The 57,671-nt window shown below is 39.9% G+C and carries 59 protein-coding genes and 1 CRISPR repeat array (1 of these 60 running past the window's edge); of the genes, 41 read left to right on the top strand and 18 right to left on the bottom strand.

The window, feature by feature from the left end; genetic code table 11:
* The 8 genes from OFO01_RS05260 to OFO01_RS05225 all read left to right on the top strand — a co-directional run.
* Positions 1-1,199, top strand: the 3' portion of a protein-coding gene (locus OFO01_RS05260; RefSeq protein WP_270859143.1) for a TM1812 family CRISPR-associated protein. 151 nt of this gene lie to the left of the window's left edge; only the last 1,199 of its 1,350 coding nucleotides appear in the window; the start codon falls outside the window, past its left edge; it ends in the stop codon at positions 1,197-1,199.
* A 134-nt stretch (positions 1,200-1,333) separates the two neighbouring features.
* Positions 1,334-1,984, top strand: a complete 651-nt coding sequence (locus OFO01_RS05255; protein ID WP_270859142.1) for a DarT ssDNA thymidine ADP-ribosyltransferase family protein — start codon at positions 1,334-1,336, stop codon at positions 1,982-1,984.
* A 100-nt stretch (positions 1,985-2,084) separates the two neighbouring features.
* Positions 2,085-2,774, top strand: coding sequence for a DarT1-associated NADAR antitoxin family protein (locus OFO01_RS05250; protein WP_270859141.1), 690 nt, complete (start codon positions 2,085-2,087; stop codon positions 2,772-2,774).
* A 365-nt stretch (positions 2,775-3,139) separates the two neighbouring features.
* Positions 3,140-3,521: direct repeats of the CRISPR family, unit length 36 nt; unit sequence TATTACATACTGACCCGAATTTAAGGGGATTGAAAC.
* A gap of 541 nt (positions 3,522-4,062) precedes the next feature.
* Complete coding sequence (locus tag OFO01_RS05245) at positions 4,063-4,476, top strand: hypothetical protein (RefSeq protein ID WP_270859140.1); 414 nt, start codon at positions 4,063-4,065, stop codon at positions 4,474-4,476.
* Between the two features lie 349 nt (positions 4,477-4,825).
* Entirely contained in the window at positions 4,826-5,794 is a 969-nt protein-coding gene (locus OFO01_RS05240; protein WP_270859139.1) for a WYL domain-containing protein, read from the top strand.
* A 241-nt stretch (positions 5,795-6,035) separates the two neighbouring features.
* Complete coding sequence (gene cas2, locus OFO01_RS05235; RefSeq protein WP_270859138.1) at positions 6,036-6,299, top strand: CRISPR-associated endonuclease Cas2; 264 nt, start codon at positions 6,036-6,038, stop codon at positions 6,297-6,299.
* 355 nt (positions 6,300-6,654) lie between these two features.
* Positions 6,655-6,861, top strand: a complete 207-nt coding sequence (locus tag OFO01_RS05230; RefSeq protein ID WP_270859137.1) for a hypothetical protein — start codon at positions 6,655-6,657, stop codon at positions 6,859-6,861.
* Positions 6,862-6,871: 10 nt separating this feature from the next.
* Positions 6,872-7,042 carry a hypothetical protein gene (locus OFO01_RS05225; protein ID WP_270859136.1) on the top strand — a complete coding sequence of 57 codons (171 nt, stop codon included), beginning with the start codon at positions 6,872-6,874 and terminating at the stop codon, positions 7,040-7,042.
* 228 nt (positions 7,043-7,270) lie between these two features.
* Here the strand turns inward: OFO01_RS05225 and OFO01_RS05220 are convergent, their stop codons facing one another.
* The 4 genes from OFO01_RS05220 to OFO01_RS05205 all read right to left on the bottom strand — a co-directional run bounded on the left by OFO01_RS05220 (position 7,271) and on the right by OFO01_RS05205 (position 11,808).
* Positions 7,271-8,230 (bottom strand): helix-turn-helix transcriptional regulator, encoded by a 960-nt coding sequence (locus tag OFO01_RS05220; protein WP_270859135.1) that lies wholly within the window; start codon positions 8,228-8,230, stop codon positions 7,271-7,273.
* A 52-nt stretch (positions 8,231-8,282) separates the two neighbouring features.
* Positions 8,283-9,686 (bottom strand): anion permease, encoded by a 1,404-nt coding sequence (locus OFO01_RS05215; RefSeq protein WP_270859134.1) that lies wholly within the window; start codon positions 9,684-9,686, stop codon positions 8,283-8,285.
* 18 nt (positions 9,687-9,704) lie between these two features.
* Positions 9,705-11,060 carry an adenylosuccinate lyase gene (gene purB, locus OFO01_RS05210; RefSeq protein ID WP_270859133.1) on the bottom strand — a complete coding sequence of 452 codons (1,356 nt, stop codon included), beginning with the start codon at positions 11,058-11,060 and terminating at the stop codon, positions 9,705-9,707.
* 262 nt (positions 11,061-11,322) lie between these two features.
* The gene (locus tag OFO01_RS05205; protein WP_270859132.1) at positions 11,323-11,808 is read right to left on the bottom strand and encodes a YbaK/EbsC family protein; all 486 of its coding nucleotides are present in this window, start codon (positions 11,806-11,808) and stop codon (positions 11,323-11,325) included.
* Between the two features lie 91 nt (positions 11,809-11,899).
* Between OFO01_RS05205 and mnmG the strand changes: the two genes are divergently transcribed.
* From mnmG to OFO01_RS05125, 16 genes are all read left to right on the top strand, one after another.
* Positions 11,900-13,771 (top strand): tRNA uridine-5-carboxymethylaminomethyl(34) synthesis enzyme MnmG, encoded by a 1,872-nt coding sequence (mnmG, locus tag OFO01_RS05200; protein WP_270859131.1) that lies wholly within the window; start codon positions 11,900-11,902, stop codon positions 13,769-13,771.
* A gap of 507 nt (positions 13,772-14,278) precedes the next feature.
* Positions 14,279-15,841, top strand: coding sequence for a cyclic peptide export ABC transporter (locus OFO01_RS05195; RefSeq protein WP_270859130.1), 1,563 nt, complete (start codon positions 14,279-14,281; stop codon positions 15,839-15,841).
* A 108-nt stretch (positions 15,842-15,949) separates the two neighbouring features.
* Positions 15,950-16,273, top strand: a complete 324-nt coding sequence (locus tag OFO01_RS05190; RefSeq protein WP_270859129.1) for a c-type cytochrome — start codon at positions 15,950-15,952, stop codon at positions 16,271-16,273.
* Between the two features lie 103 nt (positions 16,274-16,376).
* Positions 16,377-17,351, top strand: a complete 975-nt coding sequence (gene bioB / locus OFO01_RS05185; RefSeq protein ID WP_270859128.1) for a biotin synthase BioB — start codon at positions 16,377-16,379, stop codon at positions 17,349-17,351.
* 54 nt (positions 17,352-17,405) lie between these two features.
* Positions 17,406-18,029, top strand: a complete 624-nt coding sequence (locus OFO01_RS05180; protein WP_270859127.1) for a riboflavin synthase — start codon at positions 17,406-17,408, stop codon at positions 18,027-18,029.
* Positions 17,993-18,832 carry a polyphenol oxidase family protein gene (locus OFO01_RS05175; RefSeq protein WP_270859126.1) on the top strand — a complete coding sequence of 280 codons (840 nt, stop codon included), beginning with the start codon at positions 17,993-17,995 and terminating at the stop codon, positions 18,830-18,832. The genes OFO01_RS05180 and OFO01_RS05175 overlap by 37 nt, the downstream gene beginning before the upstream one ends.
* Before the next feature lie 14 nt (positions 18,833-18,846).
* Complete coding sequence (locus OFO01_RS05170) at positions 18,847-20,124, top strand: DUF262 domain-containing protein (protein ID WP_270859125.1); 1,278 nt, start codon at positions 18,847-18,849, stop codon at positions 20,122-20,124.
* A complete protein-coding gene (locus OFO01_RS05165) occupies positions 20,117-21,901 on the top strand; it encodes a DUF262 domain-containing protein (RefSeq protein WP_270859124.1) in 1,785 nt (594 codons plus the stop codon). Before OFO01_RS05170 ends, OFO01_RS05165 begins: the two co-directional genes overlap by 8 nt.
* A gap of 400 nt (positions 21,902-22,301) precedes the next feature.
* Positions 22,302-23,096 carry a 30S ribosomal protein S2 gene (gene rpsB / locus OFO01_RS05160; RefSeq protein ID WP_270859123.1) on the top strand — a complete coding sequence of 265 codons (795 nt, stop codon included), beginning with the start codon at positions 22,302-22,304 and terminating at the stop codon, positions 23,094-23,096.
* Positions 23,096-24,154: a translation elongation factor Ts gene (tsf, locus tag OFO01_RS05155; protein WP_270859122.1), complete on the top strand. Its 1,059-nt coding sequence runs from the start codon at positions 23,096-23,098 to the stop codon at positions 24,152-24,154. Before rpsB ends, tsf begins: the two co-directional genes overlap by 1 nt.
* A gap of 2 nt (positions 24,155-24,156) precedes the next feature.
* Complete coding sequence (locus tag OFO01_RS05150; protein WP_270859121.1) at positions 24,157-24,798, top strand: ABC transporter ATP-binding protein; 642 nt, start codon at positions 24,157-24,159, stop codon at positions 24,796-24,798.
* A gap of 58 nt (positions 24,799-24,856) precedes the next feature.
* Positions 24,857-26,728, top strand: a complete 1,872-nt coding sequence (locus OFO01_RS05145; protein WP_270859120.1) for a hypothetical protein — start codon at positions 24,857-24,859, stop codon at positions 26,726-26,728.
* Positions 26,729-27,343, top strand: a complete 615-nt coding sequence (gmk, locus tag OFO01_RS05140) for a guanylate kinase (protein ID WP_270859119.1) — start codon at positions 26,729-26,731, stop codon at positions 27,341-27,343. It begins immediately after the preceding gene.
* 9 nt (positions 27,344-27,352) lie between these two features.
* Positions 27,353-27,556, top strand: coding sequence for a twin-arginine translocase TatA/TatE family subunit (locus OFO01_RS05135; protein ID WP_270859118.1), 204 nt, complete (start codon positions 27,353-27,355; stop codon positions 27,554-27,556).
* Positions 27,557-27,559: 3 nt separating this feature from the next.
* A complete protein-coding gene (gene argS / locus OFO01_RS05130) occupies positions 27,560-29,155 on the top strand; it encodes an arginine--tRNA ligase (protein ID WP_270859117.1) in 1,596 nt (531 codons plus the stop codon).
* A 35-nt stretch (positions 29,156-29,190) separates the two neighbouring features.
* Positions 29,191-29,754 (top strand): hypothetical protein, encoded by a 564-nt coding sequence (locus OFO01_RS05125; RefSeq protein WP_270859116.1) that lies wholly within the window; start codon positions 29,191-29,193, stop codon positions 29,752-29,754.
* 10 nt (positions 29,755-29,764) lie between these two features.
* Here the strand turns inward: OFO01_RS05125 and OFO01_RS05120 are convergent, their stop codons facing one another.
* The 8 genes from OFO01_RS05120 to ilvC form a co-directional block, all read right to left on the bottom strand.
* On the bottom strand, positions 29,765-30,655 hold the full coding sequence (locus OFO01_RS05120) for a DMT family transporter (protein WP_270859115.1): 891 nt from the start codon (positions 30,653-30,655) through the stop codon (positions 29,765-29,767).
* A 227-nt stretch (positions 30,656-30,882) separates the two neighbouring features.
* Positions 30,883-31,656 (bottom strand): pyrroline-5-carboxylate reductase, encoded by a 774-nt coding sequence (gene proC / locus OFO01_RS05115; RefSeq protein WP_270859114.1) that lies wholly within the window; start codon positions 31,654-31,656, stop codon positions 30,883-30,885.
* Positions 31,657-31,666: 10 nt separating this feature from the next.
* Positions 31,667-32,914, bottom strand: a complete 1,248-nt coding sequence (locus tag OFO01_RS05110; RefSeq protein WP_270859220.1) for a glutamate-5-semialdehyde dehydrogenase — start codon at positions 32,912-32,914, stop codon at positions 31,667-31,669.
* Positions 32,915-34,033: a glutamate 5-kinase gene (proB, locus tag OFO01_RS05105; protein ID WP_270859113.1), complete on the bottom strand. Its 1,119-nt coding sequence runs from the start codon at positions 34,031-34,033 to the stop codon at positions 32,915-32,917.
* A gap of 36 nt (positions 34,034-34,069) precedes the next feature.
* A complete protein-coding gene (gene ruvX, locus OFO01_RS05100) occupies positions 34,070-34,462 on the bottom strand; it encodes a Holliday junction resolvase RuvX (protein WP_270859112.1) in 393 nt (130 codons plus the stop codon).
* A gap of 19 nt (positions 34,463-34,481) precedes the next feature.
* Positions 34,482-35,273: a DNA-processing protein DprA gene (locus OFO01_RS05095; protein ID WP_270859111.1), complete on the bottom strand. Its 792-nt coding sequence runs from the start codon at positions 35,271-35,273 to the stop codon at positions 34,482-34,484.
* Entirely contained in the window at positions 35,257-36,348 is a 1,092-nt protein-coding gene (locus tag OFO01_RS05090; RefSeq protein ID WP_270859110.1) for a divergent polysaccharide deacetylase family protein, read from the bottom strand. The genes OFO01_RS05095 and OFO01_RS05090 overlap by 17 nt, the downstream gene beginning before the upstream one ends.
* A 2-nt stretch (positions 36,349-36,350) precedes the next feature.
* On the bottom strand, positions 36,351-37,373 hold the full coding sequence (ilvC, locus tag OFO01_RS05085; protein WP_270859109.1) for a ketol-acid reductoisomerase: 1,023 nt from the start codon (positions 37,371-37,373) through the stop codon (positions 36,351-36,353).
* A 108-nt stretch (positions 37,374-37,481) separates the two neighbouring features.
* Between ilvC and OFO01_RS05080 the strand changes: the two genes are divergently transcribed.
* The 6 genes from OFO01_RS05080 (at position 37,482) to rpsR (ending at position 42,553) form a co-directional block, all read left to right on the top strand.
* Positions 37,482-38,282 (top strand): hypothetical protein, encoded by an 801-nt coding sequence (locus OFO01_RS05080; protein WP_270859108.1) that lies wholly within the window; start codon positions 37,482-37,484, stop codon positions 38,280-38,282.
* Positions 38,279-40,201, top strand: a complete 1,923-nt coding sequence (locus OFO01_RS05075; RefSeq protein WP_270859107.1) for an RNB domain-containing ribonuclease — start codon at positions 38,279-38,281, stop codon at positions 40,199-40,201. The genes OFO01_RS05080 and OFO01_RS05075 overlap by 4 nt, the downstream gene beginning before the upstream one ends.
* Positions 40,201-41,184, top strand: coding sequence for a hypothetical protein (locus OFO01_RS05070; RefSeq protein WP_270859106.1), 984 nt, complete (start codon positions 40,201-40,203; stop codon positions 41,182-41,184). Before OFO01_RS05075 ends, OFO01_RS05070 begins: the two co-directional genes overlap by 1 nt.
* A gap of 109 nt (positions 41,185-41,293) precedes the next feature.
* Positions 41,294-41,701, top strand: coding sequence for a 30S ribosomal protein S6 (gene rpsF, locus OFO01_RS05065; RefSeq protein WP_270859105.1), 408 nt, complete (start codon positions 41,294-41,296; stop codon positions 41,699-41,701).
* 11 nt (positions 41,702-41,712) lie between these two features.
* Complete coding sequence (locus OFO01_RS05060; RefSeq protein WP_270859104.1) at positions 41,713-42,279, top strand: single-stranded DNA-binding protein; 567 nt, start codon at positions 41,713-41,715, stop codon at positions 42,277-42,279.
* A 13-nt stretch (positions 42,280-42,292) separates the two neighbouring features.
* Complete coding sequence (gene rpsR, locus OFO01_RS05055) at positions 42,293-42,553, top strand: 30S ribosomal protein S18 (RefSeq protein ID WP_270859103.1); 261 nt, start codon at positions 42,293-42,295, stop codon at positions 42,551-42,553.
* 45 nt (positions 42,554-42,598) lie between these two features.
* Here rpsR and OFO01_RS05050 read toward each other — a convergent pair whose 3' ends face one another.
* From OFO01_RS05050 to hemW, 5 genes are read right to left on the bottom strand one after another with little or no spacing between them, the layout of a single operon-like run.
* Positions 42,599-43,648, bottom strand: a complete 1,050-nt coding sequence (locus OFO01_RS05050; protein WP_270859102.1) for a hypothetical protein — start codon at positions 43,646-43,648, stop codon at positions 42,599-42,601.
* The gene (gene queA, locus OFO01_RS05045; protein WP_270859219.1) at positions 43,645-44,664 is read right to left on the bottom strand and encodes a tRNA preQ1(34) S-adenosylmethionine ribosyltransferase-isomerase QueA; all 1,020 of its coding nucleotides are present in this window, start codon (positions 44,662-44,664) and stop codon (positions 43,645-43,647) included. Before queA ends, OFO01_RS05050 begins: the two co-directional genes overlap by 4 nt.
* Positions 44,661-45,446 carry a twin-arginine translocase subunit TatC gene (gene tatC, locus OFO01_RS05040; RefSeq protein WP_270859101.1) on the bottom strand — a complete coding sequence of 262 codons (786 nt, stop codon included), beginning with the start codon at positions 45,444-45,446 and terminating at the stop codon, positions 44,661-44,663. The genes queA and tatC overlap by 4 nt, the downstream gene beginning before the upstream one ends.
* Before the next feature lie 3 nt (positions 45,447-45,449).
* Positions 45,450-45,950: a Sec-independent protein translocase protein TatB gene (gene tatB / locus OFO01_RS05035; RefSeq protein ID WP_270859100.1), complete on the bottom strand. Its 501-nt coding sequence runs from the start codon at positions 45,948-45,950 to the stop codon at positions 45,450-45,452.
* A gap of 57 nt (positions 45,951-46,007) precedes the next feature.
* Complete coding sequence (gene hemW / locus OFO01_RS05030; protein ID WP_270859099.1) at positions 46,008-47,066, bottom strand: radical SAM family heme chaperone HemW; 1,059 nt, start codon at positions 47,064-47,066, stop codon at positions 46,008-46,010.
* 113 nt (positions 47,067-47,179) lie between these two features.
* On the opposite strand from hemW, the gene OFO01_RS05025 reads away from it, so the two are divergent.
* The 8 genes from OFO01_RS05025 to OFO01_RS04990 all read left to right on the top strand — a co-directional run bounded on the left by OFO01_RS05025 (position 47,180) and on the right by OFO01_RS04990 (position 54,436).
* The gene (locus OFO01_RS05025; protein ID WP_270859098.1) at positions 47,180-47,644 is read left to right on the top strand and encodes an RNA pyrophosphohydrolase; all 465 of its coding nucleotides are present in this window, start codon (positions 47,180-47,182) and stop codon (positions 47,642-47,644) included.
* Positions 47,644-48,849, top strand: coding sequence for an aspartate kinase (locus OFO01_RS05020; protein WP_270859097.1), 1,206 nt, complete (start codon positions 47,644-47,646; stop codon positions 48,847-48,849). The genes OFO01_RS05025 and OFO01_RS05020 overlap by 1 nt, the downstream gene beginning before the upstream one ends.
* Complete coding sequence (locus tag OFO01_RS05015; protein WP_270859096.1) at positions 48,849-49,382, top strand: HobA family DNA replication regulator; 534 nt, start codon at positions 48,849-48,851, stop codon at positions 49,380-49,382. The genes OFO01_RS05020 and OFO01_RS05015 overlap by 1 nt, the downstream gene beginning before the upstream one ends.
* On the top strand, positions 49,379-49,996 hold the full coding sequence (locus OFO01_RS05010; protein WP_270859095.1) for a DNA polymerase III subunit delta': 618 nt from the start codon (positions 49,379-49,381) through the stop codon (positions 49,994-49,996). Before OFO01_RS05015 ends, OFO01_RS05010 begins: the two co-directional genes overlap by 4 nt.
* Positions 49,996-51,132 carry a dihydropteroate synthase gene (gene folP, locus OFO01_RS05005; protein ID WP_270859094.1) on the top strand — a complete coding sequence of 379 codons (1,137 nt, stop codon included), beginning with the start codon at positions 49,996-49,998 and terminating at the stop codon, positions 51,130-51,132. The genes OFO01_RS05010 and folP overlap by 1 nt, the downstream gene beginning before the upstream one ends.
* A 74-nt stretch (positions 51,133-51,206) precedes the next feature.
* Positions 51,207-52,148 carry a TAXI family TRAP transporter solute-binding subunit gene (locus OFO01_RS05000; RefSeq protein ID WP_270859093.1) on the top strand — a complete coding sequence of 314 codons (942 nt, stop codon included), beginning with the start codon at positions 51,207-51,209 and terminating at the stop codon, positions 52,146-52,148.
* An 8-nt stretch (positions 52,149-52,156) separates the two neighbouring features.
* Positions 52,157-54,196, top strand: coding sequence for a TRAP transporter permease (locus OFO01_RS04995; protein WP_270859092.1), 2,040 nt, complete (start codon positions 52,157-52,159; stop codon positions 54,194-54,196).
* Positions 54,197-54,436: a hypothetical protein gene (locus OFO01_RS04990; protein ID WP_270859091.1), complete on the top strand. Its 240-nt coding sequence runs from the start codon at positions 54,197-54,199 to the stop codon at positions 54,434-54,436.
* 74 nt (positions 54,437-54,510) lie between these two features.
* Here OFO01_RS04990 and OFO01_RS04985 read toward each other — a convergent pair whose 3' ends face one another.
* Positions 54,511-55,698 carry an ammonia-forming cytochrome c nitrite reductase subunit c552 gene (locus OFO01_RS04985; RefSeq protein WP_270859090.1) on the bottom strand — a complete coding sequence of 396 codons (1,188 nt, stop codon included), beginning with the start codon at positions 55,696-55,698 and terminating at the stop codon, positions 54,511-54,513.
* A gap of 145 nt (positions 55,699-55,843) precedes the next feature.
* Between OFO01_RS04985 and OFO01_RS04980 the strand changes: the two genes are divergently transcribed.
* From OFO01_RS04980 to OFO01_RS04970, 3 genes are read left to right on the top strand one after another with little or no spacing between them, the layout of a single operon-like run.
* Positions 55,844-56,227 (top strand): CidA/LrgA family protein, encoded by a 384-nt coding sequence (locus OFO01_RS04980; protein WP_270859089.1) that lies wholly within the window; start codon positions 55,844-55,846, stop codon positions 56,225-56,227.
* Positions 56,224-56,916, top strand: a complete 693-nt coding sequence (locus OFO01_RS04975) for an LrgB family protein (RefSeq protein WP_270859088.1) — start codon at positions 56,224-56,226, stop codon at positions 56,914-56,916. Before OFO01_RS04980 ends, OFO01_RS04975 begins: the two co-directional genes overlap by 4 nt.
* Before the next feature lie 9 nt (positions 56,917-56,925).
* Positions 56,926-57,501 (top strand): cytidylate kinase-like family protein, encoded by a 576-nt coding sequence (locus tag OFO01_RS04970; RefSeq protein ID WP_270859087.1) that lies wholly within the window; start codon positions 56,926-56,928, stop codon positions 57,499-57,501.
* The last annotated feature ends 170 nt before the right edge of the window (positions 57,502-57,671 follow it).

Here is a 57,671-nt window from a genome sequence, read left to right as displayed (position 1 = left end):
ATACTTTTGGTCATAATTATAATTATGATATTGTGGCGGTTTTTACACAAAGCGCAAAGCAAAATAACCATAAAGTGATTGAAAAAACCGATTTTAAAAAAGAAAATTCAAGGCAAATTGCCTTAAATTCACTACAAAACGGTTGCGAGATAGACGACACAGACTATGATAAAATTTTTCAAAAAATAAATGAAATTTTAAATGATGAAAAATATGGTGAATTTATTATAGATATTACACATGGATTTCGTCACTTGCCGATTTTGACGATGGTTGCGATGATGATAGCAAATTTTAAAGATACAAAAAAAATAAAGCACATATTTTTTGCAAAAGAGATAAAAGCAAAAGAAAAGTATGAGATTATCGATTTAAAAATTTATTTAGATATTGCAAATATTTCATTTATTTTGACAGCTTTTAGTGATAACTATACTATATCAAACCACATAAAATCGGCTAAATTTGAAAAACTGCTTAAAGCACTAAATAGTTTTTCAAACGATATTATGGCTTTAAATATCTCAAATTTACAAAATTCGCAAGAAAAATTAGTCAGCGAATTAGATAAGATAGATAATGAAGCAGTAAAAGACCAAGCACAAAATTTAAAAACTAAAATTCAAAATTTAGCCGATTTTGTTAATGATAAACGAAGCGAGATTTTATATAAACTTGCCCTTGATTTGTTTGATAAAAATTATCTGTTTTTATCGCTTGCTTCGCTGTTTGAGAGCACTAGAAGTTTTATGGTAGAGTTGATTAACGATAATAATCCTGGCGCCATTGAAAAGGTAAGAAATTTCCATAAAAATCAGATTAAAAAAAAGCGCGAAAAAAATCCTTATTTTACCGGAGATTTGGGATATAGGGTCGATGATTTTTGTGTGAGAGTATTTAAATTCAAACTTGACAAAATAGCGACTGAGGATAAATATGAAGCGTTTTTAAAATTTATAAATACGAAAAATAATAATGAAAAAATCGAACTAAATAATGATGAAATCGACGCTCTTATCCAAACTCCGCTTAAAGTCGAAAAAATAGACAAGATAGCTGAATTTTACGCTGACTTAGATGTCAAACGCAATGACCTAGCTCACGCAAATTCAAGTGGCAAGGCTTTTGATGATATTAAAAATGAAGTTAAAGACTTTTTGGAAAAGTATGAAAATCTAGTATCTTGCCAAAACAAATAACTACCCCATAGCGCAAAATTCCCAAAATTTTGCGCTAAATTCTCAAATTTTATTTATTTTATGACATATTGTGTCATCAGCTTCCTGTATAATCTGCTCATAAGAATTAAAAATCTCAAAACAAGGAGGCCATCATGGCAACAAAAACTATCTTCACAAACCACGCTTACAACTGCTCTTTAGATACTTATGCTAACGCTAATATGCGTAAGTGGCGCTTCCCTAGTCAAACAGCTCTCGACGATAACGATTATGCTGATGCGGATGATATGGTTACTGCTCTAAAAGCAGTTAAGAGCGATTTTTGCTTCGTTCATTTGACCGCTTACTCTAACCTTGATTCTATCGAGAGCGAAGGGGCAATATATAGCTTAGAAAAGCTTCGAAATAAGGGCATAGAGCCAAAATTTCTTTCAAATGATGATTCTCGATCTTTGGACGCAAGCAAAGACTTGCAAGACTTCGTCAGATTATCCCTTACGCCAAATATGGCTACATACAGGCGCTTTTACGAAAGGGCAAACGAATTTGCCATGCTTTTCATAAGACCAGAGATATTATATTATCGACGCTTCTGGGTTACCCCTGTAAATGCGACACAAAATGGCGTAACGATAAAAGCCTTCTACAAATTAAAAGATAGCTTAGATTTAGCCAAAATCATAAACCTATCTTATATTCCACGCTATGGCGATGAAAATTACAAGCGAAGCCAAGCTGAGGTCTTGATTGACGGTGATATTCCGCTGGAATTCGTCGAGAAAATCATCAGAATCACAAAATAACTGTGTGGAGCGTGGTTTATAATCACGCCTACGGTAGATTAAAATCTGCGTCACGAATTCATCAAAAAATAGATATAATTACAAAATAAAGGAGCAAAAAATGGCAAGAGCAATCAGACCATGCTTTTATGCAACCAGTGAAATTCCATACATCAAATCCAAAAATGTGGAATTTGAGTATTTTTCAGGCTTTGCAAGATCTCAAAAAGAAAAATCTATAAAAAGCTTTTTAAATTCTGCAAAAATTAGTCTTAAAAGCGATAAAGTTTTAGAGATTTCCAAGGCATCGCCTATGAATTTGGGGCGAAATTTAAGTGCTTTTAATCTAAACTTAACTCTTATAAATGACCGTGGCGAGGCGATTAGTGCGAGTGTAGAGCGGTTTTTTCAAGGTTCTAAGGTTTTCGAACACGGCGGACCATACCATGAGATTATCTACGACCGCTCAATCCACCCTAAGAAATACCATAAGCTTAAATCCAGTGGAAATTTCGTTGGTTTCGAGCTTTTTGGCAAAGCTTATGCTACCGAGCCTAAGACATATTTCTACGATTGGCTTTATTTAAATGCACTCTTACAAAACCAATTTTTGGGCGAGCAAGTGGTTGAATTTGAATATTTTAGCGATATTGAATTTAACCCAAAAAAGTCCTTCTCATCGCAATCCAAGAGTGTTGCGTTATATTCTGCGATGAAAAAATATGGCTTATTTGAGGAAAATTTCAAAAGCCCCGAGGCGTTTTTGAAATTTATGCGTAAAATTCATGGTGTAAATTCGCTTTTTGGTTGAAAATTTAGTTAAAATTCGACTAACTTTGACTTGGCTAAATTTTAATCCCGCCTACGCGAAGTCCGAAATACTGTGTCGAAATCAATTAAATTTTGGCAATCTAAGAGCTTAAAATTCAAGTCGCTAAATTTTGCCCAAAAGCCCAAAATATAGTGAATTTAACCAAGTTTTTAGCTAAATTTTACTACAATGCTACCTTGTTTTTTAACTTAACATTTGTTGAATTTAAAGATGAAAGTTTCGTTTAAGTTTTAGATTTTCCATTTTGCGAGGTTTGAGCGATGTTTTTGCTTAAAAATAGCTTGTTTTCGAGTTATAAGTTTTGTTTAAGAATTCAAAACATCGATTTTACCGCATTTGGGAGCTATTACATACTGACCCGAATTTAAGGGGATTGAAACTCTGTTTGACAAGCAGCAATTTTTAATCTAATTTGTATTACATACTGACCCGAATTTAAGGGGATTGAAACTTTTATTTTTGTTGTTGTTCATCAATAAATTCTATTACATACTGACCCGAATTTAAGGGGATTGAAACATAAAGTTGATGCTTCTTGCACCATAGCTATTCGTATTACATACTGACCCGAATTTAAGGGGATTGAAACATCTAATGCTTTTAGAAATTCAATAGTTGCAATTATTACATACTGACCCGAATTTAAGGGGATTGAAACGGATTACCAGCACCTATTCTAGCTATCTTATGGATTACATACTGACCCGAATTTAAGGGGATTGACATAGAAAAACAAACGCTATTTATACAAATGCGAATTTTGCGATGAAAATTGCGGCGAGTCCGTTGCTATCCCGCGACACAATCCTATAAAATTCCCATATAAGAGTAAATGTGCTAATCAAAGATAATTTATTAAAATCAGTGGAAAAAATAACAAAAAACCGCTCGGCTTTTTTCAATAGTGCTGTTGATTATGTTATCAAAAACAAAATAGCTCTTGGGGCGTAAAAAGCCAAAGTAGTTGATATAGCGTAGATGAGTATTGATTTAAATTTTATATTCGCGCTAAATTTTCAAATTTTATTTATTTTCTGACACATTGTGTCATATTTGCTTGGTATAATCCACTCACAAAAAATTAAAAATCTCAATATGCGGAAGCTGTGGGATTGAAACAGAGTAAAATAACTCTTGTAAGTAATTATTAGAAAGGTGGAACAATGGGAAAGTAAAGATTTAACTAGCTTAGATGAAGTTAGTAGCGGTAAGTGATTGTTGTCTCTTGATGAGATTAGTTTAAAGTTTAATTTTTTAGGAGTTTAAAATGGCAGTGATTTATGGAGAAGGTCAATTATTTTTTGATATTCGTAAAAAGAGTTTTTGTGAGCAATTAAATGCTTTGGATAAAAAAGGCAGACAAAAAGTATTGGAAGAATATGCTGATTGGAAAGATTTAAGCGATGAAGAAAAACAGTATTTTCTTAATTCAGAGATTAAGGTTAAAACTGAATCCTTATTGAATGAAGATGATATTTTAGATGAACCTACAACAATGTTGGAAATTAGTATAAGACCAAAAACCGCTGAAGATGAGTATTATGAATCTGATAGATATTTTGAAGATAATAAGTTAACTGATGAAGAATTAGAAGAACTTAGAATAGAGTATGAAAAAGCAATCGAAGAGTATGAACGAAAAGAAGCTGAAACTCGTCAAATGCTAATGACAAATAAATAAATGAGTTTGTTGATTTTCAAAATCTATGGATAAAACACATAGAGGAAAATTAAAAATTTGTATGAAAATGCCAAATCTTTATGAAATGATTTGGCTCATACAAATTTTGGCTGTGAAAATTTAGAGGATACTAAAAATAAATTATTACTTATGATAAATGAATATGATGAGTTATGTAATAAAAACACTTTTATAAAAAATATTTCATAAATCGTAAAAGTTCGGTTTTATCGTAAATTTTTCATATAAATTTTAAAAGTTTTTGCCATATAAAAGGCTTAAATTTATTACCAAAAATTTAGAAATTCTGCTAAAATTCGTAAAAATTTTAAAAGCAAAAGGTGTGAAAATGCAAAATAACGATGATTATTTTATAGCGAATAGTGGCAATAGTTATTACGATGTTCTTTATGTCTTAAAACAACTCAACGATAATGGACAAATCCATATAGAGAATGTCAAAGAATACTTAGGCAAAGACGAGCGCACCATAGCGCGCTATATCAAGGCTATCAACGATGTCGTTGGTGAAGGTAGAAAAATATGTCGCAAAGAGGGCGAGTGTTATGTCGCTAAGACTAAGAAATTATTAGAATTTGACCCTGCGATTTTTACCGCTTTGGCGTTGATTTGCAATATGCTAGATGATAAGCAGCGCAAATTTATCTTCAAAAACATCGACGAAAAAATCCTTACCGCCATAAAATCCGAGATGAACGAACTGCAAAAAAACTATAAATTTCTCTCTAAGCCCTTCGAGAAAGTGAGCCTAAAAACCCTAGAAGAGCTTAAATTTCCGCTTGAAGAATCGCGCAGAATTTCGCTTGATTATCTTGGTGAAAAATTTACATTCAAGCCTTATAAAATCGTATTTATTGATGAAAATTTTTATCTTGCCGGACTTGATGAGAGCGATAAATTCAAAATGCTTAGAATTTCAAATATCAAAAATATACAACTTAAAAATAAATTTAACAAAGACGACAAAAGCAGTGTTATAAGCTTCATTGATAGGCACATGCAGACCTCTTGGACGGATTTTACTAAATTTGAAATGGGCGAATTTATAGATATAAAATTGTGTGTAAATTCTAGCGTGGCTAGATATTTTACCGACAAAAAACCATTTTTAAAATCGCAAAAAATCGAGTGCGAGTGCGAAAACGGCGATAAAATCGTCAGTTATCGTGTAACGCAGTTTATGGAGATCAAACCATTTATCAAAAAATGGCTTCCAAGTATTGAAGTCATCGAACCAGTGCAGTTGCGAGATGAGATTTTGGGCGAATTGCGAGAGTATTTAGCGAAAAAAGATTAAAAGTAATCCGCAGATTGCTTTGATGCTCGCGCTAATACATAATCTAAAATTTCAAAATTTCAGACACATTATGTCATAGGCAAACAATATAATTTGCTCAAATAAAATCAAATTTCAAAGGAGCAAAAATGCCTATATTCTTATCGCCATTTGCAAAAGAGCTTATTGTTGCCGTTGCTTGTGCTGTTGCGACTGTCATAGCCAAAGAGCCATCGCAAGAGCTCAAAAAAATGCCAAAGCGATGAAAAACTATCTCATCTGCTACGATATTAACGATAAAAAACGCCTTGTCAAGGTGGCAAGATATTTGGAAAAAATCGCTCTTAGGGTGCAGTGTAGCGTATTTTTGTGGATAAATCCGAGTGAGTTTGAATTTGAAGTTGTAGTGGGTGCTTTGCGAAATTTAATCGACAAAGATAGCGATGATTTGCGCATTTATAGGGTAAAAGACGCTGGCGTGCGCATGGGTGCGGGGTTAGATTTGCGCGAGCCATTGGTTTTGTAAATTTTTAAAATTTTATGACAAATCGTGTCAGTAATGGTGGGTAACATACACTCAAATCAAATGTCATTGCGAGGAGCCATTGGGCGACGAAGCAATCCAGAGAAATTTAAACAACTTTATAATTTTCCTGGATTGCTTCGAAATACTTCGTATTTCTCGCAATGACAAATTTGGCAAATTTTAATTTGCAAGTTTTTTAAAATTTATGACAAATGGCGTCAGCGGGATTTGTTAAATTCTTTTCATAAAACTTGGAATTTGAAAAGAAAATTTTCTAAATTTTCTGACAAATGGTGTCAGCGGCTGTGGGTATAATATACCTAAATTAAAAAAATCTCAAACAAAGGAGGTCACCATGGCTTATCGTTCATCTTACTCATCTAGTCGCGGTTCTTACCGCTCATCTTCTAGTTCTCGCGGTTCTAGCCATAGTTATTCTAGTGGTGGCAGATTATACAGCTCGGCATACGCTCATCAACATGTGGGGGAGAGCTTTGGTGGCTACACCAAAGTGCGCACCAGCAGAGGTGATTTCCGCATGCGCACTACTAGCAAAAGCTAGGGGGCTAGCCATGAAAAAGCAAAGCGTGAAAAATCACGCCGTAAAAAAGCGTGATAAAAACATAGTTTTGGCTGCTACGGGGCAGATTAGTCTTGGCGTGCGTGTAGTAAAATCAAAAAAGCTTTATGATAGAAAAGCGCAAAAAATGGCGCTAAAAAGCATAAAAGCTAGATTTTACTAGTGTAAATTTTAGTGAAATTTACCATTTATGAAAATTCTTAAATTTTAAAATTTTCACAAGTGGTAGTTTAAACCACTTGGGCGCGGTCTTTTTCCTTCTAGCTCGTAAAACTCGCTTTTATGAGGCTGTGAAGATGTAAGGCCGCGTCGCTAAACCTATCCCTATAAGCGTGTAAATATTTTTAGGCAATTCACTATGAACACTGCTTGTGGATAGGTTTAGCTAAATTTACAAATTTAGCCTATCTAAATTTTTTCCAAATTTTAGATAATCCATAATTAATTTATCAAATTTATCCCTTGTTGTTTTTGGCGAAAGTATTACAAAATCAGGAAACCAGCGCCTTGCTAGTGGCATTAGCATATCATCGCTACTTAGGGTAAATTCAACCACTCTCCATGAATTTTCTAAAATTTCATCGGTGATTTTTTGTGAAGCAAAAAATGTCTTTTTCTCGAAAAATTTAACCACTTTTGGCGAGATAGCCACTCGTGCCAAAAACGGCTCGGCTCTGTATCCGTCAAAAAATGTTTCTAAATTTTGTATAAAATTTTCTGTGTATTTGTCGGTATAAAAAGTGTTTTTAAGCAACCTAATCTCATCTATAAAATTTACTCTTAAAACCTCGAAACCGCTGTTTTTATCGCAATCCCTGAGCGTTGCGACAGACCAATTTCCCTTTGAATAAATAAGCTTTAAAATTTTTACATTTTTTAAAATTTCATTATCGTATTTTAAATTTGTATATTTTTTAAATTTAATCGCTTGTTGAAGTTTGGCAAAAATATCTAAATTCGGCGTTTTTTCGTGTGGTGAGCCTTTTATTAAAAAAATTTCGCTTAGCTCTTTTTCTAGTTTTTCATCGACTTTTTTGTGCGCAGAAGGCAAAAATTTACTAAATCCGGGATTTATGATATGGAGCAAATCGATGAGTTTTTCGCTTTCGTTTTGGTATTTGTTGGGGCTGATAAAGGTTTTGAAAAATTCTGTATTTTTGCAGATATAGCTTCCTTTGGCGAGTTTTGCGATAAATTCTTCGCCAAAAATCTCTCGCAGATCTTTTACATATCTTCTGGCTGTGCGGGTTGAAATGCCTGTTTGTAGGGCATAATCTTCGATGATTATCTCTTTTCCGCTAACGAAATCTTTAAGCAATTCCAAAATTTCAAAAACTTTTTTATTTGCCATGAAAAATCCAAATTTAAAAATCAAAAAGAGCGGAAAAATCCGCTCTTTTATTTTACCATAAACCTAGAACTTTCCACCAAATTCCGCCTATAATCGTCCAAATAAACAGATTTATTAGAGTTGTGATAAAGCCTAGCCTCCACCACTCGTTTTGGGTGTTGTAACCTGCACCAAAGATTATCGGCCCAGGAGCACCGCCGTAGTGAGTGATTGGCATCATGAGATTGCTTGCATAAGCAAACACGAGCGCTACGAAAACAGCAGGAGCTCCCGCTGCGATAGCAACTGCACCAAAAGCCGCATACATCGCAGTAATGTGTGCTGTTAAACTAGCAAATAAATAGTGCGAATAAACATAGATTAAAAGCAAAATTCCCATTATCAAAATCCAGTTTATATCGCCCATACCGCCTGCGACGGTGTCTGAAAACCACTTGATAAAGCCAAGTTTATTTAAACCGCCTGCAAGTGCGATTAGCGCACCCATCCACATTAGCGTATCCCATGCGCCTTTTTCGCCGATGACATCGTTCCACTCTAAAATTTTTAAAGCAACCATAACGCAAACCGCTATCATACCGACATTGGTCGCATTTATGCCTGTTAGAGTGCCGGTTGCCCATAAAAGCAATGAGCCGATAAAAACGCCTAGCATACATTTTTCACTTTTTTGCATAGGTCCGATCTTTGCAAGTTCGGCTTTTGCGATTTCCTTACCTTGCGGAAACGCCTTTATTTCGGGCGGATAAATTTTATAAAGCACAAATGGAATTATTATAAGCGAACAAATCGCAGGAACTATCGCACCAAGCGCCCACAATGTCCAGCTAATCTCCACACCAAATGAGCTTAACGCTAAGCTTGCAATCAGCGGGTTTCCTGCCATAGAGGTTAGAAACATACCATTTGTGATAGTGTTTCCTTGCCAAAGCGTTTGCATAAAATATGCTCCTGCCTTTTTTCTGCTTCCCTCATCAGGCTCAGAACCTAACGCCTTAGCTAACGAATTTACGATAGGAAATAAAATTCCACCAGCCCTAGCACCACTACTTGGCATAGCAGGGCTGATAACCGCATCGCTTATGACGATGGAGTAACCTAGCTTTAAGGTGCTATCTCCCAAAAGCGAGATGATTTTATAAGCAATGCGCCTACCAAGCCCTGTTTTGATAAATCCGCGCGCTATCATATATGCGCTTACGATTAACCAAATAGTCGAATTCCCAAAACCAGCTAATGCTTCTGCTGGTTTCATTGTTTTGGTTAAAATCGTAACCGTAACGCCGATAAACGCAACCGCTCCTATTGGAAGTGGTTGCAAGATAAGACCTAAAATCGTAGCAAAAACTATGGCAAAAAGATGCCACGCTTGATCGCTTACAGCCTCAGGGTGCGGACAAAACCATATAAGTATTCCGACGACAATGACTAGAATTCCTTTTGTAAGCTTATTCATAGCTTATCCTTTTTAAATTTATCCGAAGTATTTTTTACTATCTTCGATAACTCTATCTACAAAAGTAGCACTCAATCCGACATATTTTTCAGGTTGCATGATTTCTTCTAAATCTGCTATTGTGAAATACTTACTAACCTCTTCGCGCTCTAAAAGATCGTCGATTACTGGTTTGCCGTCTGTGAAGGCTTTCATACAAACTTCATAAACGATTTCGTGCGCGCTTAGGCGACCAAGCTTTTCGCCTAGGTGTAGCATTACGGCTTCGCTTAGCATTGCGCCTTTTAGTGCATTAAGATTTCTTTTCATATTTTGTGGATAAACAAGTAAATTTTCTAAAATATCGTTGATTTTTTCAAGCGCACCTGCGATTAAAATAGAGCTTTTTGGAATTGCGTCCCACTCGACTGCCTCGCAACCCCAGTCGCGCTCGTTTTCGCACTCCATAGCCTCTACCATTAAAGGAGCTTGTGCGCGGACAATTTTAGTTAGAGCGATTACGCCCTCGCAAACTTGCGGATTTCGTTTGTGTGGCATAGTAGAGCTTCCTACTTTTCCCATGAAAAACGGCTCTTCAACCTCGCAAATTTCAGTTCTTTGAAGACTTAAAATTTCTCTTGCGATGCGTCCGATTGTTCCTGCGATTATCGCTAGCGTAGATACATACTCAGCCATGTGATCTCTGCTTGGGTGCCATGAAATCACAGGGATATTTAAGCCCAAATCCTCCATCATAAGTTTTTGCATTTCTAAGCCTTTGCCCTCTTGGCTCGCCATAGTGCCGACCGCACCGCTTAATTGACCAACTAAAACTCTTGGAGTAATCTCTTTTAATCTATCAAGGCTTCTGCGAATTTCTTGCGCCCACATTGCAGTTTTAAAACCAAATGTAATAGGCAAAGCGTGTATTACATGTGTGCGTCCAGCCATAACGGTGTTTTTGTGCTCGGCTGAAATTCTCAATGCCTCTTTGTAGGTTTTTTCTAAAAGTTTTTTGATAAGCGGTAAGGCTTCTTTGATTTGCAAAACCATACCATTATCCATAATATCTTGGCTTGTTGCACCCCAATGCACAAATTCGCCACTATCATCGTCAAAAACTTTTTTAAATTCTTTTAGCAAAGGAACGATTGTGATAGAGCTTTTGTAGTTTTCACCTATCGCGTCTAAATCTAAAAGCTCGGCTTTGGCAAATTTTGTGATTTGCTCGGCGCGTCTTGGCTCGATAATGCCTAGTTTTGCTTGCGCTCTTGCAAGAGCAGCTTCGGTATCTAGCCATTTTTGCGCTTTGTTTTCGTCGCTGAAAATCTTTCTCATCTCTTCGCTGACGAACATAACTCTAAAAACTCTACTATCTACTACACCTGATGCCATTTCGCACTCCTTAAAAAGAAATTTGTTTTTCTAATTTTCTTGGCAAAATTTTACTGAATAAAAATGTCAGAAATTGTCTGTTTGGATTTAAAAAAATTTGGGTTAGTGAAATTTTGATTTAAAAAAGTGCGTTGTTTTGGGAATTTGCTGAAATTTGGCTAAATTTGATTTATTTAAATTTAAGCCCAAATTTAGGGAATAATTTTAAAAATAGTGTCAAAATTTGTCCGTTTAAATTTAAAAAAGGCAAATTTTTATTTGGCTAAATTTTAGCGAATTTTACCAGCTTTGGATTTGCGATTTTTTGGTAATCTTTCGCGTCTAAAATCACCGAGTGATCGAGCAAGCCTGCGTTAAATGCGATTTCGTCATATCGCTCAAAAAGCGCAGGGTCGCAGACCAAAACTAGCTTTTCATGGAAGCTAAACGGCGGCACAGAGCCAAAAACGCAATCACTTAGCTCCAACCCCTCAGCCGGAGAGACTAGGCTGGCGCGATTTCGCTCAAACGCCTTTGCTAGAGCGCTAAGATCTGCTTGCATATCGGCTGGAAGCACGGCTAGGGCATAGATTTTTTCTCCGCCACCTTTTAGGGTGCAAATTAGAGCTTTTGCGCCCTGTCCAAGCTCGGTGCCTCTTGCTTTGGCAACCTCTGCGCTAGTGCCTACGCTATCGTGAGTTACGACGCGAAATTTTGCCCCATTAGCCTCTAAAATTTCAACGATTTTATTAAAAATTTTCTCGCTCATTTTCAATCCTTTTTAAATTTTAAAAGCTCAATTTTACCAAAATTTCATAGAGTTTTTGATACTATCGCACGCAAAATTTTAAAGGAAAAATATGAATTATGATGTGATAGTTATAGGCGGCGGACACGCTGGAATCGAGGCTGCGCTAGCAAGCGCGAAAATGGGCGTGCGCACACTTTTGATTACGATTTTAGTTGAGCAATTAGGCGCTGCAAGCTGTAATCCAGCAATCGGAGGCCTAGCTAAGGGGCATTTGGTCAAAGAACTCGACGCTCTTGGTGGGCAAATGGGGCGCACCACAGATGAGTGTGGGATTCAGTTTCGAGTGCTAAACGAGAGCAAAGGTCCAGCCGTGCGAGGAAGTAGGGCGCAAATTGACATGGATAAATACCGCATTTATATGCGAAATTTGCTTTTAAACACGCCAAATTTGGAGCTCACACAAGAGATCGCAACCGAAATTTTAAGCGAAAATCGTGATGATGAAATCATCGTGCGAGGCGTGAAAACCAACCTTGGCAACGAATACACCGCCAAAAAGGTCGTCATCACCACTGGCACATTTTTAAACGGCCTTGTGCATGTGGGCGAAAGCACCATAGAAGCGGGGCGCGTTGGCGAATTGCCATCGAAAAATCTCTCAAATTCGCTCAAATCTTTCGGGCTAAAAATGGGCAGGCTCAAAACCGGCACCTGCCCTAGAATTGACGCAAAAACAATTGATTTTAGTGTCTTGGAGCGTCAAGACGGCGACGAAAATCCAAAGCCATTTAGCTTCCGCACCGAAAATTTCGCGCCAAATCAGCTTCCATGCTACATTGCTTACACAAACGAAAAAACCCACGAGATAATCAGCTCAAATTTCGCCCGTGCGCCGATGTTTACTGGGCAAATTTCAAGCACAGGACCAAGGTATTGCCCTAGCATAGAAACTAAAATTTACGAATTCCCAGATAGAGAGCGCCACCATGTATTCGTCGAGCCCCAGACTGCGCAGGCTAGCGAGTATTATGTCAATGGACTTTCAACTTCGCTGCCTTACGATGTGCAAGTTAGCTTTATCCGCTCAATTAAGGGCTTTGAAAACGCCAAAATCGTGCGCCCAGGATACGCTATCGAATACGATTATGTCGATCCAACTGAGCTCAAACACTCTTTGGAGTGCAAAAAGGTCTCGGGGCTGTATCTTGGCGGACAGATTAATGGCACCACAGGCTACGAGGAGGCTGGGGCGCAGGGGCTTATGGCGGGCATTAATGCAGGTTTGGCCGTACGCGCCAAAGAGCCACTAATCTTGCGCCGTGATGAGGCTTATATCGGCGTGCTAATCGATGATTTGGTCACCAAAGGCACGAAAGAGCCATATCGCATGTTTACTTCGCGCGCCGAGTTTAGGCTACTTTTGCGCGAGGATAACGCGATTTTGCGCCTTGGCAAATACGGCCACGAAATAGGGCTGATTGATGATGAAATTTATAGCAAAATTTGCAAGATTGAGGGCGAGACGAGGGCTGGCGTGGAGCTTTTAGAGGCCAAAGAGCTCACGCCAAACAAGGCAAATTTGGCGTTTTTAGCAGAACTTGGCGAGGAGGCGATAAGCCAAAATGTAAGCCTACAAAAAATCGTAGCCAGAAAGAGCTTTACAAAAGAGAAATTAAAGTCGCTTGATCCGATTTTTGCGGGATTTTGCGATGAGAGTTTGGAGCAAATTTTAGTCGAGTGCAAATACAAACACTACATCGCCGAACAGCGCGCCAGTATCGATAAAATGAAGGATATGCTAAGTGTGAAAATCCCTGAGGATTTCGATTTTCGCGCGGTTAGCGGGCTTAGCAATGAAGTGGTCGAAAAGCTAGAAAAATTTGCCCCGCCGACGCTGTTTGCTGCAAGTGAAATTTCGGGTGTAACACCTGCCGCGATTGATATTTTGCATATTTATATCAAAATGCGCGGAAAAAAATAAAAGAAATGCGAAGCATTTCCGTAAAATAAAACCAGCTAAATTTAGAAAAACGCAGTTTTTCTAAATTTAGCCACCTTGTAAAGCGTCGTCGGGGGTTAGGGGTTGGTAAGGGGGAAGGGGAGCGACCTCGCAATTCAAGCCCCCTTCCCCCTTACAAAAAATTTCTAAATAAATTTTAAAATTTTAAAAATCGTTCAATGTCAAATTTAAGTAGAATTTTGAATTTAAATTTTACTGGATTGCTTCGAAAACTTCGTTTTCTTGCAATGACAGCAAATTTAGCGTAAGGAATTTTAAAGTCGTAGATTGCTTCGCTTTCTGCGAAAGCTCGCAATGACAGATTTAACAAATTTGCCTGCCATTGTCATTGCGAGTAAATTTCGGGGCAGTGTTTGGGGGTTGCGCTAGCGAAATGTGAAATTTTAAAATTTCAAATTTACCAAATTTAAAATTTATAAAATTTTTTGTGCTTAAATTCCGCGATTAAACAAATTTAAGGACAAAATTTTGAAACACTACAAAGGTTTTGGCAAGCAAATTTTGCTAATGATTATCTTTAACGCCGTTTATAGTGGCGCTGGAATCGCGATTTTGGCGTTTATCAACAAATATTTGCTAGGCGAGGGCGAGAAAACGACCTCGCTAATTTTTATGTTTTTTGGGCTTTTGGTGCTGTTTTTGGCTCTCTCGGTCGCTTCGCGCGCCGTGCTTTGCGTGATTGAGAATAACTTCGTCTTCAACCTGCGCTCAAAGGTCATTAAGCAGATAATCGATACGAAATTTGAGCGCATTGAGGCCGCGTCAAAGGCGAATTTGTTAGCGTCGCTGAGCTCTGATATTTCGCGCCTAACTGACGGATTTATGCGCATTAGCGAGCTAATCCAGGGCGGTATGACGGTCGTGTTCGCTGGAATTTACACGCTGTATATTTCGCCGAAAATGTTTTTGTTTTTGTTCGTCTGGATCGGCGCGCTGATGATTTTAAACCAGCTAATCATGCGCAAAGTAATGCAAAATTTCGACGCTTACCGCAAAAACGAGGACGAGCTTTACAAGAACTATTCTAAGGCGATCGAGGGGCACAAGGAGCTTTCGCTAAACATAAAAAAAGCGCGCTATCTTTACGAAAACGAGTTTATACCAAACGCAAACAATCTGCGCCAAACCTCGCTAAAAGCGCAGGTTTATCAGGCGTTTGCGGGGAATTTTATGAGCGTGATGATGCTAGGTGCTGTGGGTGTGGTGCTGTTTTGGGGGCTAAATGGTGGCGCACAGGCCCTCGCAAATGCCGTAACAATCGCGCTTACGATACTATTTTTGCGTGCGCCGTTGATGATGCTTGTTTTCTCTTTCCCAAGCATTTTGCGCGCCAAAATCGCTTACCAAAAAATCGAGGAATTAGGGCTAGATCCGCATGTGGCGGGATTTGAAATAAAAAATTTAGCCCCGTGGGAAAAACTCGAATTAAAAAATGTAAGCTTTACCTATAAAAACGGCAAATTTGGCGTGAAAAACCTAAATTTAGCCATAAATTCGGGCGAGGTCGTGTTTTTAGTCGGCGAAAACGGCAGCGGCAAATCGACGCTGTTTATGATTTTATCTGGGCTTTATGGCGCACAAGCTGGCGAAATACGAGCTGATGGGCGCGCTATATGCGCAGATGAGCTTCGCGCGTATAGCAACAACATAAGCGCGGTTTTTAGCGATTTTTATCTGTTTGATTATATCGTGGGCGATGAAAATACTGCGCGCGAGTGGCTCGAAATCATGGAAATTTCGCAAAAGGTCAGTATCGAAGGGGGCAAATTTAGCACCACAAATCTCTCCGCAGGTCAGCGCAAACGCCTAGCACTCGCGGCTGCGCTAAGCGAGGGGCGCAAATTTATCATGCTCGATGAGTGGGCAGCAGATCAAGACCCGCACTTTCGCGCGCACTTTTACGAGTGCATAATCCCAAAGCTCAAAGAGCGCGGATACACGATATTTGCGATAAGCCACGATGATAAATATTTCGGTGTGGCGGATAAAATTTATAAAATGAGCGGGGGCGAAATTTCGCAAATTCGCTGAAATTTTGGCTTAAATTTTGTTGGATTAATTTTTCTTTGATAAAAATTTAATTTTAATTTACAAAATTTAGATTATACTTCACACGCAATTTAACTGAAAGGATCGAAAATGAAAAAAGTTTTCATCGCATGTGCTGCATTAGCGGCAATTAGTTCAAGTGCTTTTGCTGCTGACGGAGAGGCGCTATTCAAAAAATGCGCAGCATGCCACGGCGCAAACGCTGACAAACCTTACCTAGGCGGTAAAGTTCCAGCGCTAAACACACTTGCAAAAGACGATATTATCGCTAGCGTCAAAGGCTATAAAGAAGGCACTGTCGGCGACGGCGGTAAGGGCAAATACGGCATGGCTGGCGTAATGAAAGGCCAAGTCGCAACACTAGATGACGAGTCAATCGCAGCATTGGCTGATTTCATCGAAAGCAAAAAATAATCCCCCTTTTTAATCAATTCTAGCCTGGCGCGTCCCCCTCGCGTCAGGCTTTTTTAATTTAATCAAATTTATAATCCTTAAAATTTCGAAATTTGGAGCTTTTATGAGCGATTTAAATTTTATAAACGAGATGAAAGACAAGGCTATCGCCGGTGAGAGTTTAAGCAAAAATGAAGCATTAAATTTAGCCAAAACTAGCGATTTAGACGCACTTTTGGGCACGGCAAACGAGATTAGGCAAATTTGCTGTGGCGATGAGTTTAATTTTTGCTCGATTATAAATGCGCGTTCTGGCAAATGCTCGGAAAATTGCAAATATTGCGCCCAGTCTGCGCATTTTAAAACAGGTTGCGAAACTTACTCGCTTTTGGAGGCTGCGCCTGTTTTGCAAATGGCACAGCAAAACCAAAAGGCAAAAGTTCATCGCTTTTCGCTCGTTGCCAGTGGTCGCGGGATAAGCGAAAATGACAAAGATATACCAAAAATCGAGCAAATTTATCGTGCGCTAAGAGAGCAGACGAATCTGCATCTTTGCGCTTCGTTTGGGATCGCTTCAAAAGAAGCCTTGCAAAAGCTTAAAGATAGTGGCGTGAAAACCTATCACCACAATTTAGAGACTTCGCGCAGGTTTTATCCGCGAATTTGCACCACGCACACCTATGATGATAGAGTGCAAACTATCAAAAACTGCCACGCTGTCGGGCTTGATGTGTGTAGCGGCGGGATTTTTGGGCTTGGCGAGAGCGTGGAAGACCGCATAGATATGGCGTTTGAGTTGCGAGAGCTTGGCGTAAGCTCCGTGCCGATAAACATTTTAATGCCGATTTCTGGCACTCCGCTTCAAAACTGCGCTCCGCTTAGCGAAGAAGAAATTTTACGCTCAATCGCCGTGTATCGCTTTATTTTACCGCGCGTTTATCTGCGTTTTGCAGGCGGACGCATAAAGCTAGGTAAAAGTATCGAAAAAGCGCTAAATTCCGGCGTAAATTCGGCGATTACGGGAGATTTTCTTACCACCACCGGAGATAGCATAAGTGGCGATATGGCGCTTGTTTCTGCGCTTGGGTTTAGGATATAAATTTGCGATTTTAAGCTGTTTTTTGTAAAATTTCGCAAAAATTTTGGAGAAAAAATGTTTAACGGACTAATTAGAGAAATCGCCGAAGTTGTGAGTTTTGACGGCAAAAATTTGCGAATTCGCGCTAAATTTCGCCCTGAGCATATCGGCGATAGTATCGCTATAAACGGCGCGTGTCTTAGCGTAACGCAAATTTTATCTGACGGCTTTGTCGTGGAGATTTCGAGCGAAACGGCAGGGCTGATAGCCACGCAAAATTTCAGAGGCAGGGTGCATATCGAACCTGCTATGCGACTTGGAGATCGCATTGACGGGCATTTGGTGCAGGGCCACATCGACGGCGTGGGCGAAATCACAAAAATCACAAAGCTAAAAAGCGGATATGATTTTTTTATAAATTTGCCAAAAAATTTAATGCCGTTTGTCGCAAATAAAGGCTCGGTCGCAATCGACGGCGTTAGCCTAACCATAAACGAAGTCTTGCCTAGCGGAATTCGCCTAACCATAATCCCGCAAACTATGAAAGATACGCTATTTGGTGAGTTTCAAGCAGGGCGAAAGGTAAATGTCGAAACCGATTTGCTCGCAAGATATGCAGCGCGAATTTTGGGCTTTGTGGGCGAGAAAAAAGAGAGTTTGTCGTGGGATCAGGTGAATTTGATTTCAAGCCTTTACTAAATGCCTTTAAATTCGGCTTTACCGATAAATTTGGTTTAGCTAACGCAATTTTTAAGGATACTGTGCCGAAAAATTTGAACGGCGAAAATTTGGGAAAATTTGGCAAATTTAACCTTGCTTTTCATGTTGGCGATGAATTTGAAAATGTGCTAAAAAATCGTTTTAAACTGGCAAATTTGCTGGGTTTAGAGTTGCGAAATTTGATTTTTATGAACCAAATTCATAGCGATAAAATTTGCGTTGTTGATGAAAAATTTATGGTTGAATTTGGGGCGAAATTTGATAAATTTTTTGAATTTGGCAAATTTAAAAGTGAAAATTTGCAAAGCGAATTTGTGAAAATTTTCCCTGAGTGCGACGCAATGGTCACGAATTTGCATGGCGTGGGGCTGTGTGTCATGGTGGCGGATTGTTCGCCTGTTTTGCTACTCGATGAAAAAAGCGGTGCAGTGGGCGTGGCTCATGCTGGGCGAAACGGCGTAATGCAAAAAATCGTAACTAAAACAGCTTTTAAAATGAGCGAGTGTTATGGCTCGAAAATTTGCGATTTAAGCGTAATCGTAGGTGCAAATATCGGGGGCGAGTGCTACGAAGTGGGCGAAATGGACTTGGGCGAATTTAACGCCTTTAAGCGTGGCGATAAATTTGATATGAATTTGGCTTTAAAGTCCGAATTTAGAGAACTTGGCATAAAAAAATTCACATTTAGCGATGAGTGTTCGCACTGCGAAAATTATCTTTACTCATACCGCCGAGACGGCGTAACGGGACGCTTTTGCGGGTTTGTGGTGAAAAATGATTAAAATTAAGGAAAATTATGAGTGAGAAAAAATTAGAAATAGCGTCAATAGAAAAGTTATTTAAAATGTCATTGTTAATTCCAAATTATCAGCGTCCTTATCGTTGGAGCATAGAGAGTGTTTCTATATTATTTAGTGATATTTATGAAGCGATGAATAAAGATATTTTAGAATACAGAATAGGTTCTGTTATTCTTCATAAAAATGGAGAAGAAAAATATGAAATCGTTGATGGACAGCAACGCATTACTACGCTAAGTATTCTTTTGTATTGTTTGGATAAGCATAATACTCTTTTAGAAGAAAAAACTTTTAATGATTTATCAGAAAAAGCGATTATTGAAAACTATCAAATATTAAGACGATATTGTGAAAAAATTGATAAAGAAAAATTTAAAAAGTATTTGCTAGAAAATTGCACTTTTGTAAAAATTATCGTCGATAGCGAACAAGAAGCGTTTCAATTTTTTGATTCGCAAAATTCAAGGGGCAAGGCACTTGCTCCACAAGATTTATTAAAATCTTATCATTTGCGCGAAATGGCAGATAGTGACGAAAATCAAAAAATAAAAATTATTAGCACTTGGGAAAATGAAAACCAAAAAGAATTAGCCAAATTTTTTGAATATCATTTATATCCTTTGGTGCAATGGTGTAAAGGTAAAGATGGGCTTTATTATTCAGATAAAAAAATAAAAGTCTTTAAAGGAATAAAAAAAGAAAATATTTACAATTATTCAATTTATCACAAGGCAGCAAATTTATATATTGAAAATTTTAATTATCAAAATTTATATGAACTAACAAATTCTGAAAAAATTACTCAATTTCAACTAACGCAACCTTTAATTGCAGGAGAACGATTTTTTTATTATACGCATTATTATTTCAATCTTTACAAAAAAATTCTTAAAGAAATCGATAAACGAAAAGTAGAATATGAATTTATCTTTGAAAATGGCACTGGAAATTCTTATGTCAAAAATTTATTTATAAATATCTTAATATTTTTTGTTGATAGGTTTAATATAAAAGAATTAAATGATGAAAGGTTTGAAATTTTATGTGGGTGGGCTTATTCTTTACGGATAGTTATGAGCGCTGTTTATATCGAAACCATAAACAAATATGCACTTGGAAAACACGATAGAATAAACAATGAAAATCTCTTTGAAAAAATTGCTCAAATGCAAAAACCACAAGAACTAGATAATATAATTCTAAACAAACCAGACAGTGTAGAAGAGAAATATGAAAAAATATCGGAAAAATTTTTTGGAGTAAAAAATGGATAAAAATGAAAATCTTGTTAAAGAATTTAATCTAATCGATATATTCAGTAATAATAAATACATTATCCCTATTTATCAAAGAAATTACGCTTGGGAAAAAGACGAAATTGAACAGTTATTGACTGATATTTATGATTCGGACAATAAATATTATCTTGGAAATTTAATTGTAGATGAAGCTAATCCTAATGAATTTTATGTAATTGACGGGCAACAAAGACTAACAACGATATTTTTGCTTTTATCATATTTAGAGTATCCAAATTTATCAAATGCTCTGACATTTGAAGCAAGAGAAAAATCAAATATTACATTACGAGAATTAAGTAAAAATATTACAAAATCTGATTTTTATTCCCAAGAAATTATTGATGGATACAATATAATCGAGAATTTTTTCAAAGAAAAAGAAGAAAAAGAAAGAAATTTTAAAGAAAATTTTGAAAGTAAATTATTGAATATTTCGATAATAAGAACACAAGTACCTAAAAATATAGACTTAAACCATTATTTTGAGATTATGAATACTCGTGGTGAGCAGTTAGAAATTCACGAGATTGCCAAGGGTAGAATTTTAAGTATCATTGATAAAGAAAAACCAGAATACAGAGCCATGGTGGCTTTAATTTGGGATAACTGCGCCAAGATGGATAGTTATATTCAGATGAATTTCGATAAAACAAGCAGAAAAAAACTTTTTGGTGATGAGTGGGGTAGTTTTCTTTGTAAAGATATTAACAAGCTATGTGAAATTTTAGAAAAAGATGAAAATAATGGAAGTAAATTTTCATTATTAGAAAAATTAGAAAATACAACTAGTCAAACAAAGATTGATTTTGATAAAAAAGATGAAGATAAAGAAAATGAACGATTTGAAGCTATTGTTTCTTTTCCGCACTTTCTTCTAATCGTTAATGAAGCAATGCAAAATAATAAAGAAGATGATACATCGCTTGATGATAAAAAATTCATAAAAATACTTGAAACACACTGGAAAAATGCTGAAAATGCTTTAAATTTTATTTTTCATTTATTGAAATTTAGGTTTCTGTTTGATAAATATATTATCAAGCGTGAATTTGCAAAAGAATATAAAGAAGAAGGTAAATGGTCTTTGCAAAAATTGCAAAAGTATTTTGACGAAAAACAAAAGCAAGAAAAGCCGTCTTATGCATTAACTTACCAAAATGATGAAAAAACACAAATTTTAAGAATTTTACAATCCGCATTAAGGGTTACCTATACTTCTCCAAAAACAATGCATTGGATTGCAAAAGCTTTGTTTGAATTAAATGAAAATGAAAGTATAAATTTGACAGAAATTTTAGAAAAATATGCTTGCGAAAAAATAAAACAATCAGATTATAAAGATAAAAGTGGATTTGGATTTGATAGAATTATATTTACATATTTGGATTATGTGCTAATTAGAGATAAAAAAGTTAAAAACATGACCATTGAAAATTTTCAGTTTCAATTTAGAAACTCAATTGAACATTTTTATCCACAAAATCCAACCGAAAAAGATAAATGGGATAATGGTAACTTAAATAGTTTTGGAAATTTAGCCTTAATTACAGTTTCTGGCAATTCAAAATTTTCGAATTTAGACCCACAAGCCAAAGTTGCAACCTATCCAAGTATTATTAAGCAAAGCCCAAAATTGCAATTAATGAGTGAAAAGGCAAATAATTGGATACCAGAAATAGCGCAGGAACATGAAAAAGAAATGTTAGAGTTATTGGAGCAAGAAATTCAAACAAAATTAAAATTCCAATAATTCAACTTAGTGATGATGAAAAATTCTCGCAATGACAATGGAAGTAAATTTAAAATTTCAAAACAATTCAATGTTAAATTTAAACGACAAATGCCGACGATTTTTTGTGCTTACGAGTTTGGACGAGTGAGATAAGCCTGTTTTGGCTATCGAACGAAGTCCAAACGAAGTATCACAAAAAAGCTAGGCTGGGTTCAATTTCCAATTTATATCATAAATTTATCTTAAATTTAGCATACTTTCAGTATAATCCACACTTCATTTCACACGCATTTATCCTTATTTAGTTGCAAATTTGGCAAGTTGTGAAAGCAAATTTCACGCCCAAAAAGCCCTAAATTTGCTAAAAAATGCGGAGGAAGAAACTAAATTTCGGGCTAGTCCCACAAGGAGAAAACTCATGGTTACAATGAGAGATTTATTAGAATGTGGCGTTCATTTTGGTCACCAAACACGCCGCTGGAACCCAAAAATGAAGAAATTCATTTTCGGCGAGAGAAAAGGTATCTATATCATAGATTTGCAAAAAACTATCCGCTACTTCCGCTACACTTACAATGTCGTTCGTGATGCAGCAGCTGAGGGCAAAACTGTGCTATTTGTCGGCACTAAAAAACAAGCAGGTGCGACTTTGCGTGAATATGCTGAAAAATGCGGTATGCCATTTGTAAATCATCGCTGGTTAGGCGGTATGCTAACAAATTTCAGCACTATCAAACAATCAATCCGCAAACTAGAAGTCATCGAAGCTATGGAAGAAGACGGCTCAATCAACCTTCTAACAAAAAAAGAAGCCCTAATGCTACGCCGCAAAAAAGAGAAATTAGAGCAATATCTAGGCGGAATTCGCAATATGAAAAGCTTGCCTGATATGATTTTTGTCATCGATGTAGTTAAAGAAAAAATCGCCGTAGCAGAAGCAAACAGACTAAAAATCCCTGTTGTTGCTCCACTAGATACAAACTGCGACCCTGATGTTGTAGATTTCCCAATTCCGGGTAATGATGACGCTATCAGAAGCGTTCAACTTTTCTGCCAAGAAATGGCTGAGGCTATCAACGAAGGAAAAGCATTGCGCGATCAAGACAGCGTAGAGGGCGAGAGTGGCGAACCAGTTAGCCAAGCAGAAAAAGACGAAATCGTAGAAGAAGCGATGAGCGAAGAAGATTTCGAAACAGCAGAGGACGCAGAATAATGGAAATTTCAGCACAAATGGTAAAAGAACTGCGCGAAAGCACTGGCGCAGGTATGATGGACTGCAAAAAAGCATTAGTTGAAACAAACGGCGATATGGAAAAAGCCGTAGATTTACTACGCGAAAAAGGTCTTGGCAAAGCTGCGAAAAAAGCAGATCGCTTGGCAAGCGAAGGTCTAGTATGTGTTGAAGTAAATGGCAACGCTGCAACTATCAGCGAAGTAAATTCTGAAACTGACTTCGTCGCTAGAAACCAAAATTTCATTGATTTGGTTAAAAATATCACTATTCATGTCCAAAAAAATAGCATTGAAACAGTAGAAGCGCTAAATGAGAGCGTAATCGACGGCGTGAAATTCGAAGATCACCTAAAAACTCAAATCGCAACAATCGGCGAAAATTTGGTTGTCCGCAGATTTGAAACCGTCAAAGCTGGCGCAAATGGCGTAGTCCAAGGATACTTGCACTCAAACAGCCGTGTGGGTGTCATCATCGCAGCAGCTTGCGATAGCGAAAAAACTGCCGAGGGCGCAAAAGATCTAATCCGCAACCTTTGCATGCACGCAGCAGCTATGAAACCAAGCGTGATTAGCTACAAAGATTTGGATAAAGAATTTATCGAAAAAGAATTCGCAGCACTTGTGGGCGAGTTAGAAAAAGACAATGAAGAGAGAGTAAGACTAGGCAAACCTTTGCACAAAATCCCAGTATATGGCTCACGCGCTCAAATCACTGATGAAGTTTTGGCGGCTGAGACTGAGAATTTAAAAGCAGAACTTAAAAAACAAAACAAACCTGAGCAAATTTGGGACAAAATTATCCCGGGTCAAATCGATAGATTTATCGCTGATAACACTCAAATCGATCAAAGACTTACGCTTATGGGACAATTTTTCGTAATGGACGATAAAAAAACTATCGAGCAAGTAGTGGCTGAGACAGCTGAGAAACTCGGTGGCAAAATCGAAATCGTAAAATATGTCCGCTTCGAAGTCGGCGAAGGCTTAGAGAAAAAAGTCGATGACTTCGCAGCAGAAGTCGCAGCACAAATCGGCTAAAAATGACACTTTTAAAGGGCGTTAATCTTACTCATGCGTATGATTATACGCTCTTTAACGATATAAATATCACAATAAATTCAAATTCTACTAGCGCCATTTTGGGCGTGAGTGGTTGCGGTAAATCCACACTTTTGCACATTTTATGCACACTTTTAAAGCCAAATTCGGGCGAAGTTTTTTACAATGACACAAATTTATACTCGCTAAACGCGGACGAACGGCTTAAAATTCGTAGGCATGATTTTGGCATAATTTTTCAATCACACTACCTTTTTAAGGGCTTTTCTGTCAAAGAAAATATCGAACTTGCAGCTAAGCTTACAAACAACAAAATTGATTATGAAATTTTAGAAAAACTAAAAATTACTCAGACTTTGTCCCAAAATATCGGCGAGCTTAGCGGTGGTCAGCAGCAACGCGTCAGTATCGCTAGGGTGCTAAACAAACGCCCACGCATTATTTTTGCCGATGAACCAACTGGAAATTTGGACAAAAACACCGCTAATGAGGTCATGGAGGTGATATTTGATTATATCGCCAAAAATGATGGCGCACTCGTGCTTGTTACCCACGATGAAAGCTTAGCTGGCAAATGTTCGTCAATTTATCGCCTAAATAATCAAAATTTAGCTAAAATATAAGCAATCACTAACCAAAATTATCCTAAAATAGGGAAATTTTTTTTCAAAAAGGCTAAAAATGAAAATTTTACTTGATAGCACAAATGAACAAGTTGCAAAAGTAGTTAATATTTGTTGCGAACGCACACACTCTGATTTAGCGCAATATAGCATGGACGAACAAGATTATGATTTGGTGATAAAAGATTATAGCGAAGAGGATAGCATTTCTCATTTTGATGTCGATAAAACCCTGTTTTTGATCTCCAAAGACGATATTATCGTAGGCGCGACACACACGCTGACTAAGCCATTTGCGCCTGCTGAATTGATTAAATTTATTAGCGGATTTTCATCTGCAAAACCAAATCCTGAGATAAAATCAAAAATGGCACAAGAATTCGCCGATGTCAGCTCGATGATGAAAGAGATCGAGTCAATCGATGAAAAGGGCGATAAGGGCGCTGATATGGGAATCGGCCTAGCGCCAATCAACGATAGCGCAGATGAGGAAACAAAAGCTGAAAACCCTGCACCAAAATCAAAACCAGCCCTAAATATCGATGCTGGCGATACAATCTCTCTTGCTACTAGCGCAGAAGCTAGCGATGAGGCGCAAAACGAAGTAAAATCTGAACCTGCAAAAAATGAGCCTTTTAATATCGAAATTCCTGATAATTTAGATGATTTGGTTTTAGAACTTGCTCCTAGCGAGCCAGAGGCTAAACCAAGTGATGAGAGTGTTAGCGAGCCTGCAAACGAGGCCGAAACTACCACAGAAGCTAGCGTAGAGCCAGTTAGCGAGGTAGCTTCTGAAAGCAGCGAAGCTAGCCAAAATGGGGCTAGCAAGCAAAATTTCGAAAGCCTTTTAGATGATTTTTACAACTCTGACGATGATGTTCCGCTATCTGCATTAGCTGAAAATATCGATGATGATACGCCACTTTCTGCTATGATAGATAGTGTAAATGACGATATCCCGCTATCTGCATTGGCCGAAAATATCGATGATGATACGCCACTAAGTGAAATTTCGTTTGATGACCTTGACGATGATAAACCTTTAAGCGCATTAGCAGATGAAATTTCGCTAGATGATATTGATGATGATATGCCACTAAGTGCTGTTATGGATCAAATTTCAGACGATATGCCACTTAGCGAGATTGCGCAAAATAACGAGCCAGAAGAGGCGCAAGACAAGCAAAAAGAAGAAGTAAAAGAAGAGGCCAAAGAAGAGCCAAAAGAGCAGAGCAAAGATTCATCTGATAGTGATTTTGGGTCGATGTTTTCTTCGATGTTTGATAATTCTAGTGATGATGAGCCAGAGGATAAAGCAGAGAGCGAAAAAGAGAGTGAAGCTCCAATCGCGCTAGCTAGCGACAAAGAAATTCCTTTGGCAAATGTTTCGTTAGAGCCAGCATTTGAGAGTGTAGAGCATGGCAAGGACGAGGCAAAAGCTGAGCCAGAAGCCCAAATTTCACAAGATGAGACTCCAGATGAGGACGATGAGGAAACTGGCGATGATGATTTGCTTTTTGATAATATTTTAGCCCTTGAAAAAGATAAAAAAGTCGCTTCCGAGCCTGTTAAAGCGGCAGCGCAAGATGAGAAAAAAGATGAAAAACCAAATTTTGATGATTTGGATTTACCGCAAGTCGCAAGTGGCGTAGAGCTACCTGATATCAAACCAGCTGTCGATGTCAGTGTCGAGCCGACCGCTCAAAGTGAAGTTCCTGCGCATGTCGCACCAAAAACTCGCGATGAGGTTAATCGAATTTTGGAGCAAGAGCGCAGATTTTTGAGCGTTGATGAGCTAAAAGAGCAGTTACGCTACGATTTAGAGGCAAATATCGCTAGTGTGTTGGAGCAGTTCTCTGGTGAGGAAAACATACAAGAAGCACTTAAAGACCTTAGAATCAATATCAATATCTCATTTGAGGATAAATAATTGCTAGGTAAAATTTTGCTAGTTTCAGGTCCAAGCGGCAGCGGTAAGAGCACCCTTATAAAGAGGCTTATCGCTGAGTTTGGCACAGATGAGATATATTTTTCTATCAGTTCTACCACAAGAGATATGCGAGACGGCGAAAAAGATGGCGTGAATTACCATTTTATCAGCAAAGACGAATTCAAAGCCGGCATAGAAAATGATGAATTTTTAGAGTGGGCGCTCGTGCATGGCAACTACTATGGCACATCGTTAAAAGCCGTGCGAGAGGCGCTAAATTTGGGTAAAATCGTGATTTTTGATATCGATGTGCAAGGTTTCGAAATCGTTCGCCAAAAAATAAGCAAAAACGAGCTTACCACGGTTTTCGTAACCACTCCGAGCCCAGCAGAGCTAGAAAAGCGTCTGCTAGCACGGGCAGATACAACCTCTGGCGATATCGCTACGCGTTTGCAAAACGCAAAAGACGAGATAAAATATCTCGCGCAATACGATTATTTCGTAATCAACGACGAGCTAGAAAGCGCGTATTTAAATTTTAAATCAATCTACAAAACAATCAGATTAGAAACCGCTAGATGCGATATTTCAGCGGTTATGAAATCTTGGAAATAAGGAGAAACAATGGGCGTTAGCGTTCAACAATTGCTAATTATTTTGGCTATTATAGTGTTGCTTTTCGGAGCGAAAAAAATCCCTGAGCTTGCAAAGGGCGTAGGTAAGGGTATCAAGTCATTTAAAAAAGAGATGGAAGACGACCCTAAACTCGAAGAGAGTGTGAAAAAAGAGAGCGAAACTACCAAAGCTGACGAATCTCAAAAGGCTTAGTTTTTGAAAAATTTAGCTATAAACGAAATCTCTCGCGTCCTAGGGCGCGAGGTAATCATCGAAAAACCAAAAGATAAAACCCTAGCTCACTATGCTTCGCCTGTGGCTTTTTCGCTCGCAAAAGAGCTTAGAAAAGCCCCTAAAATCATCGCCCAGGAGCTAGCAGCTAAATTTAGCGATAACGAAATTTTATCGGCAAGTGCGATAAATGGGTATTTGAATTTTCATATAAAACCTAGCGTGCTTGGAAATTTAGCCCAAAATGCGCTAAATTTGGGCGAAAATTTTGCGAAAAATAGCGCAGAGCATAAAGGCGAAAAAATCCTGCTTGAATACATCAGCGCGAACCCAACTGGCCCTCTTCACATAGGCCATGTCAGGGGCGCAGTATATGGCGATACCTTTGCTAAGGTAGGAAACTACCTAGGTAGCGAGGTTTGCACAGAGTATTATATAAACGACGCTGGCAATCAAATCGAATTGCTTGGTATTTCAATGATACTGCGCGCGAAGGAAATTTTCGGGCAGAGTGTCGAGTATCCTGAGAAATACTATCGCGGCGAGTATATCGATGAGCTGGTAAATTTAAGCGTAGAGAAATTTGGCAAAGAGATTTTTTACGATGATGGTAGAATTTTAGAGCTTGCAGAATTCGCCAAAGACGAGGTTTTGAAAATCATCAAAAAAGATTTGGCTGATTGTGGGATTACTATACAAAACTGGGCTAGCGAAAAGAGCCTTTATGGCGAGCTTGACGCGACGATTGCCAAGCTTGAAAAAAGTGGCGAAATGTATAAAGAAGGCGGTAAGGTTTGGATCAAATCTAGTGCCGTGGGCGACGAAAAAGACCGCGTCGTCATTCGCGAGGACGGCCGTCCGACATATCTAGCGGGCGATATTGTATATCACAATAACAAATTTGAGCGCGGATTTGAGCGATATGTCAATGTCTGGGGCGCAGATCACCACGGCTATATCGCGCGCTTAAAGGCGGCAATCCACTTCCTAGGATACGATGAAAATGCCCTAGAAATCGTGCTTATGCAAATGGTAAATTTGCTAAAAAACGGCGAAGCGTTTAAAATGAGCAAACGATCAGGCACCAGCGTGCTAATGAGCGATGTGCTAAGCGCGATTGGCAAGGATAATTTGCGTTTTATGTTTATTAGCAAAAAGGGCGAAACACCGCTAGAATTCGACATTGACGAGCTTGGCAAAGAAGACAGCTCGAACCCGATTTTTTATATCAATTACGCTCACGCTAGAATTTACCAAATTTTTGGCAAAGCTGGCAAAAATATGAGCGATAGTGAGGTTTTGGGCGCAGATTTTAGCACGCTTGACGAAGCTGGGCTAAATTTGGCTTTTGAGGCGATGACGCTAAATGAGGTTTTAAACGAAGCCTTTGCTAGCAGAGGGTTGCAAAAAATCCCTGATTTCCTTAAAATTCTAGCCGCAGATTTTCACAAATACTACAACGAAAACCGCGTGGTTGGCAGCGAAAACGAAAATGCCAAACTCAAACTTTTTGCCCTTGTCGCGCTTAGTATTCGCACGGCGTTTGGCTTAATGGGGCTAAGTGCGAAAGAGCGCATGTAAATTTTGCCGAATTTTCGGCAAAATTTCATTTCAAAATGAAAAATCCTATCAAAACTCTACTTTATAAAATCAAAAAACCACTCCCGCCGGGTGCGCGCAAAATTAGCGGAATTATCAGCGATGTGCGTGCCTGCGAGGTGAGGGAGAATTTTTTTATCGTGATTTTTCATGTAGGAGGGCTTAGGTTTAGCTCGATTTTCGCCAAATGGTGGGCGAAAAACGGCGATTTGATCGATGTGATTTACACCAGAGGCTGGCAGGAGGGCACTTATAGCGCGCTTAGTGTTACTAGCTATTCGACCACGGCTTATTGGGGAAATTGGAACTTGATAAAGCGATTTTGTGGCGTGGTATTTTCGCTACTTTTTGTCGCATTTATGAGCGCGGTTATCGTATCTGGCGTGGAAGAAATCGCGCGGATAGAGTATTTTTACGACAAGCTAGTTTATTTTCTTTTCTTTTGTATTATCGCGATCGTCTATGGCATGGGCGTGGTAAATGCCTATGTCAAATTTAAAGTATTTTTTAGTTTTATCTACTACAAACGCAAATCTGATAAATTTTTAAAAGCCCTAAATTTAAGATTTCCGTTAAAATAAATTTTAAATTTTAGCCCAAATTTTGATTTTTCGCCTTAAAATAGCTTCCAATCTCGCTGATTAGCACACCTGCGATTATCAAAACAGCGCCTAAAATTTGCCAGCGATTTAGGATTTCTCCACCCACGAAAACCCCCATAATACCCGCAGTTACTGGTTCTAGCGTGAAAAACAGAGCGACTTTGATCGGCGTGGTGTAGCGTTGCATCAAAGCCTGCGCAAAAAACCCAAAAACCGTCCCTACAAGGCAGATAAAAATCATTGCGATGAAAAATTTCGTATCCAGCACAGGCGCGACACTCACGCCACTGACAAAGTAGCTAGCCAATGCGCAAAATAGGCTAAGCGAGGCGATTTGGACATAGACCATGCCAAAAATTTCGCATTTGCGCACGAAATTCGCCGTAAGCACGATATGAAACGAATACGCGCTCGCGCAAACGAGTGCCAAAATTTCGCCCGCTCCAAAGCCAAGCTCGGTTTGGCAGATGAGATAAAGCCCCGCCACAGCGAAAGCAACGCCGATATAGGCGTATGAGTAGATTTTGTATCCAAACAAAATACTGGCGATAAATGGCACGAGCACGACATTTAGCCCCACGATAAAGGCCACCGACGAGCTAGCGGCAAATTTCATTGCAAAGGCTTGGCTTACAAACCCTGCGAACAAAAACAGGCTCAAAACCACGCCATAGCGGATTTGCGTGCGCGAGATAGATTTGATTTTGCGCCAAAATAGAGCCGCGATAATCACGCTAGCGATAAAAAATCGCCAAAAAAGCAAGACAAAAACATCGTTGCTCTCAATCGCCCATGCTGTGGGCAAATACCCCAACCCAAAGGCAATCGCCACAAAAATCATACCGATATCTGCTCTAAATTCCATGCTTAAATTTTTCATAAAGACCCTTTTTGTATTTGGCAAAAATTTAGCAAATTTGGCTTAAATTTGGAATTTTAAAATGTAATTAAATTTACAAAATAATCAAGAATTAATTATAAATTTTCCGCTTCGCAAGCCCGCAACCCTGCGCCAGAATTTGAATTTTGTGGTTGAAATTTTAAATTTCGCCAAATTGCAAGTTTTTGTAAAAATACAAATTTGGCGAAATTTTGCAAAAGCCAATTTTAGCCTTTTGCCTTTTCTTCGCAAGCTTTTATCGCTTCGATGATAGCGGTGGCAAAGCCCATTTTTTCGAGTGTTGCGACCATTTCTATGGTGGTGCCTCCCGGCGAGCATACCTCGTCTTTGAGTGCGCGCGGGTGGGCTTTGGTGCGAGCACATAGGCTAGCTGAGCCAAGCACGGCATTAGCGATGATATCGTGCGCCATTTCGCGCGCTATCCCACCGCGCACAGCCCCGTCACTAGCGGCTTCGATTAGGTTAAAAATCATCGCTGGCAAGCTTCCGCTAATGGCTGTGAAAATCGCAAATTTGCTCTCATCAATCTCGTAAGTCTGCCCAAATGCGCTAAAAATTTCCCTGATTTTGGCTTTTTCCTCTTCGCTAACTCCGCTAAAACATAGCGCAGTATTTCCAAGCGAAATTTTAGCAGGAGTATTTGGCATGGCGCGAACGATTTTTTGCGCCCCGCAAAGCTCGCCAATGCGTGATATGGTGAAATTTGGCGCAAGCGAGATTAAAATTTTATTTTCCAAATTATATTTTATTTTTTCTAGGACGCTCTCATAAACGGCAGGTTTGATTGCCAAAATAATAATATCGGCAAAATTTGCAAGCACTGCCTCATTTTTGGCGGATTTTATGCCTAGTTTTGCGCAGAGCTTCTCGCCTTTTTCTCTGCCATAAACGCAAATTTTATCCTTTTCAAATTTCGCCCCCGCAAGCGCCTCTATCATCGCTGTGCCCATATTTCCTGCGCCTATAAATCCTATTTTCATCGCATTTTCCTTATCTGATTTGTCCCTCGCCACGCACGATGTATTTCGTGGTAGTGAGTGCCTCCACGCCCATTGGACCGCGCGCGTGAAGCTTTTGTGTGCTTATGCCGATCTCGCCACCAAATCCAAACTCGCCCCCGTCGCTAAATCTGGTCGAAGCGTTGGCATAGACGACTGCGCTATTGATTTCGTTTAGAAATTTTTCGATATTGGCTGAGTTTTGGCTTAAAATCGCTTCTGAGTGCGCGCTGGAATTTTCGTTGATAAACTCAATCGCTTCGGCGGTGTTTTTTACGATTTTAACAGCCATTATTAGCGATAAAAACTCCGTGCCAAAGTCGCTAGAATCCGCTTTTTTGGTGTTTGCGAAATTTGTAAATTTCGCGTAAATTTTCTCATCTAGGCGAAATTCTACTTCGTTCATTTCCTTTAATAAAATCGGTAAAATTTGCTTTGCGATATTTTCGTGTAAGATTAGGCATTCTAGCGCGTTGCAGACACTTGGGCGTTGGGTTTTTGCATTTTTGATAATCTCTACTGCCTTGCTTAAATTTGCGCTCTCATCGACGAAGGTATGGCACACGCCAGCCCCTGTGATGATGACTGGGATTTGCGCGTTTTGCGTGATGAAGTCTTTGAGATTTTTACCGCCACGAGGGATTAGCACATCGATCCACTCTTTTAGCTGGATTAGTTTTAGCACATCTTCGCGCTCTTTGGATTTTATGAGTGATACTGCGCCGCTAGGCAGGCCAAATTTCTCTCCCACACGGCAAAAAATTTCGCTTAGGCAGATATTTGAGGCAAGAGCGCTAGCTGAGCCTCGCAAGATTATCGCATTACCCGCTTTTAGCGCGAGTGCGGCGGCATCTATGCTGACATTTGGTCTGCTTTCATAAATCATAGCGATTACGCCAAGAGGCACGCGCACTTTGGCGATACTCATGCCGTTTTGGTGTCGCCAGCCTCCCACGATCTGCCCGATTGGATCAGGAAAATTGGCTAACTCTTTTAAGGCCACGCTCATTGCGCTAATCCTGCTATCATTTAGCGTGAGTCTATCAATGAGAGCCTCGGAGATACCTGCCTCGCGCGCGTTTTTTATGTCGATTTGGTTTTGTTCTTTGATAAACTCTTTTTGAGCGATTAGCTCATCAGCCACGCCAAGCAAAATTTGATTTTTTTGCTGGCTACTTAGCTTTGCGACCTCGTTGCTTGCGCGTTTTGCGCGTTTTGCTAATTCTAAAATTTCCATAATCTATCCTAAGACAATATTGTTTGCATGCACGATATAATCATCGCTCACGCTAGGTAAAATTTTCTCATATTCGCTCGATTTTTTCCCCATAATCAGCGAAATTTCAGAGGCGCAGTAGTTTGCGATACCGCGCGCGATACGCTGTGAATCCGCGCCCAGTATTTCGATGACATCGCCCCGCTCAAACTCGCCACTTACACTCACAATCCCCACACCTAGCACGCTTTTGCCGTTTTTTATGGCTTTGTATGCGCCCTCATCAAGGCTGATTGCGCCACGCACATTGGCACCATAAGCGAGCCAGTATTTTTTCGCACTAATGGATTTTTCCTCTTTGCAAAAAATCGTTCCAACCTCCTCGCCAGCGATGATTTTGGCTAAAATTTTGCTCTCTTTTCCATTTGCGATTATCATATTTGCACCGATTTTAGTAGCCATTTTAGCAGCACTAAGCTTTGTTGCCATGCCACCAGTGCCAAATTTCGACCCCACATCGCCTGCCATTTTAAGGGTGTTTTCGTCGATAAAATTTACGATTTTTATCAGTTTTGCGTCAGGGTTCGTGCTAGGGTTTTTATCATAAAGCCCGTCGATATCGCTTAAAAGCACGAGCAAATCAGCGTCGATTAGCCCGGTTACTAGCGCGCTCATTGTGTCGTTATCGCCGATTTTAAGCTCATCGCCACTGACTGGATCGTTTTCGTTGATGATAGGGATAATGCCTTGCGAAAGCAGGGCGGTAGCGACATTTCGCGCACTTAGGTAGCGCGCGCGGTCGCTAAAATCAATGCGCGTCAGCAAAAGTTGCGCGATAATCTCATCATGCGCCCAAAAAAGCCTCTCATACAGGTGCATTAAAGCGACCTGTCCCACGGCGGCTAGGGCTTGTTTGGCGCTTAGCTCTTTTGGTTTTTGCTTGATTTTTAGTATGCCCATACCAGCCCCAACCGCGCCAGAGGTTACTAGCACGACCCCAAAGCCTTGTTTTTTGAGTTCGCAAATTTGAGCCACGAGCGATTTGATAAAGCCCTCATTTAGCGAGCCGTCACTGTGAGTTAGCGTGCTGGTGCCTACTTTGATAACGATTCGTTTGGTGTTTTTTAGTAGATTTTTTCTCATTTTTTGCCTTTTGAAATTTTGGTATTTTACCTAAATTTAGCCATTTTTCGCCAAAAATCGCTCTAAAATTATCATCGCTGCGACGCTATCAAATTTCTCATTTACACCGCCTTTTTTCGTGCTTTTTAGCGCGAATTCCTTCGCCTCGACACTAGAAAAGCTCTCGTCTTGGTAGCAAATTTCGCCATTAAATTCTAAAAGCGAGACAAAATGTTTTATGCGACGCTCCATTTCTTCTTCGCTAGCACCGCCTTTGGGAAGGCCAACGACGAGCTTTTGCGCTCCCCTTTCGCGCAAAAACTCGCTAGCTTCCCTGGCGGCTTGGTTGCGGTTTTTGCGCAAAATAGGCTCGCTAGGAAGGGCAAGTGCGCCATTTGGGCTGATTGCTACGCCGATTCGTTTAAGTCCCACATCGAAAGCTACTATCAAATTTAATCCTTTTTTTGGGTTATGCAAGCGAAATTTTTGTCGCTTCGATTATGATTTTTCCCTCTAATTCGTATTCGTAAATGCGCTCGCCAAATTTCATCAATGCTTCATCTAAGCTCGAATTTAGCGCGACAAAATCCAAAATTTCGTCGCTGTGTGAAAAGAGATTTTTTGGTTTTTCTTTTCCGCTAAATTTAGCCACAAATTTATCCAAATCGCTAATTAGCGTGGCGTCTTTTTTGGCTAAAAGCTCGTTGGTGCCGATACTCTCGTCGATTCTGTGTGGCAGGACAAAGACAGGAATCCCAAGCTCTCTTGCGATACGCGCGCTTTGAAGCGAGCCCGATTTTGGCTCGGCTTGGGCTACGATTAGGGCTTGGCAGAGGGCTACTACTATGCGGTTGCGCTCTAAAAACTGAAAATTTCGCGCAGGCGTGCCGTCTTCGTATTCGCTCAGTGCTAGGGCATTAGCGTAAATTTTGCGTATCATATCCTCGTTTTGTTTGGGATAAATTTCATCTAGCCCGTTTGCAAAAACAGCAATCGTGCGCGAAAATGCGCCCTCATGCGCCGTGATATCGCAGCCAATCGCAGCCCCTGAGACTACGCAAATACCAGCGTTTGAGAGTTTTTGGGCTAATTTTGTGATTAAATTTTTGGTGTAAATGCTCATTTTGCGAGAGCCTACGATTGCGATTTTTGGCATATCTAAAAGCTCTAAATTTCCCTTGTAATACAGGGTTTTAGGCTCTGTTTTGCCAAGGCGAGATAGGGCAGGGATTTTGAAATTTAGCTCATTTGTAGTATTCATAAATTTCGCCTAGATAGATGACTTCGACGCCATTTAAAATATCTGCGCTATTTTCTAGGGCGGTGAAGGTGGATTTTTTGGGGTGGCCGATAGCTATGGCAAAGCCCCTTTTCTGCGCGATTTGCACGGCTTTTTGTAGCATTTGGCGCACAGCTTTTACCTCGTCGGTATTATCAATAAAAACATCTCTATAAACATAGCGTAAATTTTGCTTTTTAAGCTCGTCGGGAGCCTTGGTCTGCGCGCTCGTGCGAGAATCGACGAAATAAAAATCGTATTTTTGCATAGCTTTGATTAAATTTCGCATCGAGGCTGAATTTGCCGTAAATTTCGAGCCTGTGTGGTTGTTGATAAATTTAGCGTGCGGGAAATCAGCTCTGATTTGCGCTAGAAAATTTTCGATTTCTTTGTAGCTATCGCCCACTTTTAGCGCTTTTACATCGTGAGCGAAGACCTCTGCCTCCATTGGCAAATGAATTGCGAAATTTTGCAAATTTTTAGCCAGAGCCGGGGTGTTTTTGTAATTTTTCGCCGGCGGGAAAATCGATGGCGTAACCTTTATCGGTAGAGCCTTGATACGCGCTATTTGCGCGCTTGTGGAAATATCGTCCATTATGATAGCTAGTTTTGGTTTTGAGCCTTTTGGCAGGGTTTTGGCTGGTTTATTGCTAGGGGTTGAAATTTTTGGCTCTGTTTTTTCCTGCGATTTTGGCGTGATTTCGCCTATACTTTGGGCTGCGATTTTGGCTAATTCTTCTTTTATGATTTCTTCTTTTGTTTTTGAAATTTGGGTTAAATTTTGCTCTTTTATCTCAGGCGAAATTTGGGGGGCAGGTTTTGCCACGCTCAAATTTTTATCTTTTTGAATTATGGGTTTTGAAATTTCGCTTTTATTCTCATCGCGCGGGAGTTTAAGCACAATTTTTGGCTCGTCTTTGAAAAATTTATTTAGCACGGCATACGAAAGAGCGGCGCAGGTAAAGCAAAAAATTGCGATTAAAATGTATTTTATGAAATTTGGATTGAAATTTAATAAGGGCGCGTTTTTGCGCCCTTTGGTGCGTTTTTTAGCCAAGATTAGTTTTTATCTTTGTCGATGATTTTGCCGCTTGCGATCCATGGCATCATACCACGAAGTCTTTCGCCTGTTTTGGTGATTAGCGCGTTTGCAGTCATATTGCGCTCTGCGTTCATTTTGACATAGCCAGCTTGGCGCTCTAAAATGAAGTTTTTCGCAAAAGTTCCGTCTTGGATCTCTTTTAGGATTTTTTTCATTTCGGCTTTTGATTGTTCGTTGATGACGCGTGGTCCGCTGACATAATCGCCAAATTCAGCTGTGTTTGAGATAGAGTATCTCATATCAGCCATACCGCCTTGATAGATCAAATCTACGATTAGTTTCATTTCGTGTAAGCACTCGAAATACGCCATTTCTGGGGCATATCCAGCTTCTACTAGGGTCTCAAAACCAGCATTTATTAGCGAGCATAGACCACCGCACAAAACAGCTTGTTCGCCAAATAGGTCTGTTTCGGTCTCGTCTTTAAATGTAGTCTCGATGATACCGCTTCTGCCACCACCAATCGCGCTAGCATAGCTTAGAGCGATCTCTTTTGCCTTGCCAGAAGCGTTTTGCTCTACTGCGATTAGATCTGGGATTCCGCCACCATTTACAAATTCATTGCGCACAGTGTGTCCTGGGGCTTTTGGCGCTATCATAATTACATCTATGTTTTTTGGAGCCTTGATTTGTCCAAAGTGGATATTAAATCCGTGAGCAAACGCGATTGCTGCGCCGTCTTTTAAATTTGGCTCGATTTCGTTTTTGTAAATTTCGGCTTGAAATTCATCTGGGGTTAGTATCATTATGACATCTGCCTCTTTTGTCGCATCAGCTACGCTTAATACTTTAAAACCCTTGTCCTCGGCCTTTTTCCAGCTTGCGCCACCTTTTTTTAGCCCGACTACTACTTCTACGCCACTATCGCGTAAATTTTCAGCGTGAGCGTGACCTTGTGATCCAAAGCCAATCATAGCCACTTTTTTTGAGCGAATTAAATTTAAATCGCAGTCTTTGTCGTAATACACGGTAATTGCCATGAGCCATCCTTTTTTAAAAAAATTTTGCGTGATTTTAGCGCAAAAATGCTTTTATGTAGCTTTTTTGTGATATTATAAACGCAAAATTTATGAACGGAAAATGTAGATATGCAAAGCTTTATTAGCGAAAAAATCGCTTCAATGCCTAAATTTAACGATAAAATTTTAAAAATTTTAAGCTCATTTGACAATGCTAGTAGCGATGATGAGATTATTTTTCAGATTATGAATAACCCAGAATTTGAGAGTAGGATACTAGACTACGCATTTAGCACTTTTGCGCAAATTAGCATGGAAAAAACCCTTTCAAACGCTTTTAAATTTTACGGGCGAGAGGGGGTTAGGGCGCTATTTTTGTTTAGTATTTTTAAGGGTAAATTTGAGCTAAATTTCGAGTGTTATAAGACAGATCGCGCTAAGTTTAATGAAATTTCGCTAAAAAGACATCTGTTTTTAAAAGAGTGGATTAAATTTTATCCAGAGATTTCGCCTGATATCCTATCTAGCGTGATTTTAATGGATTTTGGCAGGGTTTTTATCAGCGAATATATCGCTAAGCACGATAAAAACAGCGAGTTTTATCTGCATATCAAAAACTGCCTTTTCCCGCAGGATTTCACCGATGTGGAAATGCGATTTACTGGTATGAGTAGAGAGAGCGTGGGGGAGGTTTTGTTTAAGCATTTTGGGCTAGAAAAAATCGCCAAAGACATATATTTTTCTGATTTAATAGATGAAGCGCCGTTTGAGAGTGCGAGGCGATACGAAATGCTAAAAGTAGCCAAAACCGTAATGGGGATCTATCACTGCTTCGATGAGCGCAGTATCGACAATACGCTAAATTTGCTAGTAGAGTTTGGCTTGGAGCAAGAGGCGTTTTTCGAAGCTAAAATAAGGGCTGGATTATGAAGGAATTTTTAAGCTCGCTTAGCCTTGGAGTGGTGGAAAAAAATCTAAATTCTGACCAAAAAGAGTTGGTGCGAAATTTGCTAAATTTAGGCGCATTGAGCTCTCACAAAGGCAAAATTTATCTAAATAATAGCTATGTTTTTGGTAGGCTTGATATCGCGCGCGATGGGACTGGGTATTTGCAAAGCTACGATGATAGATACAAAAAAGATTTGATAATCGAAAACAAATACCTAAATGGCGTGCATTTAGGCGATATAATCCTAGCAAAAATCATCAACTCAAAAAAGGCTAGAATTCACGCCAAAGTGCTAATGTGCGTGAAACCTGCCTTTTCATCAAGCGTGGTTTATACGAAGAATTTCGGGCGCGAAATTTTGGGCGTAAATGTTAAAACAGGCCTTGCAAACCCGCTCAAAGCCACGCAAAAATCGCTCAAAATGCTTCCACCTGGCACGCTTTTGAAAATTGATAATTTAAGCAATGAAATTTGCGAAGTTTTAGGGAATTTAGACGATCCGTGGGTCGATGAGAAAATTTCACTTGCGATTTATAACAAAAACGACGAATTTAACGAAGCCTGCAAGGAACAAGCCCTTAGCTTCGGTTCATCGGTCGATCCCACGCTTTACCCAGATCGCGTGGATTTGCAAAATTTGAGCTTTTGCACGATTGATCCAATCGATGCTAAGGACTTTGACGACGCGATTTATTATGATAAAAAAAATCGCATAGTCTATGTCGCAATCGCCGATGTGAGCGAGTATGTCAGCGAATACTCACCGATTGACAAGGAGGCGAAGGTAAGAGGGTTTTCGATATATTTCCCTCATAAATCCGTCCCAATGCTTCCGCGCGAGCTTAGCGAAAATATCTGCTCGCTAATGCCGAATTTACCGCGATTAGCATTTGTTTTTAAAATTTGCCTTGATGAAAATTTGAGCGTGATTAGCGAGGAGCTGTTTTCAGGCATAATCAAATCAAAAAGGCGTTTTAACTACGATGAGGTCGATGAGATTTTGCGCACAAAAAGTGGCTGCCAGAGCGAAATACTAGACTGGCTACTCCCGCTAAATGAGCTTTGCGAAAAACTTAGAGCGCAAAGATTAAAGCACGGATTTGACTTTCGCACAAAAGAACTTCGCATGAGTATCGATGAGGCAGGGCTTTTGAAATCGACTAGATTTGAGAGCGATACGCCCTCACACAAGCTAATCGAAGATTGTATGCTTCTAGCTAACAAAGCCGCTGCAAAGCGCATAGAAACGGGCGTTTTCCGCAATCACGGCGCGGCTGAATTAAAGAAAATTTTCGCTTTATTGGACGATTTGGCGCTGTTTGGAATAGATGCGATTTATAAGCCAAATTTGGCAAAAATGATAGGCGAAATCCAAGCCCAAGCTGACGCGCTTGGCATGCGAGAAGAGGTCGATAAACTCATAATCAAAGCGCAAAAACGCGCTGAATACGGCTCGATTTCACGCGGCCATTTTGGGCTTGGTTTTGATACATACACTCATTTTACAAGTCCGATTAGGCGGTATTCGGATCTGATTTTACACAGGCTTTTAAAGGCGCAAAGCAGGGGCGATGAGAAATTTTATAATTACCTGCTTTTAAACATAGACACGACTTGCGAGAGGCTAAACGAGCTAGAAAGAGAGGCCGATAAGGTCGCATTTGACTTTATGGATCGTAAATTTGCGCGCTGGGCGAGAGAGAATTTGGGGGCTAAATTTCGCTGTTATATCGACGAAAATGCAAATGTCGTAACTGCCAAGCTCGATGATAAATTTAAGGGTGCGAAAATTTTTATTACAAATTTTACTGGTGATATTTTAACGCCAGTTTTGGTCGAAATCACAGACGCAAATATCGCAAGTGGCGTGATTATGGGAAGAGTGGTGAAAAAAATATAATGTATAAAAGAGATTTTGACGCTAGGATTACTTCTGGAAATGTGGCGAATTTTATCTTGCTTCGAGGCGTAGATGACTTTCAAAACGAGCTTTATGCTTGGAGATTAAAGCAAATTTATGGGGCCGAAAATTTTATGAGTTTGTATTTTGGCGAGTATGAATTTAGCGTGGCAAAGAGCTTTTTGGAGCCATCGCTTTTTGGCGAGAGCAACACACTTCATATAAAAACAAACTCTTGCATAAAAAAAGATGAAATTCGCCGTTTGATTGAGTATTGCAAAAACGACGAAAACAACCATTTAATCTACGAATTAAACGAGAGCGAGGGTGCGGCAAGTAGCGATTTTGTGCGGGAGTTTGGCGGAAATGAGGTGAGGTTTTTCCGCCCAAGCAGTATGAAGGAAGCTATGGGATTGCTAGCGCAAAAGTGCGAAATGGTGGGGATTTTCGCAAACAACGCCGCGCTAAATAGAATTTATCAAATTCACAACGAAAATCTAAATTTAAGCGCAGCCGAGATTGAAAAATTCGCAAATTTGGGGATTGAGCTAAATTTGGAAAATGTAAATGATATGGTCTATGGGCTAAGCGAGATAAGCTACGAGGAGCTTTTCGATAAAATTTTTACCCTTAGCGATTTTCGCAAGGATTTTTATAGATTGGCCCAAAATGGCGGATACAACGACATGGAGCTGATAAATCAATTTTACAGATTTTTGCATAGAATTTTTAGGCTTCATATCTCGATAAAAACCGCGAACAATTCCGATTTTAAGGTGATTTTCGGATACACTCCGCCGCCAAATATCGCAAACAAGCTAAAAACATACGCTCAAAGTTTAAATGAAAATTTATTTCGCAAAATTTTCATACATTTAAATAAACTCGAATTTGCGCTAAAAAGCGAGAAAAATTTAATCAAAGACGAGTATTTGCTCGCCTCACTTTTGGAATTGCAAAGAATTTTATCAAAGAAAAACTAGGCTAAAAAGCAAAGATTAAGTCAAAATTTTGTAATATACAGGTTGCATTTTTTGCAAAATCCTTGCCCGCAGATTACATTTGCGAGCTAAAAATCCATAAGGAGAATTTATGAGAAATTACGAGGTTTTATTCATTGTCAAGCCTACGCTGACTGATGATGAAGTAAAAACAAAAGTTGATTTCGTTAAAGAAATCATTACAAAAAATGGCGGAAATATCGCTTCTGTCATCGAAATGGGCGCACGCAAACTTGCCTATAAAATCGATAAATATGAGCGCGGTGTTTATTTTGTCATTTACTTTACTGCCGAGCCAAGCTTGATCGCTGAGCTAGTTAGAAATTTGCGTATCACAGAGGATATCATTAGATTTTTGACTGTGAAATACGAGACAAAACGCGAGGTTTTGGCATGGGAAAAATTAAGCAAAGGCATTAAACTTAGCCCAGCTAAAAAAGAGCGCGAACCACGCGTAGCACCTGAGGCAAAAGAACAAGCAGAGCAAACCGCTGAATAAAAGGATTTTAGATGTTTAATAAAGTAGTTTTGGTTGGAAATTTAACTCGCGATATTGAGCTTAGATATTTACAAACTGGCACCGCAATCGGTAAAACTGGCATTGCTGTAACTCGTAAATTTAATAGCGGAAATGGCGAAAAACGCGAAGAGACTTGCTTTATTGACATTGATTTTTGGGGACGCACAGCAGAAATCGCAAATCAATATTTAAGAAAAGGCTCAAAAGTGCTAGTTGAGGGGCGTTTGAAGCTCGATCAATGGCAAGACCAAAATGGTCAAAACCGCTCAAAACACAGCGTAGTGGTAGAGTCTATGGAAATGCTAAGTGCTCCACAAGGTGGAAATGGCGGAAACAATAGCTACGGCGCAAATAGCGGTAATAGTTATGGTGGTGGATACAACCAACACTCAAACTACTCTAACCCAAATCGCCAAAGCTCTGGTGGATATGGTGCGAACCAAACCGCACAAAATCACTATGAAGCACCGAAAAAAGAGAGCTATGAGAGCCAAATTCCAGAATATGATGTTGATTCGGACAAATATGACGAAGGCAACGATACAATTCCATTTTAATTAAGGAAAAACAATGGCAGAAAAAAGAAAATATAGCAGAAAATATTGCAGATTTACAGAGGCTAAAATCGAATTTATCGATTACAAAGACACAGGGTTACTAAAATATTGCCTTTCAGAGCGTTTTAAAATCATGCCAAGACGCCTAACTGGCACTAGCAAAAAATACCAAGAGATGGTTGAGAAAGCAATCAAACGCGCTCGCCAAGCAGCTCTTATCCCTTATGTCGTAGATCACAACGAAGTCGTTACAAACCCATTTGAAAATCTATAATTTTTCTTAGGCTAGGATTTTTCCTAGCCTATTTTTTTCTCTTTTTTACTCTACTTTCAAAAAGTCTTTATCAATTTTAAGCTGTTTTACTAGATCCAAAATAGCGTAAATTTCATCGTGGAAATACGGCATATCTAGTTTGAAAAAGTTAAATTTCAAATCATTTAATGCTTTTTGCGAATTTGCATTTTTGCGTAAAAATACGAAATGTGCCTCTTCCTTGTCGATTAAATTTAAATAAGCAATCGCAGTTGAGTCTGTGCGCAAAATCTCGCTATCAATTAGCACAATATCGGCCTTGTAAATGCGGTCTGCTAGGTGTGTTTTGAGATTTTCCCAGGTGTTGTTTGGCACTACATTACAACCCGTGCTATCTAAAAAATCCTTCAAATCATCGAAAATTTCTTTATCTTTGTGCGCGATTAAAATTTGATAATTGTATTTTTTGCTTCTTAGTCTGTTTTCTTGCTCCAAATACGAGCATTGAGCGTGCAATTTGATATGGGTTCCGCCATTATCGTTGCTTAGCTCCGCGATTTTGCCGACATCGCCTATGCTTTGTTTGGCTTTGGAAATGTATGGGTCGTTTATGACTTTACCGCTTATGAGGGCGGTTTTTAGGTTGTGGATATATGTGGTGCGGATCTCTTTTTTGACGCTGATATCGACTAAGAGTTGCATCCTTGATAGTCCTGGCTTATCATCTCGCACGGAAAATACGATTTTTATAAGGGTAGGGTCTTTGACATTTTGCAAGAAAAATAGGCAGATATGGTAAATCGCATTTGAGAGATTTATCACATATCCGTCATAATATCGTGGCGCGTCTGGCGGGAATTTGATAAAGACCGAGCTATCGTATCTGCTGCACTCTTCGAATAAAATTTCGCTTTGAAATTTAAGCGGTTTTAAGATATCGACTTGATTTATCGGGATAATTTTCTTTTTTACAGGTTTTATTTCGACTGGCTCTTTTTTAGGGAAAATATCGCCCTTATACGCCCTGCGTCTAAGTGCCTTGCGAAATACGATTCTATATACCAAAACTAATGCCAAAAGCCCTAAAATCCCAAGTAACGCGTAATCTTTAATCATAGTATTATCATCCCGTCGCCATAAGAATAAAATCTATACTTTTGCTCCACTGCTTCGCGGTAAATTTCAAGGGTCTTTTCAAGGCCGATGAAGCTAGCAACCAGCATAATTAAAGTAGATTTTGGTAAGTGAAAATTTGTAAGCAGATAATTTTGCCTAATAGGCGGATTATTTGGGTGCAAAAACAGCTCGCAAGCCCCACATTTCGCGCCATTTCGTGCGAAATTTTCCACAGTTCTAGTAACCGTAGTGCCTACACCTAAAATTTTTTTATCGCTTTTTAAAATACCAGCCGTATCTTGCGCAATGCTGTAAAATTCGGAGTGCATTTTATGCTCTCTTAAATCCCTTGCCTCAACCGGCTTAAATGTCCCAGCACCCACATGTAGGGTAATGTAGTAAATCCCGTGATTTGCTCTAAGCGCGCGTAGCATTTCCTCGCTAAAATGCAGGCTTGCAGTCGGAGCCGCCACAGCCCCTGCCTCGCGCGCGAAAATGCTTTGATACCAGCTCTCATCGTCTTTGGTGTCTTCGCGTTTGATATATGGCGGTAGCGGGACATGGCCGATTTCATCGGTGAGAGCGAAAATTTCGTGTGTGCCAAGCGCGCGATTATCACGGCTAAACTCCACCACTCTAAGCCCATCTTCACAGCACTCTACGACCCGTGCGCGCAAATTTTTATCAAAAACTAGCTCGCTACCCACGCTTACTCGCCCTCTGATATATGCGCTAAATTTATTATCATTTAACGGCGAATTTAGCAAAAGTTCAATCTTGCCACCGCTTGATTTAGCCCCGAAAATTCGCGCTTTTATGACCTTAGTATCGTTAAAGATAATCTCGCAAGGTGGCAAAATTTCAGCCAAATCGCCAAATTTAAGGTGTGAAATTTTATTTTTTTCTCTCTCATAAACCAAAAGCCTTGCGCTCTCTTTTGGCATTAGCGGGGCGTTTGCGATTAAATTTGGTGGCAGGTGGTAATCATAGCTATCTACTAAATTTAAATCCATTATGCCTCTTTTACTGCGCCTTGTGCGCTTTTCTCGCTCTCTTCGTCCTCGTCTGCCTCGTCCTCATCATCGTCTGCTTTGTATGGATTTACCATTTTTGCGATGAGGATTGAAAGGGCGTAAAGCACGATTAGCGGGCCAGCTAGCATGAATTGGCTCAAAATATCAGGCGGTGTCATAATCGCCGCAAAAACGAAGATTATAACAATCGCAAAGCGGAAAAAACTAGTCAAGCTTTTGTTTGTGATAAGCCCTAGTTTGGCTAGGAAAAATGTAACTACTGGAAGCTCAAAACTAATGCCAAAAGCCACAACTAATTTTGTGAAAAACCCGACATATTCGCCGATTTTAAGCATGGCAGAGTATGCCTCGCCACCGAAATTTATCAAAAAGTTAAAAGCTACTGGAATTACGAAATAATAACAAAACGCAGCCCCTAAAAAAAACATCACACTAGCGCTTAGCACAAATGGAATTACATATTTTTTTTCGTTATCATACAGCCCTGGGGCGACGAAAAGCCACGCTTGCCAGAAAATTATCGGCATAGAGAGCAAAAGCGAGGTAAAAAACGAAACCTTCATCGCTGTAAAAAAGGTTTCGCCAAGTTGGGTGAATACGACTTTGCCGTCATCTGGAAGGACTTTGACGAGCGGAGCTTTCATAAAATCTAAGATTATTTCCCAATAATTAAAGCATACGACAAACATAAGAATTACCGTGATTACGCAGATAACTAGGCGCTTGCGAAGCTCGGCAAGGTGTGGTTTTAACTCTTCGAACATATTTTACTCTTTTGAATTTTGTGTTGGATTTGAATTTTGCGCCTGCGGGTACGCTTCTGGTTGCGCTTGCGGTTGTTCCTGCGCCGAATTTTGCGTAGAATTTTGCGCTAAATTTTGCGTAGAATTCTGCTTAGAATTTAGCGAATTTTCCGCCTCATTAAGCGTGGTATTAACCGAGCTTTCTATATTGCTTAGCCCTGCATTTAGCGTATCTTTGACCGAATTTAGCCCGCTTTTTATCTCGTCAAGCTCCTCGAAAGTAAGCTTTTTGCGCATGGTTTCTGTGGTTTTGCTAATGCTTTCTTTGTATTTTTTGGCGTCCTCTTTGAGTTCGGCTATGCGGACTTCTTGGTCGAAAGTGGCCTTTGCGTCGTTGATTGATTTTTTGATGACTTTGAAGTATTTTGCAATCTCAACTAGCGCGCTAGGGAGCTTTTCAGGGCCTAGGGCGATGACTGCGACGATTAAAATTATCGTAATTTCAGGGAAACTGATACCAAACATTAAAATTCCTAAACAAAAAGATTGCGTATTTTAGCTAAAACTTCATTAATCTTAAATTTAATGCTCGCTCACAAATAGGGCGATTTCGTCGGCTAGCAAGAAATTTGGATTGTAAAAAACGCCGTTTTTGAAATCTAGTTTGCCCTCTGCGCTTAAAATTTGGGCGTTTTTAAGCTCTCTTTCGCGCAAAATTTCGCCCCTCACACCCAAAAACGAGCGAAATCCAAGGAAAATTTTCTCCAAAATTTTATCCTCTAAGCTTAAATTTTCCACGCTTTTTGCAAGTGGATTTTGTATGTATTCCTCGATACTGCCTGCGCCGCTGTATCGCACAAATCCGCTCGTACCCACAGCGTGCGCGCCAAATCCAGCGTAATCCTCGCCACTCCAATACGCCACATTGTGCGCGCAACGCCTGCCAGGCTGGGCGAAATTTGAAATTTCGTATTGCGTAAAGCCTAGCTCGCTAGCTTTTTTAAAGAAAAATTTAGCCAAATTTTCATCATCTCTGGCAAATTCTGTGCGCCCAAAAAATGGCGTGCCAGGCTCCAATGTAAGGGCGTATGCGCTTAGATGCGAAACCCTCGCGCGCGCAAACTGCGCAAGCTCAAATTCTAAATTTTGCTTATCATCAAATTTGCTAGCATAAATCAAATCCAAATTTATATTTGAAATTCCCGCGTTTTTGGCGTTATCCACGGCTTCGAAAATTTCATTTTTTCCGTGCGTGCGACCTAGAAATTTGAGTTTTTCATCATTGAAACTTTGCGCGCCAAAACTTATGCGATTTACGCCAAATTTTCGCATTTGCTCTATCCATTTGGGCTTGGCAGAATTTGGGTTTGCCTCGGTTGTAATCTCGGCGTTTTGGGCGAAATTTGGCGAGAGTTTTTCAAAAATCTTTTCATAATACTGCGCCGAAATCGCACTTGGCGTGCCACCGCCGATAAAAATGGTTGAAATTTTGAAATTTTTATTTTTTTTAATGAAATTTGAAATTTCGAAATCCAGCGCGTCAAAGTAGTTTTTAGCTAATTTAAATGCGTCCATGCGTGAGCCAAACGCGCAATACGGGCACTTTGAAGTGCAAAACGGGATATGAATATAAATATGCAAAATTTCTTCCTAGCCAAATTTAAAGGGCGAAATTTAGCAAAAATTCTTTGAATTTTAGCCAAATTTATACCTATTTTCGCTAATATTTTGCAAATTTTTTTCAAAGAGCTAATATGGAGAAAAATTACAGACCAAATGTCGCAGCTATCGTGCTTGCGCCTTCGTATCCGTTTAGTTGTGATGTGCTTATCGCCCAGCGCAGTGATATACGCGGGGCTTGGCAGTTTCCCCAAGGCGGTATCGACAAGGGCGAGACGCCAAAAATGGCGATTTTACGCGAACTAAAAGAAGAGATAGGCACAGATGATGTCGATATCATAGCCGAGTGTCCGCAGTGGCACAGCTACGATTTTCCAGAGGCTGTGGCGCAAAAAATGCGCCCATGGGACGGGCAAATGCAAAAGTATTTTTTACTAAGATTAAAAAGCCTAAAAGGGCTTGATATCAAAACGCATAAGCCTGAATTTGATGATTTTAAATTTGTAAATGCAAATCAAGTTTTAAAGCATGTAAATCACTTCAAAAAGCCGATTTATGCGCTTGTTTTAAAATATTTTAAAGAGGAGGGATACCTTTAATGCTTATAGTTCAAAAATACGGTGGCACTAGCGTAGGCACATTAGAGCGCATAGAAGCGGTTGCCGAGCGCGTGATAAAGACTAAAAACGAAGGCCATGATTTAGTCGTAGTTGTATCTGCGATGAGTGGCGTTACAAATAGATTGGTCGAGTATGGAGAGTATTTTACAAAAGATTTAAACACTCGCGAAATGGATATGATGCTAAGTGCTGGCGAGAGGGTTACTAGCGCGCTTTTAGCCCTTGCACTAAATGCAAAAGGCTACCCTGCGGTGGCGTTTTCTGGCAGACAGGCTGGTATCGTAACCGATACAATGCACACCAAAGCTCGCATTAGCTTTATCGATCCGACTAATATGAATAAAGCCATAAAAGAGGGCAAAATCGTCGTAGTAGCGGGATTTCAAGGCATTACCGAAGAGGGCGATATCACTACTCTTGGCAGAGGCGGAAGCGATTTATCTGCTGTGGCGATAGCTGGGGCGATAAATGCTGATACATGCGAAATCTACACTGATGTCGATGGGGTCTATACCACAGATCCACGCATTGAACCAAAGGCGAAAAAGCTCGATAAAATCAGCTACGAAGAGATGTTAGAGCTAGCTAGCATGGGGGCTAAGGTTTTGCAAAATCGTAGCGTAGAGTTAGCCAAAAAGCTTAAAGTAAATTTGGTAACTAGAAGTAGTTTTAATAACAACCAAGGAACACTAATAACAGGAGAAGAAAATATGGAAGACGCAGTAATCAGCGGAATAGCATTAGATAGAAATCAAGCAAGAATCACAATCAGAGGCGTAGATGATAGACCGGGCGTTGCGGCTGAGATTTTTTCATCTTTGGCGCAAAAAGAGATAAATGTAGATATGATAGTCCAAAATATCGGCATTGACGGAGCGACAAATTTAGGCTTTACGATTCCACAAAACGAAATGGAGCCAGCCCTAGAAATCATGCGCTCAGTAATTTCTAATCCAAAATGCGTAATCGAAAGCGATAATGAGGTCGTAAAGGTCTCAATCGTGGGCGTGGGTATGAAAAGCCACAGCGGTATCGCTTCGCTAGCGTTTCGCACACTAGCAGCTGAGGGTATCAATATCCAAATGATCTCAACTAGCGAGATTAAAATTTCGATGATTGTGGCTGAAAAATACGGCGAGCTAGCAGTTAGAGCCTTGCATAAAGCATATAATTTGGATAAATAATGCAAGATTTATACACTTGGAGCGCTAAAACTCTGCAAAACGAGCGAGATATGGAGTGGCTCGAAAATCGCAAAGAGCATTGGATACCGCTATTAGCGACAAAAATGCGTCTGCTATATAGCGGGTATTCGTTTGTGGTGATGTGCGATGATGAGAGAAGGTGGTTTGGCGAATATATCGTCAGCAGGATAAACGATAGCAAAAACACCAGACCGCTTCTGCCATTTTTCGAGTTTTCATCGCTTTATAACCAAGAGATTACCTCCCAAGAACAGGTCGCTTTGCTAAATGATATGCTCTCACTCTCATTTAGCAACGGCTTCATTTATTTTTACATAGGCAGGGGCGATCACGCTTACGCCAAAATAGCCAAAAGCCACGAGGACAGCTATTTGTGGCTCATCGACGAGGCATTGCCAAACAGCTTTCAGCTAAGCGAAAACGATGAAAGCCTAGATATCAAACTGCTTCAACTCTTTAAAATTTTAAACAAAAGTATCGACGCGGTGCTTTTTGGCGAAGTCGTGCTTTGAAACTCATTAATCAAATTTTTATAACGAACGATTATGCGGGTTTTAAAGCAAAAATTCTATCTGAATTTTCCCCTAAAAATTTGCGCTTTTTCGAAAGCGACGAGCTCAAAATCGACGAAGCTAGAAAGATAATCGACGAAGCCTATATCGCCGAGGTAGAGAACAAAATCATCGTAATTAGCGCGGTTAAATTCCGCGACGAGGCGCAAAACGCGCTTTTAAAAATCCTAGAAGAGCCACCGCGCAATACCATATTTTTCCTCGTTGCGCCCTCGATTACGCTTTTATTGCCGACGATTAGATCTAGGCTAATGGTGCAAAATTTGCTTGGCGAGAAAAAGCGCGAGCGCACGGGGCTAAATTTGCGAAAAATCGATTTAAGGCAGATTGATGCGTTTATTAACGACTGTATAAACAAAGAACGCGTCGGCTCGCTCGATAAATTTGCCCTAAAATCGCTTGTCATGCAACTTGTCATCGAGTGCTTCGAAGCTGGGATTAAATTTAGCGCTAGCGAGTTAGAACATATAAACAAGCTCGTCTATCTCGTCGAACACAACGCCAAATCCCACGCTGTATTGCCACCGCTATTTTTGATAATCAAAGGCAAATAATGAAAATTTTTAAAATTTCAAATAGTGCCGATTTTATGGCACTTTGCGCGCGCATTAATTGCACAAAAGAGGGTGCGAAAATCATGCGCAAAAAATCGAATTTGAACTTTTTTTATATCAAAGATTTGCGCGCCCCTGCGGCAAATATCTTAAAGCAAGATGCCCTTAGCATAGGCGCAGAGCTCGTAACGGCCGAGCATGTGATCACAGGCGGGGCAAACTCAGACGCGCTTTTGATTGCAAATGATAAGCAGGTTGAAATTCTCTCAAAAAAAGAAAAGGCGCAGGATTTTGGGCTAAAAAATTTGGCGCAGTTTTTGGGGGCAAATTTCAAAAAACCCAAAATTTGCGAGATTATGGGGGTTTTAAATCTAAATTTCGATAGTTTCAATCCCGCTTCTCGCACCCAAAATTTAACCGAAGCAATCGCAAAAATCGAAAAGATGATTGAAGATGGAGCCGATTATATCGACATTGGCGGGGTTAGCTCGCGCCCTGGAAGCCAGTATTGTGGCGGAAAGGAAGAGTTTGCGCGCATAAATGGCGTTATTGGCGAAATTTATAGGCAAAATTTACACAAAAAGGTCAAATTTAGCCTTGATAGCTTTGATGAATACTGCGCCCGTTTCGCGCTAGATCACGGATTTAGCCTTATAAACGACATTAGCGCAAATTTAAATTTAATTAGTGTTATCAAAAATTACGGCGCGAAATACTGCCTAATGCACATGCAAAACTCGCCACAAAATATGCAAATTTCGCCACATTACGATGATTTGCTAGGCGAGATTGATGAGTTTTTCGCGCGAAATTTGGCGCAAATCGTCCAGCTTGGCGTGGAAGATGTGATTTTGGATGTGGGGATTGGATTTGGCAAAACGGCTGAGCAAAATTTGATTTTAATCAAAAATTTAGAGCATTTTTTGCACCACGAAAAACCGCTTTTGGTGGGGGCTAGCAGAAAAAGCGTGATTGATTTTTACCACAAATCAAGCGTAGAAGAGAGATTGCCTGGATCTTTGTATTTGCATTTGCTAGCAGTGCAAAATGGCGCAGGTATCATCAGGGTGCATGATGTGAAAGAACACAGGCAAATGCTGGATTTAAAATCGGCTTATGATAAAATTTTGTTGTAAAAATGGCTAAATTTTATTAGAATTTTATCCAAATTTAGCAATACTTATCAGCTTAAATTTCACAAGGAGGGAATATGAGAAAAATTTGTGTTGGTGTCGCTGCGTTAGCGATGTTTGCAGGTAGTTTGAGTGCGAAAGAATTTATCAATATCGGCACAGGTGGAATGACAGGGACTTACTATCCTGTGGGCACTGCGATTTGTCGCCTTGTAAATGTAGATAAAAATTTTAAATGTTCAGTTCAATCCACAGGTGGATCGACATATAATGTCAATAATGTCCTTAAAAAAGAGCTAAATTTCGGCTTCGTTCAAAGCGATGTCGTTTATGACAAATACAATGGCAAGGGCAAATTCGAGGGCGAGCCAAATCCAAAACTTCGCTCTGTTATTTCGATTTATCCTGAGCTTTTGGCTTTTGTAGTTGCAAGAGATAGTGGAATCAAGGCTTATGCTGATATAGATGGCAAAAAGATAAATTTAGGAAATCCAGGTAGCGGAAACGAAGTAACAAGCACTTTGATTTTTAATGAATACGGCATTGATTTAGCTAAAATGGCGCAACGAAGCGTGCTAACCGTGCAAGAGTGCCCAATGGCGCTAAAAGATAAGAAAATTGACGGATATTTCTTTATGGTAGGACACCCAACCGCAAATATTATCGATGTAGCAACATCTATGCCGGTTGATTTGGTTAGCATTGATGAAGCCACAGCTGATAAAATCGTAGAAAAATACCCATATTTCGCAAAAGGCGTGATTCCAAAAGGGCTTTATGAGGGGATTGATTACGATACTACGACGATTGGCGTAAAGGCTGTATTAGTCGCTGATGAGAGCGAGAGCGATACAGCCGTAAGAGCGATTGTAAAGGCTATTTTAGATAATTTTGACGAGTATAAACAGCTCCACCCTGCGCTAAATTTGGTTAGCAAAGAATCCCTAATCGAAGGTCTTAGCGCACCACTTCACCCAGCGGCTGAGGCGGTATTTAAAGAAGCTGGAATTTTAAAATAAGGCAGTAGATGAAAAAAGACGAGCAGGTATTAGAGGTAAAAAGTAGAGAATTTTCGTCGAAAAAGCTATTTTGGCTTGTGACGCTAGTGTGCTTCGCGTGGGCTGTTTTTCAGCTTTATATCGCGTATTTTCCGATAAATGGCACGCGCGCTAGATCTATCCACTTAGGTTTTGCGATTTTTATCATTTTCGCTCTTTTTCCTGCTCGTTCGCACTCTAAGGCGCATTTTTACATACCATTTTATGATTATATTTTGCTGGCTGTGGGGACATTTGCGATACTTTATCCTGCGATTGATTTTTATGGGATTGCGCAAAGACCAGGCGATTATTTGCAAAGAGATGTGGTAATCGCGTTTTTAGGAATTTTTGTTTTATTCGAAGCTGGGCGCCGTATGATGGGCTTAGCGCTTCCGATAATTGCATTTTTGTTTTTGCTGTATTGCTATTTTGGGCAGTATATGCCAGATGTCATCGCGCACCGTGGCGCAAGTATCGAAAAGCTAGCCGGACACATGTTTCTTACCACAGAGGGCGTTTTTGGCGTGCCTGTGGGGGTTAGCACGAATTATATTTATCTATTTGTGCTTTTTGGTTCGCTTTTAGAGCGCGCTGGTGCGGGGCAGTATTTCATAAATGTAGCGTTTGCACTTTTGGGTAGATTTCGTGGCGGACCAGCTAAGGCTAGCGTTATTGCTAGTGGGCTAACTGGCATGGTTAGTGGAAGTTCGACTGCAAATGTCGTTACCGTGGGAACCTTTACGATTCCGCTTATGAAAAAAGCAGGCCTTAGCCCAGTCAAAGCAGGCGCAATCGAGGTCGCAGCTGGTGTAAATGGCCAACTCATGCCACCTATCATGGGTGCGGCTGCCTTTATCATCGCGCAGTTTTTGGGTATGGAATACACGCACATTATGATTGCTGCGCTAATTCCTGCGTTTGCGTGCTATGCAGGGCTATTTTTTATCGTGCATTTAGAGAGCTGCAAGCTAGGGCTTAAAGGAAATTCAAACTACAAAAGAGTTTCAAAACTGAAACTAATTTTGAGCGGAATTCACTTTTTAATCCCGATTATGGTGCTTTTATACACACTTTTGATTTTGAAGCAAAGTGCCTTTGCGGCGGCGTTTAATGCGATTGGCGTGCTATTTATCATAATGGTTTTGCAAGAGCCAGTTCGCAAACTAATCTACAAAGAGCAAATTTTAAGGCAAGATTTTATTCAAGGTTTTAGCGATATTTTTTGGGCTATGGTCGCAGCGTCAAAAAACATGGTAACAGTCGCAGTCGCCACTGCTCTTGCTGGTGTCATCATCGGCTCTATTTCGCTAACTGGTCTAGGAGCTGTGCTATCTGATCTAGTCGAGGCTGTGGCTGGGGATAATATTTTGTTGATTTTGCTAATGACGGCGATAATGAGCCTGATTTTAGGCATGGGGCTTCCGACTACGGCGAATTATATCGTGGTTTCTAGCCTAATTGCGCCTGTGATTTTGATTTTAGCTGATAGAAATGATTTGCTTGTGCCTGCGATTGCGGTGCATTTGTTTGTATTTTATTTCGGAATTTTAGCTGATGATACGCCACCTGTGGGAATTGCAGCGTATGCCGCCGCAGGTATCGCCAAGGCAAACCCTGTAATCGTGGGCGTGCAGGGATTTATTTATGATTTGCGAACAGCGATTTTGCCGTTTGCGTTTTTTTTCAATAACAAACTTCTTTTAATCGAGTCAATCACCACCCCAATGGATCCAAAGGGCATTACATGGATCTCAGATCCCGCCCAAATCGCGCTTATTTTTGCTAGCGCGCTCATTGGTATGTTTGCATTTAGCTCCGTGCTTCAAGGCTGGTTTGTGAAAAAATGCAACGCCTTAGAGCGCGTGCTGCTACTATGTGTCGTGCCGCTGATGCTCGTGCCAAATATGTGCGTGAGATATTTCGATTTCATCAGTAGCGAATATATCTGTTATGGGGCTGCTTTGGCGATTTATGCGGGGATTTTTGTAAAGCAGTGGTTCGCAAAACCAGAGGGCGAGCAAGCTTAAATGCAAAATTTCAAATGGCAAATTTCAAAGCAGTTAAAAACTGCAATGAGGCAGAAAAATATTGATAATTTTAGCCTTGTTGATTTGGTTGGAGTCCTCTACGACGAGGCGCACCCAGGTCATAGCGAGGATATGAGAGCAGAGGTGTTTGCCATACTTGATGAATATAATCCAAATTTAGATATCGAAATTTTTGATATGGTTTGCAGGGTCTTGGGTATCAAAATCACACTCGGATAAATTTGATATTTTCGTGAATTTTAAAATTTAAAAATGGGGTCAAATTTGACCCCATTGCACTTTTTAAAGCAGAGTTAGAAAGTTATTTCTATGATTTCATAAGGCTTGGTGAAGCTTTCGTCCTCGACTTTAAGCAGGTTTTGAAGCTGTGGTGCTAGGACATAATAGACGATTTTGACATCGACGGTATAGGTGTTTTGTGGCATAGTTACACTAAATTCTCTGCTCTCCCCAGCGTTTAATCTCGTATCTTCCTTCAAAGTTTTTGCAGCATACGATAGGGTTTCATCGCCTTTGCTGTCTGTATAGATCGCACGAAGCGCGCCTAAATTTTGCGTTGATAAAATTTTGCCAAGCCTGTCTTTGAATCTGACATGCACTTCAACCGAACGCCCGCTAAATCCTGTCGGAACCTTGTGAGTGGTTAAATTTTTTAAATTTATCACCGCTTTATCGCCACCTAAGCGATTAAATCTAAGCTCAATCGCCTCTTTTAGGATATCTGAGTTGCGTGCGCCGTTGAAAAAGTGAGATCTGATATCTCTGATAACCGCGCCCTCCCTAGGTGCGCCAGGGGCGATGATTTTTTTGGTTGATTTGCCCATGTGGCAATCCACGCAAAGTTTGGCGTTTTGCACGCCTGCGCCCTCAGCTTGTGTGTTATAAATCGAAAGCTTAGATTTGCCGCCTTGTCCTTGGTGGCAAGAGTTGCAAAGTTCGTCGTTGTTTTGGAAAAAATCTCGTTTTTGGCTTTGGTGATACAGCGCGTCAGCCTCGCTCACATCGTATGGACCGGTCACATAGTCCTCGCTCCACGAGAAGCTTTTGTATCCAGAGATGCTTGGATCGCTTTGGTCTGGTTTGATGTTATCGACATTGTGGCAAATGTAGCACGAAATGCCGTTTTTGACATCTTCGCTTTTGGTAAATTCTTTGACCTTGTCTTTCTCGCCAAGATCAAGCGACAGTGCCACGCTCATCGATACATCGAGCTCTTTGATTTTCATTTTTGCGTTGTGGCATTGACCGCATGATAGCGTTAGACTCTCTTCTAAATTTCCCGTTTCTTTGGCGATTAATGAAATTGATTTTTTGTAAAGTTCGTTAGAATCCTCGTGTGATAGCGCGTGTAGGGATTTGACCCAAGCTTCATGCACATCGCTGTGGCAGGTGGCACAGACATTTGGATCAGCGAAATCAGCCTCAGCGGCAAACAAAAATGAGAAACCTAGCCCCAAAAGCCCTAAAAATTTAAACCTCATAATCTCCCTCCAAATCGAAAATTGGGCTATTCTAGCAAAAGAATTCTTAAAATATTCTATTAGTTAAATTACACTTTTTAGATAAATTTAATATTTTATTTATCCGAATTGCGCTAAATTTCGATGAATTTTTGGAGGTTGAAATTTGAAATTTTTAGAGCAATTTAGCATTATTTTAGGAATTTCTCTGTGCGCTGAAATTTTATCCAAACTTATCCCGCTTAGCATACCAGCTAGTATTTACGGGCTGATACTTATGCTTTTGGCTTTGATTTTTAGGGTGGTTAAAATCTCGCAAATCAGGGAGAGCGCGTCGTTTTTCATGCAGATAATGCCTGTGATTTTTATCCCAGCAGGGGCTGCTATCATCGTAGCTGGCGATGTTTTGATGGCGAATTTTTGGGCGATAATCGTGATTGTGGCGATTTCTACGATTTTGGTAATGGGTGCTAGCGGATTTGTAACGCAGATTTATTACGAAAAGACGCTAGAAAAAGAGCGCAAAAAGCTCTACGAGGACGAAAAATGAGAGAGATACTTATAAATTCGGCGTTTTTTGGCGTTTTTTTGTGTTTGATTTCGTTTCAGGCTGGAATTTATCTGAAAAAACGCTTCAAACTAGCGATTTTCAACCCGCTTTTGGTGGGGACGATTTTGACGGTCTTAACCCTCGTGCTAGTGGATATCCCATACGATAAATTTAACGCCAGCGCCGCTCATGTGAGCTTTTTTCTCACGCCGATTACGGTGTGTTTGGCGGTGCCATTATACGAGCAACTCTCGCTCTTGCGTAAAAATTTCGTTGCGATTTTTGCGGGGTTGTTTGCGGGCGTGCTGGCTGGGACTTGCAGTATTTACGCGCTGGCTTTGATTTTTGGCATAGATCATGCGCTCTATGTGACACTGCTACCCAAATCCGTAACCGCGCCCATTGGCATGGGGATTAGCGAGAGTTTGGGCGGAATCGTAAATTTGACCATGGCATGCATAATCGCAACGGGGATTTTAGGAAATATATTTGGAGAGGCGATTTTAAGGCTATTTCGTATAAAAAAATCCGTAGCAAAGGGGATTGCGCTTGGGTGCGCAAGCCATGCTATGGGGACAGCAAAAGCCCTTGAAATCGGAGATATCGAGGGCGCAATGGCGTCTTTGGCGATGGCTGTAACCGGGCTTTTTACCGTGGTTGGGGCCAGTATTTTTGCAAACTTTATTTAAGGAAATTTTATGGTAATCACAATCGCTAGACAAACAGGGGCAGGTGGGCGCGAACTAGCTCAAAAATTGGCAGCTAGGCTAGGATACACTTACCTCGAAAAGGCGGATTTGCTCAAACGAGCTGATTCTTTGGGGTGCTTTGAGATGATGTATGAATTCTACAACGAAATGCCCATAAATATGCTCTTGCACGCTATTTCACACAACGAAATCGCAAACGAAGAGAAGCGCGAACGCATAGCCAAAATTTATCGCCAAATCGCACATGACGGAAATATCATAATTTTGGGGCGTTGCGCTGGGTATTTTTTGCGCAGTAGAGGGGATTTGCTGCGTGTGTTTTTGCGCGCGGAGGACGAGTTTAAACTCGCTCGCCTTGCTAGCGAAACTAAGGGCGATGTCAGGGAATTTATGGAAAACTCAGACTCTGGCAGAGCGAGCTTCCACAGGTATTACACGAACGAAATTTGGGGCGCGTCGCAAAACTATGATATCTGCATAAATACATCGTTTTGCGGTGTCGATGGCGCGGCGCAAATCGTGGAAAATTTGATTAAATTTAAAGAAAATTTGAGCGATAAATGATTTTGTATTTCAAAACTTATAGCGCGTAGTATAAAATTTTATACAATCAATTTTGAGAGAATTTATTAAAAATTTTGCTTTCAAAATTGATTGATATTGATAAAAGTTATTGACTTATATTCTAAATTTCGTTAAAATACCCCGATTTTTCGCTATTTTCAAAATCACTG

It is taken from the genome of Campylobacter sp. JMF_01 NE2 (assembly GCF_027737365.1).
GTDB lineage: Bacteria > Campylobacterota > Campylobacteria > Campylobacterales > Campylobacteraceae > Campylobacter_B.
Note: the sequence above shows the minus strand (reverse complement) of the source record. Positions and strands in the feature narration are given on the sequence as shown.

Excerpts from the sequence above, each read along its gene's own strand:
- OFO01_RS05180 (WP_270859127.1), top strand. The coding sequence starts at position 17,406 with ATGTTTAACGGACTAATTAGAGAAATCGCCGAAGTTGTGAGTTTTGAC.
- OFO01_RS05060 (WP_270859104.1), top strand. The coding sequence starts at position 41,713 with ATGTTTAATAAAGTAGTTTTGGTTGGAAATTTAACTCGCGATATTGAG.
- OFO01_RS05165 (WP_270859124.1), top strand. The coding sequence starts at position 20,117 with ATGGATAAAAATGAAAATCTTGTTAAAGAATTTAATCTAATCGATATA.
- OFO01_RS05070 (WP_270859106.1), top strand. The coding sequence starts at position 40,201 with ATGTATAAAAGAGATTTTGACGCTAGGATTACTTCTGGAAATGTGGCG.
- OFO01_RS05095 (WP_270859111.1), bottom strand. The coding sequence starts at position 35,273 with ATGAATACTACAAATGAGCTAAATTTCAAAATCCCTGCCCTATCTCGC.
- OFO01_RS05205 (WP_270859132.1), bottom strand. The coding sequence starts at position 11,808 with ATGAGCGAGAAAATTTTTAATAAAATCGTTGAAATTTTAGAGGCTAAT.
- folP (WP_270859094.1), top strand. The coding sequence starts at position 49,996 with ATGAAAATTTTTAAAATTTCAAATAGTGCCGATTTTATGGCACTTTGC.
- OFO01_RS05015 (WP_270859096.1), top strand. The coding sequence starts at position 48,849 with ATGCAAGATTTATACACTTGGAGCGCTAAAACTCTGCAAAACGAGCGA.
- OFO01_RS05080 (WP_270859108.1), top strand. The coding sequence starts at position 37,482 with ATGCAAAGCTTTATTAGCGAAAAAATCGCTTCAATGCCTAAATTTAAC.
- rpsB (WP_270859123.1), top strand. The coding sequence starts at position 22,302 with ATGGTTACAATGAGAGATTTATTAGAATGTGGCGTTCATTTTGGTCAC.
- OFO01_RS05240 (WP_270859139.1), top strand. The coding sequence starts at position 4,826 with ATGCAAAATAACGATGATTATTTTATAGCGAATAGTGGCAATAGTTAT.
- OFO01_RS04990 (WP_270859091.1), top strand. The coding sequence starts at position 54,197 with ATGCAAAATTTCAAATGGCAAATTTCAAAGCAGTTAAAAACTGCAATG.
- tatB (WP_270859100.1), bottom strand. The coding sequence starts at position 45,950 with ATGTTTGGTATCAGTTTCCCTGAAATTACGATAATTTTAATCGTCGCA.
- mnmG (WP_270859131.1), top strand. The coding sequence starts at position 11,900 with ATGAATTATGATGTGATAGTTATAGGCGGCGGACACGCTGGAATCGAG.
- OFO01_RS05150 (WP_270859121.1), top strand. The coding sequence starts at position 24,157 with ATGACACTTTTAAAGGGCGTTAATCTTACTCATGCGTATGATTATACG.
- OFO01_RS05190 (WP_270859129.1), top strand. The coding sequence starts at position 15,950 with ATGAAAAAAGTTTTCATCGCATGTGCTGCATTAGCGGCAATTAGTTCA.
- OFO01_RS05250 (WP_270859141.1), top strand. The coding sequence starts at position 2,085 with ATGGCAAGAGCAATCAGACCATGCTTTTATGCAACCAGTGAAATTCCA.
- OFO01_RS05025 (WP_270859098.1), top strand. The coding sequence starts at position 47,180 with ATGGAGAAAAATTACAGACCAAATGTCGCAGCTATCGTGCTTGCGCCT.
- OFO01_RS05170 (WP_270859125.1), top strand. The coding sequence starts at position 18,847 with ATGAGTGAGAAAAAATTAGAAATAGCGTCAATAGAAAAGTTATTTAAA.
- OFO01_RS04995 (WP_270859092.1), top strand. The coding sequence starts at position 52,157 with ATGAAAAAAGACGAGCAGGTATTAGAGGTAAAAAGTAGAGAATTTTCG.
- OFO01_RS05125 (WP_270859116.1), top strand. The coding sequence starts at position 29,191 with ATGAAAAATCCTATCAAAACTCTACTTTATAAAATCAAAAAACCACTC.
- rpsF (WP_270859105.1), top strand. The coding sequence starts at position 41,294 with ATGAGAAATTACGAGGTTTTATTCATTGTCAAGCCTACGCTGACTGAT.
- cas2 (WP_270859138.1), top strand. The coding sequence starts at position 6,036 with ATGAAAAACTATCTCATCTGCTACGATATTAACGATAAAAAACGCCTT.
- OFO01_RS05120 (WP_270859115.1), bottom strand. The coding sequence starts at position 30,655 with ATGAAAAATTTAAGCATGGAATTTAGAGCAGATATCGGTATGATTTTT.
- OFO01_RS05215 (WP_270859134.1), bottom strand. The coding sequence starts at position 9,686 with ATGAATAAGCTTACAAAAGGAATTCTAGTCATTGTCGTCGGAATACTT.
- tsf (WP_270859122.1), top strand. The coding sequence starts at position 23,096 with ATGGAAATTTCAGCACAAATGGTAAAAGAACTGCGCGAAAGCACTGGC.
- OFO01_RS05255 (WP_270859142.1), top strand. The coding sequence starts at position 1,334 with ATGGCAACAAAAACTATCTTCACAAACCACGCTTACAACTGCTCTTTA.
- bioB (WP_270859128.1), top strand. The coding sequence starts at position 16,377 with ATGAGCGATTTAAATTTTATAAACGAGATGAAAGACAAGGCTATCGCC.
- tatC (WP_270859101.1), bottom strand. The coding sequence starts at position 45,446 with ATGTTCGAAGAGTTAAAACCACACCTTGCCGAGCTTCGCAAGCGCCTA.
- rpsR (WP_270859103.1), top strand. The coding sequence starts at position 42,293 with ATGGCAGAAAAAAGAAAATATAGCAGAAAATATTGCAGATTTACAGAG.
- OFO01_RS05020 (WP_270859097.1), top strand. The coding sequence starts at position 47,644 with ATGCTTATAGTTCAAAAATACGGTGGCACTAGCGTAGGCACATTAGAG.
- proC (WP_270859114.1), bottom strand. The coding sequence starts at position 31,656 with ATGAAAATAGGATTTATAGGCGCAGGAAATATGGGCACAGCGATGATA.
- proB (WP_270859113.1), bottom strand. The coding sequence starts at position 34,033 with ATGAGAAAAAATCTACTAAAAAACACCAAACGAATCGTTATCAAAGTA.
- OFO01_RS05245 (WP_270859140.1), top strand. The coding sequence starts at position 4,063 with ATGGCAGTGATTTATGGAGAAGGTCAATTATTTTTTGATATTCGTAAA.
- OFO01_RS04985 (WP_270859090.1), bottom strand. The coding sequence starts at position 55,698 with ATGAGGTTTAAATTTTTAGGGCTTTTGGGGCTAGGTTTCTCATTTTTG.
- OFO01_RS05225 (WP_270859136.1), top strand. The coding sequence starts at position 6,872 with ATGAAAAAGCAAAGCGTGAAAAATCACGCCGTAAAAAAGCGTGATAAA.
- OFO01_RS04975 (WP_270859088.1), top strand. The coding sequence starts at position 56,224 with ATGAGAGAGATACTTATAAATTCGGCGTTTTTTGGCGTTTTTTTGTGT.
- OFO01_RS05075 (WP_270859107.1), top strand. The coding sequence starts at position 38,279 with ATGAAGGAATTTTTAAGCTCGCTTAGCCTTGGAGTGGTGGAAAAAAAT.
- purB (WP_270859133.1), bottom strand. The coding sequence starts at position 11,060 with ATGGCATCAGGTGTAGTAGATAGTAGAGTTTTTAGAGTTATGTTCGTC.
- OFO01_RS05135 (WP_270859118.1), top strand. The coding sequence starts at position 27,353 with ATGGGCGTTAGCGTTCAACAATTGCTAATTATTTTGGCTATTATAGTG.
- OFO01_RS05230 (WP_270859137.1), top strand. The coding sequence starts at position 6,655 with ATGGCTTATCGTTCATCTTACTCATCTAGTCGCGGTTCTTACCGCTCA.
- OFO01_RS05145 (WP_270859120.1), top strand. The coding sequence starts at position 24,857 with ATGAAAATTTTACTTGATAGCACAAATGAACAAGTTGCAAAAGTAGTT.
- ilvC (WP_270859109.1), bottom strand. The coding sequence starts at position 37,373 with ATGGCAATTACCGTGTATTACGACAAAGACTGCGATTTAAATTTAATT.
- OFO01_RS05000 (WP_270859093.1), top strand. The coding sequence starts at position 51,207 with ATGAGAAAAATTTGTGTTGGTGTCGCTGCGTTAGCGATGTTTGCAGGT.
- OFO01_RS05050 (WP_270859102.1), bottom strand. The coding sequence starts at position 43,648 with ATGATTAAAGATTACGCGTTACTTGGGATTTTAGGGCTTTTGGCATTA.
- OFO01_RS05220 (WP_270859135.1), bottom strand. The coding sequence starts at position 8,230 with ATGGCAAATAAAAAAGTTTTTGAAATTTTGGAATTGCTTAAAGATTTC.
- OFO01_RS04970 (WP_270859087.1), top strand. The coding sequence starts at position 56,926 with ATGGTAATCACAATCGCTAGACAAACAGGGGCAGGTGGGCGCGAACTA.